The 54,940-nt window shown below is 63.8% G+C and carries 57 protein-coding genes and 2 pseudogenes (2 of these 59 cut by a window edge); 44 read left to right on the top strand and 15 right to left on the bottom strand.

The genetic code is table 11. From position 1 onward, the window contains the following. Positions 1-2,662, top strand: the 3' portion of a protein-coding gene (locus ACZ415_RS09490; protein WP_344702070.1) for a YhdP family phospholipid transporter. The gene continues 1,202 nt to the left of window position 1, outside the view; the window shows 2,662 of its 3,864 coding nt (coding positions 1,203-3,864); its start codon lies beyond the left edge, outside the window; it ends in the stop codon at positions 2,660-2,662. Then, complete coding sequence (gene tldD / locus ACZ415_RS09495; protein ID WP_344702068.1) at positions 2,659-4,098, top strand: metalloprotease TldD; 1,440 nt, start codon at positions 2,659-2,661, stop codon at positions 4,096-4,098. The genes ACZ415_RS09490 and tldD overlap by 4 nt, the downstream gene beginning before the upstream one ends. On the opposite strand, the gene yjgA is transcribed toward tldD, so the two are convergent. Further along, positions 4,089-4,619 carry a ribosome biogenesis factor YjgA gene (yjgA, locus tag ACZ415_RS09500; protein ID WP_344702066.1) on the bottom strand — a complete coding sequence of 177 codons (531 nt, stop codon included), beginning with the start codon at positions 4,617-4,619 and terminating at the stop codon, positions 4,089-4,091. The two genes, tldD and yjgA, sit on opposite strands and share 10 nt — an antisense overlap. Positions 4,620-4,660: 41 nt before the next feature. On the opposite strand from yjgA, the gene pmbA reads away from it, so the two are divergent. Next, complete coding sequence (gene pmbA / locus ACZ415_RS09505; RefSeq protein WP_344702064.1) at positions 4,661-6,013, top strand: metalloprotease PmbA; 1,353 nt, start codon at positions 4,661-4,663, stop codon at positions 6,011-6,013. Here pmbA and ACZ415_RS09510 read toward each other — a convergent pair. The 10 genes from ACZ415_RS09510 to ACZ415_RS09555 form a co-directional block, all read right to left on the bottom strand. Further along, a complete protein-coding gene (locus ACZ415_RS09510; protein ID WP_344702062.1) occupies positions 6,010-6,279 on the bottom strand; it encodes an HPr family phosphocarrier protein in 270 nt (89 codons plus the stop codon). The genes pmbA and ACZ415_RS09510 overlap by 4 nt on opposite strands. Positions 6,280-6,288: 9 nt before the next feature. After that, positions 6,289-7,218, bottom strand: a complete 930-nt coding sequence (rapZ, locus tag ACZ415_RS09515; protein WP_344702060.1) for an RNase adapter RapZ — start codon at positions 7,216-7,218, stop codon at positions 6,289-6,291. A 71-nt stretch (positions 7,219-7,289) separates the two neighbouring features. Next, a complete protein-coding gene (ptsN, locus tag ACZ415_RS09520; protein ID WP_344702058.1) occupies positions 7,290-7,760 on the bottom strand; it encodes a PTS IIA-like nitrogen regulatory protein PtsN in 471 nt (156 codons plus the stop codon). A gap of 6 nt (positions 7,761-7,766) precedes the next feature. Then, the gene (gene hpf, locus ACZ415_RS09525; protein ID WP_344702056.1) at positions 7,767-8,075 is read right to left on the bottom strand and encodes a ribosome hibernation-promoting factor, HPF/YfiA family; all 309 of its coding nucleotides are present in this window, start codon (positions 8,073-8,075) and stop codon (positions 7,767-7,769) included. An 83-nt stretch (positions 8,076-8,158) separates the two neighbouring features. Then, positions 8,159-9,574: an RNA polymerase factor sigma-54 gene (locus tag ACZ415_RS09530; protein WP_344702054.1), complete on the bottom strand. Its 1,416-nt coding sequence runs from the start codon at positions 9,572-9,574 to the stop codon at positions 8,159-8,161. A gap of 69 nt (positions 9,575-9,643) precedes the next feature. After that, positions 9,644-10,411, bottom strand: a complete 768-nt coding sequence (gene lptB / locus ACZ415_RS09535; protein WP_344702052.1) for an LPS export ABC transporter ATP-binding protein — start codon at positions 10,409-10,411, stop codon at positions 9,644-9,646. Between the two features lie 51 nt (positions 10,412-10,462). Next, the gene (lptA, locus tag ACZ415_RS09540; RefSeq protein WP_344702050.1) at positions 10,463-10,981 is read right to left on the bottom strand and encodes a lipopolysaccharide transport periplasmic protein LptA; all 519 of its coding nucleotides are present in this window, start codon (positions 10,979-10,981) and stop codon (positions 10,463-10,465) included. Then, positions 10,978-11,577 carry an LPS export ABC transporter periplasmic protein LptC gene (lptC, locus tag ACZ415_RS09545; RefSeq protein ID WP_344702048.1) on the bottom strand — a complete coding sequence of 200 codons (600 nt, stop codon included), beginning with the start codon at positions 11,575-11,577 and terminating at the stop codon, positions 10,978-10,980. Before lptC ends, lptA begins: the two co-directional genes overlap by 4 nt. Continuing rightward, entirely contained in the window at positions 11,574-12,122 is a 549-nt protein-coding gene (locus ACZ415_RS09550) for a KdsC family phosphatase (protein ID WP_344702046.1), read from the bottom strand. Before ACZ415_RS09550 ends, lptC begins: the two co-directional genes overlap by 4 nt. Positions 12,123-12,240: 118 nt before the next feature. After that, positions 12,241-13,227 (bottom strand): KpsF/GutQ family sugar-phosphate isomerase, encoded by a 987-nt coding sequence (locus ACZ415_RS09555; protein WP_344702044.1) that lies wholly within the window; start codon positions 13,225-13,227, stop codon positions 12,241-12,243. Between the two features lie 311 nt (positions 13,228-13,538). On the opposite strand from ACZ415_RS09555, the gene ACZ415_RS09560 reads away from it, so the two are divergent. The 9 genes from ACZ415_RS09560 (at position 13,539) to hisD (ending at position 20,374) form a co-directional block, all read left to right on the top strand. Further along, positions 13,539-14,369 (top strand): ABC transporter ATP-binding protein, encoded by an 831-nt coding sequence (locus tag ACZ415_RS09560; RefSeq protein ID WP_344702042.1) that lies wholly within the window; start codon positions 13,539-13,541, stop codon positions 14,367-14,369. After that, a complete protein-coding gene (gene mlaE / locus ACZ415_RS09565) occupies positions 14,370-15,194 on the top strand; it encodes a lipid asymmetry maintenance ABC transporter permease subunit MlaE (protein ID WP_344702040.1) in 825 nt (274 codons plus the stop codon). 16 nt (positions 15,195-15,210) lie between these two features. Then, positions 15,211-15,675, top strand: a complete 465-nt coding sequence (mlaD, locus tag ACZ415_RS09570; RefSeq protein WP_344702038.1) for an outer membrane lipid asymmetry maintenance protein MlaD — start codon at positions 15,211-15,213, stop codon at positions 15,673-15,675. A 36-nt stretch (positions 15,676-15,711) separates the two neighbouring features. Further along, the gene (locus tag ACZ415_RS09575) at positions 15,712-16,356 is read left to right on the top strand and encodes an MlaC/ttg2D family ABC transporter substrate-binding protein (RefSeq protein ID WP_344702037.1); all 645 of its coding nucleotides are present in this window, start codon (positions 15,712-15,714) and stop codon (positions 16,354-16,356) included. Next, positions 16,353-16,679: an STAS domain-containing protein gene (locus tag ACZ415_RS09580; protein WP_344702036.1), complete on the top strand. Its 327-nt coding sequence runs from the start codon at positions 16,353-16,355 to the stop codon at positions 16,677-16,679. Before ACZ415_RS09575 ends, ACZ415_RS09580 begins: the two co-directional genes overlap by 4 nt. A 91-nt stretch (positions 16,680-16,770) precedes the next feature. Beyond that, positions 16,771-17,022 (top strand): BolA family protein, encoded by a 252-nt coding sequence (locus ACZ415_RS09585; protein ID WP_344702035.1) that lies wholly within the window; start codon positions 16,771-16,773, stop codon positions 17,020-17,022. A gap of 10 nt (positions 17,023-17,032) precedes the next feature. After that, positions 17,033-18,295, top strand: coding sequence for a UDP-N-acetylglucosamine 1-carboxyvinyltransferase (gene murA / locus ACZ415_RS09590; RefSeq protein ID WP_344702034.1), 1,263 nt, complete (start codon positions 17,033-17,035; stop codon positions 18,293-18,295). A gap of 51 nt (positions 18,296-18,346) precedes the next feature. Further along, positions 18,347-19,003 carry an ATP phosphoribosyltransferase gene (gene hisG / locus ACZ415_RS09595; protein ID WP_344702032.1) on the top strand — a complete coding sequence of 219 codons (657 nt, stop codon included), beginning with the start codon at positions 18,347-18,349 and terminating at the stop codon, positions 19,001-19,003. 51 nt (positions 19,004-19,054) lie between these two features. Further along, positions 19,055-20,374 carry a histidinol dehydrogenase gene (gene hisD / locus ACZ415_RS09600; protein WP_344702030.1) on the top strand — a complete coding sequence of 440 codons (1,320 nt, stop codon included), beginning with the start codon at positions 19,055-19,057 and terminating at the stop codon, positions 20,372-20,374. A 6-nt stretch (positions 20,375-20,380) separates the two neighbouring features. Here the strand turns inward: hisD and ACZ415_RS09605 are convergent, their stop codons facing one another. Next, positions 20,381-21,637, bottom strand: coding sequence for a Do family serine endopeptidase (locus ACZ415_RS09605; protein WP_344702028.1), 1,257 nt, complete (start codon positions 21,635-21,637; stop codon positions 20,381-20,383). 153 nt (positions 21,638-21,790) lie between these two features. Between ACZ415_RS09605 and ACZ415_RS09610 the strand changes: the two genes are divergently transcribed. Continuing rightward, a complete protein-coding gene (locus tag ACZ415_RS09610) occupies positions 21,791-22,552 on the top strand; it encodes a Nif3-like dinuclear metal center hexameric protein (protein WP_344702026.1) in 762 nt (253 codons plus the stop codon). 66 nt (positions 22,553-22,618) lie between these two features. On the opposite strand, the gene ACZ415_RS09615 is transcribed toward ACZ415_RS09610, so the two are convergent. Next, entirely contained in the window at positions 22,619-23,134 is a 516-nt protein-coding gene (locus tag ACZ415_RS09615) for a ZapG family protein (protein WP_344702024.1), read from the bottom strand. 175 nt (positions 23,135-23,309) lie between these two features. Here ACZ415_RS09615 and zapE (ACZ415_RS09620) point away from each other — a divergent pair. The 10 genes and pseudogenes from zapE (ACZ415_RS09620) to ACZ415_RS09665 all read left to right on the top strand — a co-directional run. Then, positions 23,310-23,885, top strand: a pseudogene (gene zapE, locus ACZ415_RS09620) (cell division protein ZapE); the annotation flags it as partial. 69 nt (positions 23,886-23,954) lie between these two features. Then, positions 23,955-25,129, top strand: a protein-coding gene (locus ACZ415_RS09625; RefSeq protein WP_344703121.1) for an IS3 family transposase whose coding sequence is annotated in 2 segments (ribosomal slippage) — positions 23,955-24,210 and positions 24,210-25,129 — 1,176 coding nt in all. Because the reading frame shifts where the segments join, the coding sequence is not laid out codon by codon here. A gap of 9 nt (positions 25,130-25,138) precedes the next feature. Beyond that, positions 25,139-25,756: pseudogene (gene zapE, locus ACZ415_RS09630) on the top strand (cell division protein ZapE); the annotation flags it as partial. A 192-nt stretch (positions 25,757-25,948) separates the two neighbouring features. Further along, positions 25,949-26,377, top strand: coding sequence for a 50S ribosomal protein L13 (gene rplM / locus ACZ415_RS09635; protein WP_344703821.1), 429 nt, complete (start codon positions 25,949-25,951; stop codon positions 26,375-26,377). A 12-nt stretch (positions 26,378-26,389) separates the two neighbouring features. Next, positions 26,390-26,779 carry a 30S ribosomal protein S9 gene (rpsI, locus tag ACZ415_RS09640; protein WP_344703823.1) on the top strand — a complete coding sequence of 130 codons (390 nt, stop codon included), beginning with the start codon at positions 26,390-26,392 and terminating at the stop codon, positions 26,777-26,779. Between the two features lie 209 nt (positions 26,780-26,988). Beyond that, a complete protein-coding gene (gene petA, locus ACZ415_RS09645; protein ID WP_344703825.1) occupies positions 26,989-27,588 on the top strand; it encodes a ubiquinol-cytochrome c reductase iron-sulfur subunit in 600 nt (199 codons plus the stop codon). Next, the gene (locus tag ACZ415_RS09650; protein ID WP_344703827.1) at positions 27,588-28,847 is read left to right on the top strand and encodes a cytochrome b; all 1,260 of its coding nucleotides are present in this window, start codon (positions 27,588-27,590) and stop codon (positions 28,845-28,847) included. The genes petA and ACZ415_RS09650 overlap by 1 nt, the downstream gene beginning before the upstream one ends. Beyond that, positions 28,847-29,614, top strand: a complete 768-nt coding sequence (locus tag ACZ415_RS09655) for a cytochrome c1 (protein ID WP_344703829.1) — start codon at positions 28,847-28,849, stop codon at positions 29,612-29,614. Before ACZ415_RS09650 ends, ACZ415_RS09655 begins: the two co-directional genes overlap by 1 nt. Positions 29,615-29,750: 136 nt before the next feature. Beyond that, the gene (sspA, locus tag ACZ415_RS09660) at positions 29,751-30,377 is read left to right on the top strand and encodes a stringent starvation protein SspA (RefSeq protein ID WP_344703831.1); all 627 of its coding nucleotides are present in this window, start codon (positions 29,751-29,753) and stop codon (positions 30,375-30,377) included. Between the two features lie 74 nt (positions 30,378-30,451). Next, entirely contained in the window at positions 30,452-30,979 is a 528-nt protein-coding gene (locus tag ACZ415_RS09665) for a ClpXP protease specificity-enhancing factor (protein WP_344703833.1), read from the top strand. 153 nt (positions 30,980-31,132) lie between these two features. On the opposite strand, the gene rne is transcribed toward ACZ415_RS09665, so the two are convergent. Continuing rightward, entirely contained in the window at positions 31,133-34,168 is a 3,036-nt protein-coding gene (gene rne, locus ACZ415_RS09670) for a ribonuclease E (RefSeq protein ID WP_344703835.1), read from the bottom strand. A 781-nt stretch (positions 34,169-34,949) separates the two neighbouring features. Between rne and ACZ415_RS09675 the strand changes: the two genes are divergently transcribed. The 19 genes from ACZ415_RS09675 to ACZ415_RS09765 all read left to right on the top strand — a co-directional run bounded on the left by ACZ415_RS09675 (position 34,950) and on the right by ACZ415_RS09765 (position 51,735). Next, a complete protein-coding gene (locus ACZ415_RS09675; protein ID WP_344703837.1) occupies positions 34,950-35,891 on the top strand; it encodes an RluA family pseudouridine synthase in 942 nt (313 codons plus the stop codon). Between the two features lie 8 nt (positions 35,892-35,899). Continuing rightward, positions 35,900-36,583 carry an HAD-IA family hydrolase gene (locus ACZ415_RS09680; protein WP_344703839.1) on the top strand — a complete coding sequence of 228 codons (684 nt, stop codon included), beginning with the start codon at positions 35,900-35,902 and terminating at the stop codon, positions 36,581-36,583. A gap of 25 nt (positions 36,584-36,608) precedes the next feature. Next, a complete protein-coding gene (gene sppA, locus ACZ415_RS09685; RefSeq protein WP_344703841.1) occupies positions 36,609-37,706 on the top strand; it encodes a signal peptide peptidase SppA in 1,098 nt (365 codons plus the stop codon). Positions 37,707-37,779: 73 nt separating this feature from the next. After that, on the top strand, positions 37,780-38,313 hold the full coding sequence (locus ACZ415_RS09690) for a YceD family protein (protein WP_344703843.1): 534 nt from the start codon (positions 37,780-37,782) through the stop codon (positions 38,311-38,313). Positions 38,314-38,343: 30 nt separating this feature from the next. Beyond that, positions 38,344-38,514, top strand: coding sequence for a 50S ribosomal protein L32 (gene rpmF, locus ACZ415_RS09695; protein ID WP_344703845.1), 171 nt, complete (start codon positions 38,344-38,346; stop codon positions 38,512-38,514). A gap of 39 nt (positions 38,515-38,553) precedes the next feature. Then, positions 38,554-39,582 carry a phosphate acyltransferase PlsX gene (plsX, locus tag ACZ415_RS09700; protein ID WP_344703847.1) on the top strand — a complete coding sequence of 343 codons (1,029 nt, stop codon included), beginning with the start codon at positions 38,554-38,556 and terminating at the stop codon, positions 39,580-39,582. Positions 39,583-39,661: 79 nt separating this feature from the next. Then, on the top strand, positions 39,662-40,621 hold the full coding sequence (fabD, locus tag ACZ415_RS09705) for an ACP S-malonyltransferase (protein ID WP_344703849.1): 960 nt from the start codon (positions 39,662-39,664) through the stop codon (positions 40,619-40,621). Between the two features lie 53 nt (positions 40,622-40,674). Further along, positions 40,675-41,433, top strand: a complete 759-nt coding sequence (gene fabG, locus ACZ415_RS09710) for a 3-oxoacyl-ACP reductase FabG (protein WP_344703851.1) — start codon at positions 40,675-40,677, stop codon at positions 41,431-41,433. A 121-nt stretch (positions 41,434-41,554) separates the two neighbouring features. Then, the gene (acpP, locus tag ACZ415_RS09715) at positions 41,555-41,788 is read left to right on the top strand and encodes an acyl carrier protein (protein WP_301513535.1); all 234 of its coding nucleotides are present in this window, start codon (positions 41,555-41,557) and stop codon (positions 41,786-41,788) included. A 196-nt stretch (positions 41,789-41,984) separates the two neighbouring features. After that, entirely contained in the window at positions 41,985-43,223 is a 1,239-nt protein-coding gene (fabF, locus tag ACZ415_RS09720) for a beta-ketoacyl-ACP synthase II (protein ID WP_344703855.1), read from the top strand. 27 nt (positions 43,224-43,250) lie between these two features. Then, positions 43,251-44,069, top strand: a complete 819-nt coding sequence (gene pabC / locus ACZ415_RS09725) for an aminodeoxychorismate lyase (RefSeq protein ID WP_344703857.1) — start codon at positions 43,251-43,253, stop codon at positions 44,067-44,069. Between the two features lies 1 nt (position 44,070). Beyond that, complete coding sequence (gene mltG, locus ACZ415_RS09730) at positions 44,071-45,081, top strand: endolytic transglycosylase MltG (protein WP_344703859.1); 1,011 nt, start codon at positions 44,071-44,073, stop codon at positions 45,079-45,081. A gap of 24 nt (positions 45,082-45,105) precedes the next feature. Then, positions 45,106-45,759 carry a dTMP kinase gene (gene tmk / locus ACZ415_RS09735; RefSeq protein WP_344703861.1) on the top strand — a complete coding sequence of 218 codons (654 nt, stop codon included), beginning with the start codon at positions 45,106-45,108 and terminating at the stop codon, positions 45,757-45,759. After that, positions 45,750-46,754, top strand: a complete 1,005-nt coding sequence (locus ACZ415_RS09740; protein WP_344703863.1) for a DNA polymerase III subunit delta' — start codon at positions 45,750-45,752, stop codon at positions 46,752-46,754. Before tmk ends, ACZ415_RS09740 begins: the two co-directional genes overlap by 10 nt. A 57-nt stretch (positions 46,755-46,811) precedes the next feature. Further along, positions 46,812-47,147: a PilZ domain-containing protein gene (locus ACZ415_RS09745; protein WP_344703865.1), complete on the top strand. Its 336-nt coding sequence runs from the start codon at positions 46,812-46,814 to the stop codon at positions 47,145-47,147. A 73-nt stretch (positions 47,148-47,220) separates the two neighbouring features. Then, positions 47,221-48,054: a TatD family hydrolase gene (locus tag ACZ415_RS09750; RefSeq protein WP_344703867.1), complete on the top strand. Its 834-nt coding sequence runs from the start codon at positions 47,221-47,223 to the stop codon at positions 48,052-48,054. Positions 48,055-48,090: 36 nt separating this feature from the next. Further along, a complete protein-coding gene (locus ACZ415_RS09755) occupies positions 48,091-48,648 on the top strand; it encodes a DUF1285 domain-containing protein (RefSeq protein ID WP_344703869.1) in 558 nt (185 codons plus the stop codon). After that, positions 48,645-50,843 (top strand): ATP-dependent helicase, encoded by a 2,199-nt coding sequence (locus ACZ415_RS09760; protein WP_344703871.1) that lies wholly within the window; start codon positions 48,645-48,647, stop codon positions 50,841-50,843. The genes ACZ415_RS09755 and ACZ415_RS09760 overlap by 4 nt, the downstream gene beginning before the upstream one ends. A 70-nt stretch (positions 50,844-50,913) precedes the next feature. Further along, positions 50,914-51,735: a sulfurtransferase gene (locus ACZ415_RS09765; protein ID WP_344703873.1), complete on the top strand. Its 822-nt coding sequence runs from the start codon at positions 50,914-50,916 to the stop codon at positions 51,733-51,735. 30 nt (positions 51,736-51,765) lie between these two features. Here ACZ415_RS09765 and ACZ415_RS09770 read toward each other — a convergent pair whose 3' ends face one another. Further along, entirely contained in the window at positions 51,766-53,406 is a 1,641-nt protein-coding gene (locus ACZ415_RS09770; RefSeq protein ID WP_425552741.1) for an electron transfer flavoprotein-ubiquinone oxidoreductase, read from the bottom strand. A 273-nt stretch (positions 53,407-53,679) separates the two neighbouring features. Between ACZ415_RS09770 and ACZ415_RS09775 the strand changes: the two genes are divergently transcribed. Together ACZ415_RS09775 and ACZ415_RS09780 are read left to right on the top strand one after the other, a co-directional pair. Beyond that, positions 53,680-54,432, top strand: coding sequence for an electron transfer flavoprotein subunit beta/FixA family protein (locus ACZ415_RS09775; RefSeq protein ID WP_344703877.1), 753 nt, complete (start codon positions 53,680-53,682; stop codon positions 54,430-54,432). Then, positions 54,429-54,940: the 5' portion of an electron transfer flavoprotein subunit alpha/FixB family protein gene (locus tag ACZ415_RS09780; RefSeq protein ID WP_344703879.1), read on the top strand. The gene runs 418 nt beyond the window's last position; 512 of the gene's 930 nt are visible here — the first part of the coding sequence; it begins with the start codon at positions 54,429-54,431; its stop codon lies beyond the right edge, outside the window. Before ACZ415_RS09775 ends, ACZ415_RS09780 begins: the two co-directional genes overlap by 4 nt.

Consider the following 54,940-nt stretch of genomic DNA (forward strand, 5'->3'; position numbering starts at 1 on the left):
GGACGGCGAGTGGCAGGTGAGTGCCGCGCTCCATGATGTGGTGGTGTCGCCCTGGGGCGAGGCCCCCGGCGGCGGGCCGCTGGACGCCTGGGTAGAAGCGCGGGACAGGCGCGGGCGCGTGACGTTTGCCGGCGATGAGGGGACATCGCTGTACTTCCCCCAGGTATTTGCCCGGCCCATGGCGCTTGACCGCGCCGAAGGCCGGGTGCAGTGGGTGCATGACGGCCCCAGCACGCAGATCAGCGGCCGCGGGCTGGACGTGACTTGGCGCGGCGCCCGGGTACAGGGCGAGTTCGGCTTGGCAAGCGGCGGTGAGCGCCAGCAGCTGGGGCTGGATCTTGCCTTTGAAGATGTGGACGCCGTCAACACGCCGCTGATCGACTGGCTGCCGGTCCGGGTGCTGGAGGATGATCTTACGCAGTGGCTGGCCGAGGGCGTCAGCGGCTACGTCGACCGGGGTACGCTGCAGATTACCGCGCCATTGGACCAAGACGCGGTCGCCGACGACGTAGATACCACCCTGGCGCTTGACGTTCGCCAGGCCGCGCTGCCCACCGCCCCGGAATGGCCGGCGCTGGAGAACGTGGCAGGTACGCTGAAGCTCGCTCAGGGACGCCTTGAAGCGCAGGTGGCGCAGGCGCAGAGCCACGGCATACGCGCTACCAACGGCGAGGTGGCGTTTGAAACGGCAAGCAAAGAGCTGGCCATTCAGGGGGATCTCACCGCCGATGCGCAGGCGCTCAGCGCATTTTTTCTTGCCGCCCCGCTTGAAGCGGCCAGCCAGCTGGAGAACATTCACGCCCGGGGCGACGCGCGCGGCGCGCTGGCCATGGAGCTTGATCTGGACGATGCCCGGTCGCTGGCCCTGGACGTGCACGTCAAGCCGCGCTTTGAGCGGCTGGCCTATGCGCCTTTGGGGATCGGCCTGGATGAGCTGACAGGCGATGTCACCTGGCAGCAGCGCGGCCGCGAAGGCGATCTGCTGGGCGAGGCCCGGGCGGACTTTCTGGGCGGCGATATCCGCGCTGCGTTTACGCCGGGCAACGTCGCCCTGAGCGGCCAGGCCAGCGCCGGCGGGCTGCTGGAGGCGCTGGGCATGACGCCGCAGGCCGCAGCGAAACTGGCGACCGGCACGGCGCGCTGGCAGGGCGCGCTTACGCTTGACGAGGCGCCGTCGCTGCATCTGGAAAGCGGTCTTGACGGTATGGGCATCCACCTTCCCGCCCCGTTTGCCAAGGCCGCCGACGCGTCTTTGCCGTGGACGCTGGACGCCTCGCTCGACGCCGGGCGCCTGGAAAGCCGGCTGGGCCGTATGGCAACGCTGCGCGCCCGGCCGCTCGACGACGGGCTTGCCGGCAACGTTAACCTTGGCACCCGAGCGGCGCGCCTGCCCGACTGGCCAAGCCGCAGCGGCTGGCGCGTCAACGCGGCCGCGGAAAAGGTCGTAGTGCTTGCATGGCACAGCGTCGCCAAGCGGCTTGCCGCCGGAACCCGGTCAGAAAGCGCCAACCGTGCGCTAAGCGGAAAGCCAGTAACGCTGTCTCTGGCGACGCCGTGCGTGCAGTACAACGGCGAGTGCCTGGGCGGTGTGAGCGCCACAGGGCAGCGCCTGGACGGCGGCGGCGTGGCGCTGGCGCTTGCCGGCGATGTGCTGGTCGGGCGATTGCGCTACCGCCCGCGCGATGCCGCACCGGTGGATATCACCGTGGAGCGGCTGCTGGTTGACCGGCTGCTGGGGCTTTCCGCGCCGGATAGCCCGCCATCCGAGGCCGCCGCGCCGGCCCCCGGCGGCTGGATGGACGCGGTCAAGACGCGAGTGCCGGCACCGGCGGCGATGCCGGAGTGGCTGACCGATCTGCCCGACGGGCGGCTGCGGGTGGCGGATATCGTCGTCGGCAACAAGCGTTTCGGGCCGCTGACGGCCTACTGGCAGGCCGGCCGGCATCACTTCACCCTGGCGCCGGTGGGGCTGACGCTGGGAGAAATATCGGCGCGCGGTGAACTCACCTGGCAGGGCAGCGATCATACCAGCCAGACCCGGGCAGACCTGACGCTTGACGGCGGCGACGTGGGCACGGCCCTGGCGCAGCTGGAGCAGCCGGTGGCCATGCGCAGCGACAGTGCCCGGGTGGCCGCGACCCTTGAGTGGCCCGGCGCGCCCTGGCAGTTTGCCCTGAGCCGGGCCGGGGGGGAGATTTCCACTGATATGCGCAGCGGCCGCTTCGTTACGCTGGATTCGCCTTCGGCAAGGCTGGTGGGGCTTTTGAACTTTGATAACATCCTGCGCCGGCTGCGGCTGGATTTTACCGACGTGACCGGCCGCGGTACCGCCTTTGATCGCGTTGATGGCAAAGCCGACGTGGCCGGCGGGATACTGCGCCTGCGCGGCCCCTTGCGCATCAAGACGCCGGCGACCACCATGCGGCTGACCGGCAGCGTGGATCTGCTAAGACGTGAACTCGACCAGCGGCTGGGGATCACACTGCCCATCAGCCAGAACTTGCCCCTGGCCGCGCTGGCGGCCGGTGCGCCGGTGGTGGGCGGTGCGCTTTTTGTCGCACATACGCTGTTCGGCGATGCCATCGAGCGCGCCACAACGATTCATTACCGGCTTGACGGCCCCTGGGCTTCGCCGGACATTACACTGGAAGGTTCCCAATGACGCAGCTTGATCAGGCAGCTTCGATGTTACTTACCCCCGGCGGGCTGGATCTGGACCGCCTGGATACCGGACTTGCCCACGCCATGGGGCCGGGTATCGACTACGCCGATTTGTATTTTCAGCGCATCTGGCAGGAAGGCTGGGTGCTGGAAGACGGCCAGGTCAAAGAGGCCAGCTATAACATTGACGGCGGCGTGGGCGTGCGCGCGCTGGCCGGAGAAAAAACCGGCTTTGCCTATTCCAACCAGATTACCGCCGATGCTCTGGTGGATACCGGAAAGACGGCTTCGAGCATTGTACGCAGCGGCGCGCGCCTGGCCGGGCAGGCCGTCAGGCCCGTCAGCGCGGCGCTGCGCTATCCGGGCCTTGACCCGCTGGCCGGGCTGAGCGCGGATGACAAGGTGGCCATGCTCACGCTGGCCGATCGCGTAGCCCGCGCCGCGGACCCGCGCGTCAGCCAGGTCAGTGCGTCGCTTTCGGGCACCTACGAAGTGGTGCTGGTGCGCGCAAGCGACGGCACCCTGGCAGCGGATATTCGCCCGCTGGTGCGGTTTAACGTCAGCGTGATTGCCGCGCACAGCGGCCGGCGTGAGCGCGGCAGCGCCGGCGGCGGCGGACGCTACTCCATGGCCGAGCTGCGCGATGCCGGCGTTGCCGAGCGCTACGCCAAAGAGGCCGTGCGCCAGGCGCTGGTCAACCTGGAGGCGGTGGACGCGCCGGCCGGGCAAATGCCGGTGGTGCTGGGCGCGGGCTGGCCGGGCATTCTGCTCCACGAAGCCGTGGGCCACGGCCTGGAGGGCGATTTCAACCGCCGTGGCAGCTCGGCATTCGCCGGCAAGATGGGCCAGCGCGTGGCGGCCAAAGGCGTCACCGTGGTGGACGACGCCACGATCAAGGACGGCCGCGGCTCGCTCAGCGTGGATGACGAGGGCACGCCGGGCCAGCGCACGCCGCTGATCGAAGACGGCCTTCTTACCGGTTATATGCAGGACAAGCTCAACGCCCGGCTGATGGGCATGGCGCCTACCGGCAACGCCCGGCGTGAATCCTACGCCCACATGCCCATGCCGCGCATGACCAATACCCTGATGATGGCCGGCCAGGACGAGCCCGGCGACATTGTGAAAAGCGTCAAGCGCGGCCTCTACGCGGTGAGTTTCGGCGGCGGCCAGGTGGATATTACCTCGGGCAAGTTCGTGTTTTCCGCAAGCGAGGCCTACCTCATCGAAGACGGCAGGATCACCGCGCCGGTGAAAGGGGCCACGCTGATCGGCAACGGCCCCGAGGCCATGGGGCAGGTGTCCATGATCGGCCACGACATGGAGCTGGACAGCGGCATCGGCGTATGCGGCAAGGAAGGGCAAGGTGTCCCGGTGGGGGTAGGCCAGCCCACTCTGAAGCTCGATGAGCTGACCGTGGGCGGGACTCAGTCCTGAGCCTTGAGCTCGGCGCTTTCGCGCAGATGCTTGAACAGCTTGCGCGCGCTTGTCGGCGGCTTTTGCTGCTCGGCCTCGCGCCGGGCGTTGCGTATCAGCTGGCGCAGCACCTGGCGGTCGGCGTGGGGGTATTCCTGCACAAAGCCCTCCACGGCGCTGTCGCCTTCATCAAGCAGGCGGTTGCGCCATTTTTCCAGGCGATGAAAGGCGTGGTCACGCTGGCTTTTTTCCCGCTCGATGGCGTCAAACTCGCCGCGAATGGCGGGCAAGTCTTCCTTGCGCATGAGCTTGCCGACGTATTGCATGTGGCGCCGGCGCGCCTCGCGAGAGGTAATGCGCGCGGTTTCGGCAATGGCCCGCTCCATGTCGTCAGACAGCGCAAAGCGCGCCCGTTCGCCGGGCTTCATGGCGATCAGCGTTTCGCCGAGCTGCTGGAGCTCGTGCATTTCGCGTTTGAGCTGGGATTTGCTGGGGCGTTCGTCAGGGGCCTCAACGGCCGGGTCGGCATGTTTTTTGGACATGAACTCACTCGTTAACGGTGATAGATAAACAGGAGGCCATTATGGCACAGGCATTTGATGCCCGGGCGCAGCAGAGCGTGCTGGCGTCCCGTGCGGAGCTGGCGCTGGCGCTGGCCAAGCAGCGGGGAGCCGACGCGGCGGAAGTAGGGGCCAGCGTCGACCAGGGGATCGAGGTTAGCGTACGGCTGGGCGAAGTGGAAACCGTGGAGCTGTCCCGGGATCAGGGGATTGCCGTGACGGTTTACGTAGGGCAGCGCAAGGGCAGCGCCTCCTCCACCGATGCCGGCGAAGACTCCATTCGTGCAACGGTTGAACAGGCGTTGGCCATTGCTCGCTATACCGGCGAAGATCCGGCGTCCGGGCTTGCCGATGCGGCGCTCATGGCTCGGGATGTCCCCGATCTCGACGTGCACCATCCCTGGGCGCTTTCGACCGAGCAGGCCATTGAGCTGGCGCTTGAGTGCGAGCGCGCCGGCCGCGCCGTTGAAGGCATCACCCAGTCTGAGGGGGCGACGCTGTCTACCGGTGAAGGCGTGCGCGTGTATGCCAACAGTCACGGTTTTATCGGCACTCAGAAAGGCAGCCGCCACGGGCTTTCGTGCACCCTTATCGCCGAAGACGAAAACGGCATGCAGCGCGACATGGACTACACCACGGCCCGGGATCCTGCAGCGCTGCGTGCGCCGGCCGATGTCGGCCGCGAGGCGGCCCGAAAAACGCGGCGCCGGCTGGGGGCTCGCCGCCCGCCGACCGGCACTTTTCCGGTACTGTTCGATCCGTCGCTTGCCGGCGGGCTGGTAGGGCACCTGATGGGGGCTCTTGCCGGCGGGGCGCTGTATCGCCAGGCGTCGTTTCTGTGCGATAGCCTGGGCAAGCCGCTGTTTCCGGCGTGGTTCAACCTGGAAGAGCGCCCCATGGAGCGCGGTGCCACGGCCAGCTCGCCCTTTGACGGTGACGGCGTGCAAACGCGCAGCAACCGCTTTATCGAGCAGGGCAAGGTGGCAAGCTATATGCTTTCGGCCTATAGCGCTCGGCGGCTGGGCATGGCCACTACCGGCAACGCCGGCGGGGCACGCAATCTGCGCATAGAGGCCCCTCTGGAGCCGGTCGAGGCGCTGCTTGCGCGCATGGATCGCGGCGTATGGGTAACCGAACTGATGGGCCAGGGCGTCAACGGCGTGACCGGGGACTATTCCCGCGGGGCCAGCGGTTTTTGGGTGGAAAACGGCCGGGTGCAGTATCCCATCGAAGAGTTTACCGTTGCCGGCAACCTTGAGCAGATGTTTGCCAATCTGACGGGGCTGGGAAATGACCTGGATACCCGCGGCAGCATCCACACCGGAAGCTGGCTGATTGACGCCATGACCGTGGCGGGCAACCAGCCAAGCGTTTAGCGGTCTTCGTCGAAGCGAGCGGCAAACAGCGCTTCGACGGCGTCGAGGGCCTGGGCGGCCTCTTCGCCCTCGGCGTGCACGGTCAGTTCGGTGCCGCAGGGGGCAGCCAGCATCAGCAGCGCCATGATGTTGCCGGCGTCGGCCTGCTGTTCTCCCTTGTGCACCGTAACCTGGGCGGTGAATCGCTGGCAGCAGGTGACAAGCCGGGTTGCGGCGCGGGCGTGAAGGCCGCGCCGGTTGGTCAGCGTCAGGGTCTTGCTGGGCACGCGGTGTCCTTATGTTGTTGTCTCGGTCGGCGAGGTGTCGTCGGCCGCCGAGGCCGAATGGGTATACTGTACCTGGGTATACTGTACCGATAGCTCGCGGTGGCGCACGTGGATATCGTGGCGGGCGTCGAACAGCCGCCGGCCCAGCTGCTCGACCAGATAGACCGAGCGGTGCTGGCCGCCGGTGCAGCCAACGGCCACGGTGATGTAGCTGCGCTGGCTGTTCTGGTATGCCGGCAGCCAGCGCGCAAGCCAGCCGTAAATGTCTTCGCCCATGGCGTCCACGATCGGATAGCCACGCAAAAACGCCTCGATTTCCGGGTCGCGCCCGTTCAGGCCGCGCAGGGCCGGGTCCCAGTAGGGGTTGGGCAGGCAGCGCGCGTCGAATACCAAATCGGCGTCCAGCGGCACGCCGCGCTTGTAGCCGAAGGATTCCACGGTCAGGGTCAGCTGCCCGGGGCGGCGGTGAGCCACCTGGTCGGTGATTCGCCGGCGCAGATCGTGTACCGAAAGCCTTGAGGTATCAATGGTCAGATCGGCCAGGTCGCGCACGTCGCCGAGGGTGTCTTCTTCCTTGGCGATGGCTTCTTCCAGGGTCATGTCGGCGCTGCGAGTGAGCGGATGGCGGCGGCGCGTGGCGGAGTAGCGCTCCAGCAGGATGCGGGCGTCAGCGGTGAGATAGACCACGTGAAAGCCGATGCCTCGTTCGCGCAGGTCGTCGAGCAGGTTCGGCAGCTGCGCCAGGGCCCCGGGCAGGTTGCGCGCGTCAATGCTGACGGCCAGATGGGTGCGCCCGGCATGGACGTGCAGCTCGTCGACCAGTGCACCCAGCAGCATCGCCGGCAGGTTGTCAATGGCGTAATAGCCCAGGTCTTCCAGGGCCTGCAGGGCAATGGATTTGCCCGAGCCGGAACGACCGCTGATGATGACCAGTTGCATGGCGTCTCTCGTGGATGGCGAGCGCTTGGGCGAGGCGAGGCAAAACGCTCGGCAGTGGGGAAAGCGGGCGGCTATGCGCCGGGCGACTGGCGAATCTTGTCGGTGATCAGCGAAAGCAGTTCGCGCTGGCTTTGCGCGCGGCGCAGCTGCATTCGCGTGTGGCCGTCGTTCATGATCATGGCTACCTCGCCGAGCAGCGCCAGGTGCGTATCGTCGGCCTGTTCGGGAACCAGCAGCACAAACACCAGGTCGACCGGGTCGCCGTCGATGGCATCGAAGTCAACAGCTTCGGAAAGCTTGAGAAAGCCGGCAATGGGCGACTGGCAGTGCGGACTTCTGGCATGGGGAATGGCCACGCCGTTGCCGATGCCTGTGCTACCGAGTTTTTCCCGGTTGATCAGGCGGCTGAAGACTTCCTGGCTGTCCAGGCTGGGGATGTTTTGCGCAATAAAGGTGCTGAAAAATTCCAGCACCCTTTTTTTGCTGCCCCCGGGCACGTCGTAGAGCACGCGCTCCGGGGGTAGGATCGCTTCCAACGTCATTATGCGTTAACGCACGCCGGCGCCCTGGGCGCGAGCCTGTGCTTTTTCCTTGTGTTTGACCAGCTGGCGATCAATCTTGTCGGCCAGCGCGTCGATGGCGGCGTACATGTCGGTGTCGGTGGCTTCGGCGTGCAGCTCGGCACCGGCAACGTGCATGGTGCAGGCGGCCTGCTGGCGTTCTTTTTCCACAGATAAGGTGACTTGTACGGTGGTAATGTTGTCGTAGTGGCGCTCGACCCGGGCGAGCTTTTCATTGACGTAGTCACGCAAGGCGTCAGTCAGTTCGATATGATGACCGGTAATATTGACCTGCATGGACGTACTCCTTATCCGTCGGAATGGGCTTTGATTGTACCCCTTTTTGCCGGCAAACAAAGCCCCCGGCAAAAGATTCGCCATCAGCCTCGGCGGCGGCGTTCGCTGGCAGAGGGAATGCCCAGCGCTTCACGATATTTCGCCACGGTGCGCCGGGCAACGCGAACACCGGCTTCGTCGAGCCGTGCTGCCAGGCGGGTGTCGGAAAGCGGTTTGGCCGGCGGCTCCTGTGCCACCAGCTGCTTGATGCGCGCGCGGATGGCGGTGCTTGAGTGGGCGCTTTCGTCGTCCCCGGCCAGCTGGCTGGAAAAAAAGTACTTGAGCTCGAAGACCCCGCGAGGGGTGTGCAGATATTTTTGCGTCGTCACCCGGGAGACCGTGGATTCGTGCATGCCGATCGCCTCGGCGATATCGGTTAATACCAGCGGCTTCATGGCGGCATCGCCGTGTTCGAGAAAGCCCAGCTGGCGCGACATGATTTCACGGCCGACGCGCAGCAGGGTGGCGTTACGGCTGTCGAGGCTTTTGATCAGCCAGCGGGCCTGCTGCAGATGGTCTTTGAGAAAGCAGTTGTCGCGGCTGCTGTCGGCCTTGCGGATCAGCGCGGCGTAGTCGGGCTGAATGCGCAGCTGCGGCAGGGCATCGGGGTTGAGTTCGAGCTGCCAGCCGTCTTCGCCGCGCCGGGCGAGCAGATCCGGGAGTACGTGGCCGTCGCCGGCGCTGTCAAAGCCGCTGCCCGGGCGCGGGTCGAGGCTTTTGATCCGCTTGATGACCTCGTCGAGCTCGGCATCGTCAAGACCCAGCCGGCGCTTGAGCAGGCGCGTATCCCCCTGGCCGAGGGCGGTGAGAAACTGCCGCGCCAGCCGCCGGGCCGGCATCAGCAGCGGCGTGTCGGCGGGCAGGGCGTCGAGCTGCAGGGTCAGGCATTCGCCCAGATCCCGGGCAAAAACGCCGGTGGGGTCGAACTGCTGCAGACGGGCGAGCGTGCGCTCAAGGCAATCGGCGCTGATGGGCCGGCCCTGGTGGCCCTGCAGGCCCTCGCCGATGGCTTGCAGCGGCTGGGTCAGATAGCCGTTGGCATCTACCGCGTCAATCAGCGCCTCGCCTGCCAGGCGTTCGTCGGGCTTCATATCCTGCAGGGCCAGCTGCCAGAGCAGGTGGCCCTGCAGGGTCTGGCCGGCGGCCTGGCGCTCAAAGTCGGGGCCTTCGATAGTGCGGGGGGTATCCTGGTAGGTGTCGGACCAGTCGCTGTCCACGGTAAGTTCGCCGGGGATCTGTTCGGCCCAGCGGTCTTCAAGGGCGTCATCGGAGCGCTCGGCGACGGGCTGCTCCTCGAACTCGTCTTCCTGTTCGAGCAAGGGGTTGGCTTCAACGGCCTGCTGGATTTCCTGGCGAAGGTCAAGCGTTGGCAGCTGCAGCAGGCTGATGGCCTGGCGCAGCTGCGGTGTCATGGTCAGCTGGGTGCCAACGCGAAGCTGAAGAGACGCTTTCATGGCCATGGAAAAATCACTCGTCGCAGCGGTCCGTTTAGCCTACGTCCGCGGGCCGGCCGGCGGCAAGCGGCGGGGTCAAAGGCGAAACGCCTCGCCCAGATACACATCGCGCACCTGCTGGTTGTCCAGGATGCTGTGCGGCGAGCCGTTGGCGATAATGCGGCCGTCGCCGACGATGTAGGCGGTGTCGCAAATATCCAGCGTTTCGCGCACATTGTGATCGGTAATCAGCACGCCGATGTGGCGTGCTTTCAACGCTCGGATCACGGTTTTGATCTCGCCCACCGAGATCGGGTCGACGCCGGCGAAGGGCTCGTCCAGCAGGATAAAAGCCGGCTCGATGGCCAGTGAACGGGCGATTTCTACCCGCCGCCGTTCGCCGCCGGACAGGCTCATGCCCAGGTTGTCGCGGATGTGGCCGATGTGGAAGTCGTCGAGCAGCGCTTCCAGACGTGCCTGGCGGGCGTGGCGGTCAAGGTCGCGGCGGGTTTCCAGAATGGCCATGATGTTGTCGGCCACCGAGAGCTTGCGAAATACCGAGGCTTCCTGGGGCAGATAGCCGATGCCGGCACGGGCGCGCTCGTGCATGGGCGCCTGGGAAAGATCGCGGCTGTTGATGCTCACTTGGCCGGCGTCGGGCTTGACCAGCCCGACGATCATGTAAAACGATGTGGTCTTTCCCGCGCCGTTGGGGCCCAGCAGCCCGACGATGCTGCCCTGGGCGATATCCAGGCTGATGTCTTTCACCACCTGGCGGCGCTTGTAGCTTTTGGCCAGATGGCGCGCGTGTAGCGTTTTATCCGCGGTGGCAGGCGTTTCGGCGGTGATGTCGTCAAAAGACACGGTGTGGCCCCTTTTTGCTGATGGTCGCGTACCGGCCGATGGCGGCGGGCGTTATTGTTCGGGCTGCAGCGTCATGCGGATACGCTGGTCGTCGCTGCCGTCTACCTCAGAGCGCGCCTGTACGACTTCCTGGTCGATGAAATACTCCAGCCGTCCGCCTTCAAAGTGGTCGCCGCCCTGATCCAGCTCGGCCTGGTCGATCAGCTCAACCCGGCGTTCGGCTACGTGATACACAATGCGCCGGGCGTGGCCTTCAATGGGCGCTTTGTTGGGGTTGGGGCGGTGGCGCAGGTAGGCGCGCTCACCAAACGAGGTGGCGCGCGAGAGCTCGCCGGCGTCGTTGCGCTGTATTTCAATCCGGGCGCCGTGCAGGCGCATTTCGCCCTGGCGTATCTTGACGTTGCCGCGATACACCGCCGTGCCGGCGCGCTGGTCGAGATCCAGACGGTCGGCTTCGACCTTGACCGGCGCGGCCGGCGGTGTCTGGGCGGAAACGGCGCCGGCCAAGCCCAGGCCCAGCGTTGCAGCGCCAAGGGCAGCGATGAGAAAAGCAGACAGGCGTCGGGTCATGGGGTGTCCTCAGGCGATGCCGTGGTCGGTGGATGATAGCCGCGTACCTGGTCGGTCAGGCGCACTTTGCCCGTGTCCAGCCAGGCGTCCAGCCTTTGTGCGCGCATGCGCTGCGGGGGCTGCTGGAGCGTCACCGGGGTGTCGCTCCAGGCGTGGCGCGTAGCGCTATCGTAGTAAAGCCGTTGGGTATCGAGCTGCCAGCCTTCGTTCGGCGCCGTTAACCGGGCATCGCCTTCCAGCATCAGCCGCTGCTGCTCGTCAAGGGTACCTGTGTTGGCGGTGGCCTGCCATTGGCGCTGCCGGCTGTCGATCAGCGTGGCGCGCGGGGTCTTGAGCCGGGTCATGGCTTGCTGAGGCGTATGGATGATGTGCGGCGAGGCAAGGCGCTGGGTCAGCCGGCCGGTTTCGTCGTAGCGCTTGAGTTCGGCGTTGTCGATGACGTGGCCGGGCTCTTGCGCTCGGGCGCCGGGATCGGGCGCGGCGTCACGGGTGTCGCGCTGGTCCAGCCACGCCAGCAGCGCGCCAAGGGCAACAATCACAAGCGCCAGCCACAGGCGTTTTTGCAGCCGAAAAAGCCGGTTGAAAGCGCTGCTCATGATGCCGGCGCGTGCCGATAGCGGGCCATGATGCTGTCCCAGTGGCCCTGGGCGGCAAGCAGCGCGTCGCAGATATCGCGTACCGCGCCGTGGCCGCCTGCGCGCGGGGTCACCCAGTCGGCGTGTTGTTGCATATAGGCCGGGGCGTTGGGCACGCTGATGCCCACGCCTGCGGCCTCGATGGCCGCCAGATCCGGCAGGTCGTCGCCGCAGTAGGCGACCTGCTCAAGCTCGATATCGAGCTTGGCACAAAGGGCGGTGAGCGCTTCGAGCTTGTTGTCGCAGCCCTGATACAGATGGGCGATCCCCAGCGCTTTGGCACGCTGTGTGACCATTGCCGAGTCTCGCCCGGTGATCAGTGCCACAGAAATGCCCACGCGTTTTAATAGCTTGAGGCCGTGGCCGTCTTGGGTATGAAACGCCTTGGTTTCCATGCCGTCGGCCTGAAAGTAAAGGCGTCCGTCGCTGAGCACGCCGTCAACGTCCAGGGCGAGAAGGCGTGTGCGTGCAAGCGTGGCGCTGGGCGCAACAAAAGAGTGAGGCATACAGCAGGCTCCGAAAAACAGGCTCCAAAAAAACAGGCTTTGAAAAAACAGGCTTTGAAAAACAGGTTCCGCAAAACAGGTCCCGCAAAACAGTCGATCAAAGGCGTTACCGCCGGCGCTAGATAACACCGCTGGCCAGCAGGTCGTGCATGTGCAAGGCACCGATCGGACGCTGATGCTCATCTACCACGGCAAGTGCGGTGATCTTGCCGTCTTCCATGATACGCACCGCCTCGGCGGCAAGCACGTCCGGGGCGATGCGCCGGCCCGGGCGCGTCATGACTTCATCGACCGTCAGGCGAAGTACGTCCTGATGCCGATCCAGCGTACGCCGCAGGTCGCCGTCGGTATACACGCCGGCCAGGGTGCCGTCAGCGTTGACCACGCAGGTAAAGCCCAGCCCCTGGCGGGTGATTTCCAGCAGGGCGTCGCGCAGCGGGCTGCCAAGCGGTACCCGGGGCAGGCGCTCGCCGCTGTGCATGATGTCGGCCACGCGCAGCAAAAGCCGCTTGCCCAGGCTACCGCCGGGGTGGGACAGCGCAAACTGCTCAGCGGTAAAGCCGCGCGCTTCAAGGAGTGCGACCGCCAGCGCATCGCCCAGCGCCAGCGCTGCCGTGGTGGAGCTGGTGGGGGCCAGATCCAGCGGGCAGGCTTCGCGCGCAACGCCGCTGTCGAGGTGGGCGTCGGCGTGATGGGCAAGCGTGGAGTCCGCCCGGCCGGTCATGCTCACCAGCGGCACGCCCAGGCGCTTGAGCAGCGGCAGCAGGGCGGTGACCTCGGCGGTTTCGCCGGAGTTGGACAGCGCCAGCACCAGATCGGTCGGGGTGATCATGCCCAGATCGCCGTGGCTGGCCTCGCCGGGGTGGACGAAAAAGGCCGGGGTGCCGGTGCTGGCAAGCGTGGCGGCCAGCTTGCCGCCGATGTGGCCGGATTTGCCCATGCCGGTGACGACCACGCGCCCCTGGCAGGCCAGAATCAGCTCGCAGGCGCGGTCGAAGTGGGCGTCCAGTTTGGCCTTGAGACCGCCAATGGCGGCCTGTTCTACGGTCAGAGTACGCAGCGCGCTGTCACGCGGGGAGACAAAAGCGTCGGTTGCATGAGACATGTGTGGCTCTTCTGTGAGGGGGTGGCTCTTTTGTGACATGACACGATAACGTCGCTGTGACGTTGGGTTCAGGGCCGGATGATACGATGGCGAAGCGCTTGCGCGCATCGCGGCTGCCCGGCGAGGGCAAGGTATCGTATCATTGCCGGCCAAATAGCCGAGCAGTTTATCCGCCGGCGCATGGATTCCGCCGGAGTATCGCGTTAAAGTACGCTGTTCGATAACCGCTGCGGGCGATGTGCGCCGTCGCCGGCGCAATGTCTCGTCGGGCACAGTCTGGCCCGACGTTTTGTGAATCAGACGAGAGTGCCATGACGGATTCGGCCTTTATTGAAGTGGAAAACCTGCACTTTTCCCGCGGGGGAAGGGCCATTTTTCGCGGCGTCAACCTGTCTATTCCGCGGGGCAGGGTGACGGGCATCATGGGCCCCAGCGGCACGGGGAAAACCACGCTGCTCAAGCTGATCGGCGGCCAGCTGACCCCGGATCGGGGACGCGTGCTGATCGACGGCGAGGACGTGCACCGGCTGTCGCGCAAGGCGCTGTTTGCGCTGCGCCGGCGCATGGGCATGCTGTTTCAAAGCGGCGCGCTGTTTTCCGATCTGGACGTGTTTGAGAACGTGGCGTTTCCGCTGCGGGTACACACCGACCTGCCCGATGCCATGATCCGCGATATTGTGCTGCTCAAGCTGCAGGCGGTGGGGCTGCGCGGCGCTCGCGCGCTGACGCCGGCCGAGCTTTCCGGCGGCATGGCACGGCGCGTGGCGCTGGCCAGAGCCGTGGCGCTGGACCCGGAGCTGGTGCTCTATGACGAGCCGTTTGTCGGCCAGGACCCCATTGCCAAGGGCGTGCTGGTGCAGCTGACTAAGCGGCTGGGCGAGGCGCTGTCGCTGACTTCCATTGTGGTTTCCCACGACATTCGAGAAACCATCAGCATTGCCGACTATCTGTATCTAATCGCTGACGGCGGGATTGTTGCCCACGGCACGCCGGCGACCCTTGATACCCACGACGATGCCCGTGTCAGCCAGTTCATGCACGGTGAGCCTGACGGCCCCGTGCCGTTTCACTACCCGGCGCCGCCCTTTTATCGCGACATTCTCGGCGCCGATGCGGCGGGGTCTATTCAGGGAGCAAACTAGATGGCGGCAGGTTTTTGGCAAGGGTGCGCGCGCACCTTCTCACGGCTGGCAGCGCCGCTAACGCGTCTGGGGCGCCGGGGGTGCAACGCCGTCGAGGCGTTGGGGCGGGCGAGTCTTTTCGTCGCCGGCTCGGTAGTGGGCATTCCCTCGGGCGAGGGAGTTCGTCTGTGGCTGCGTCAGATGCACTTTGTCGGTGTGCTGTCGCTGGCGATTGTGCTGGTGTCAGGGCTTTTTATCGGCATGGTGCTTGCTCTTCAGGGCTATACCATCCTGATTGATTTCGGCGCCGAGCAGGCGCTGGGGCAGATGGTATCGCTGTCGCTTTTACGCGAGCTGGCGCCGGTGGTGGCGGCGCTTTTGTTTGCCGGCCGTGCCGGCTCGGCGCTGACCGCGGAAATCGGCCTGATGAAAGCCACCGAGCAGCTGACCAGTATGGAGATGATCGGCGTGGATCCGCTGCGCCGCGTGGTGGCGCCGCGCCTTTGGGCCGGCTTTGTCTCGCTGCCGCTTTTGACCATTGGCTTTAGCGTGGTGGGCATCTGGGGCGGCTATCTGGTGGGCGTGCAGTGGCTGGGCGTGTCCGAGGGCTCTTTCTGGAGCAACATGCAGGCAAGCGTGACGTTTTTCGCCGACGTGGGCAACGGCATGATCAAAAGCCTGGTGTTTGCCCTGGTGGTCACCTGGATTGCGGTGTTTCAGGGCTATGACCTCATCCCGACGTCCGAAGGGATTTCCCGGGCGACCACGCGCACCGTGGTGTATTCCTCGCTTGCGGTTCTGGGGCTGGATTTTGTGCTGACCGCCGTCATGTTTGGCGGCCTTTAAACGCGGGAGCAGATGCATGCAACGCAGTAAAACCGTTGAGTTCGGGGTAGGGCTTTTTATCCTTGCGGGGATTTTGGGGCTGGTTTTTCTGGGCCTGCGCGTCAGCGGTCTGACGCTTTCGGCCCCGTCGGAAACCTTCCGGCTTGACGCCAACTTTTCCGATATCGGCAGTCTCAAGCCGCGCGCCCGCGTCACCATGGCCGGGGTGACGGTGGGCCGAGTGGAGTCCATTGACCTGGATACGCAGTGGTTTGACGCCCGGGTGAAAATGCGCCTGGACGGCGAGCTTGAAGGCGAACTTTCCCGCGATACCACAGCGGCGATTCTGACCGCGGGCCTGCTCGGCGAGCAGTACGTAGGGCTTAGCGTGGGCGGTGATCCGGAGATGTTGGCAGACGGCGACACCATCCGCGATACCCAGTCGGCGCTGGTGCTTGAAGAGCTGATCCAGCAGTTCGTATCGAGTATGGTCAAAGACTAAGGTTAAGCGGCACTCATTGATTTAGCGAGGAAGCGTATGAAGCTCACACATTGGCTAAGCGGCGGCGTGCTGGCCGTCTCTCTTGCGCTCGGCGCGCCGCTTTATGCCCAGCAGCAAACCCCTGAAGCGCTGATTCGGGATAACGTTACCGACTTTATGTCAGAGCTGAACGCCCGGGAAGACTACTACGCCAACAACATCGACGAGCTCAAGCAGCTGGTGGATGAAAGCCTCGATGAAGTGGCGGATTTTCGCTACATCGGCGCCAGCGTGATGGGCAGCTATTTTCGCAACGCAACCCCTGAGCAGCGCCGCCGTTTCGTGGATGTGTTTCGCCAGACGCTGATCGACACCTATACCCGGGGGCTTGTGACGTTTGACTACGACGAGCTGCGCGTGGTCAACGATCAGCGCCCGCAGCGCTACGAGGATCGGGCCAGCGTCGAGATGGAAATCGTGGCGAATAGCGGCGATATCTATCCGGTCAGCTATAGCCTGCGCCTTGACGACGACGAGTGGCGCGTGGTCAACGTCATCGTCAACGGCATCAACCTGGGGCTGACGTTTCGCAACCAGTTCGATCAGGCCATGCGGGAGAACAACCGCGACTACGACGCCGCGATTCGTGACTGGTCGCCAGGCGTTGGCGTGGATGAGCTGGAAGAAGGGAGCGGCAGTTGACAACGCTTTTTTCCCGCCACGGCGTGGTGCTGACGGCCACAGCCGACGGACTTGAGGTCAGCGGCAACCTGGGCACCGGCGTTGCCGCCGATCTGGCCACAGCCGGCGAACAGTGGCTAACGCGCGGCGAAGCGGCTTCGCTGACGCTGGATTTTCGCGGCGTCGAGCGGGCCAGCAGTGCCGCCATCAGCGTGCTTTTGCAGTGGCTGCGCACCTGTCGGGGCTGTGACGTCAGCGTCGATCAGATCCGGCTCTCTGAACCGCTTCGGCGGCTGACACAGCTGGCCGAGCTGGATACCCTGTTCGACCGGCCGGCGGCCTAGCCTGTCGCAGCGCCAATCGCCAAACCGCCGGCTTTTCTTTATCATGGCCGCTGCTTTCTTTTTTTGACGGTTTTACAGGAGTGTTCTGCCCATGCAACCCACTGAGGTAAAAGCGCTGCTCGCGTCGCGTCTCGAAAACTGTGATTTTCATGTTCAGGGGGAAGGCTGCGACTTTCAGGTGATCGCCGTAGGCGAGGTCTTTGACGGCCTGTCGCCGGTCAAGCGCCAGAAGCTGGTATACGGCGCGCTCAAGGACGAAATCGCCTCGGGCGCGCTGCATGCCATCAGTATCAAAACCTACACGCCGGCGCAGTGGCAAAGCGCGCCGGAAAACGTGGGGTAGTGCCGAGCGCATGGATAAATTGATCATTACCGGCGGCGGGCCTGTTGACGGTCAGGTCTGGGCCAGCGGGGCAAAAAACGCCGCGCTGCCCATTCTATGTGCCAGCCTGCTGGCCGATGGCCCGGTGACCATCGGTAATTTGCCCCACCTTCAGGACATCACCACCACCCTGGAGCTGCTGGGGCGGATGGGCGTCGAGCCGGTCATGGGCGAGCGGCTCAGCATTCAGCTGGACGGCTCCCAGGTTACCGACTGCCACGCGCCCTACGAGCTGGTAAAAAAGATGCGCGCCTCTATTCTGGTGCTGGGGCCGCTGCTGGCGCACTTTGGCCATGCCGACGTGTCGCTGCCCGGCGGCTGCGCCATCGGCTCGCGACCGGTTGACCTGCACCTGCGCGGCCTGGAAAGCATGGGGGCCGACATCCGCGTGGAAGGCGGCTATATTCGTGCCAAGGTAGACGGGCGGCTGCACGGCGCGACGATCTTTTTCGATACCGTGACGGTAACCGGCACCGAAAATCTGCTGATGGCAGCCACGCTTGCCGACGGCACCACGGTGCTGGAAAACGCCGCGCGCGAACCGGAGATCATTGATCTGGCCGAGTGCCTGATCAAAATGGGCGCCGACATTCGCGGGCACGGCACCGATACCATTGTAATCGAGGGCGTAAAGCGGCTGCACGGCTGCGAGCACGACGTGATGCCCGACCGCATTGAAACCGGCACTTTTCTGGTTGCCGCGGCGATGACCGGCGGGCGGGTGAAAGTGACGCGCACCCGGGCGGATATGCTTGAGGCGGTACTGGCCAAGCTCGAAGAGGCCGGGGCCGAGATTGTCTGCGGCGATGACTGGATACGCCTGGATATGCACGGCAAGCGCCCGCGCGCGGTGAATATTCGCACCGCGCCGTATCCGGCGTTTCCTACCGATATGCAAGCGCAGTTCGTGGCGCTGAACGCGGTGGCAAAAGGCAGCGCCCGGGTGGTGGAAACCATCTTCGAGAATCGCTTTATGCACGTCCAAGAGCTCAATCGCATGGGGGCCGATATTGCCCTTGAAGGCAATACCGCGCTGATTACCGGCGTTGAAACCCTGTCCGGCGCACCGGTGATGGCCACGGATCTGCGCGCCTCGGCGTCGCTGGTTATTGCCGCGATGATGGCCGAAGGCGAAACTCAGGTCGATCGTATTTATCATATTGATCGCGGCTATGAGTGCATCGAAGAGAAACTGCAGCAGCTGGGCGCGTGTATCCGCCGTATTCCGGGATAGCGCCGCGGATCAACCGGCCTGCTTACCATGCGATAACCATTGGCGATAACCATGAGCAAGCAACTGATTTTGGCGCTTTCCAAGGGGCGCATACTGGAGGAAACCCTGCCGCTGCTGGCCGATGCGGGGATTACGCCGGCGGAAGATCTGGGCAAAAGCCGCAAACTGCTGTTTGATACCAACCTGGCGCACGTCAAACTGGTGGTCATCCGCGCCACCGACGTGCCTACCTACGTGCAGCTGGGCGCGGCCGATATGGGCATTGCCGGCAAAGACGTGCTGCTGGAACACGGCACCGACAGCCTGTACGAGCCGCTTGATCTTGGTATTGCCCGCTGCCGACTGATGACGGCCGGCAGCCAAGGGGAGTGCTCCGGCCGCGCCCGGCGCCGGGTGGCGACCAAGTTTGTCAACGTGGCCCGGCGCTACTATGCAAGCCAAGGCATTCAGGCCGAGGTCATCAAGCTTTATGGTGCCATGGAGCTGGCACCGATCATGAACCTGGCCGATGAAATCGTCGATATCGTTGACACCGGCAACACCCTGCGCGCCAACGGCATGGAGCCGCGTGAGCTGATTGAACATATCAGCACTCGCCTGGTGGTGAACAAGGCATCGATGACTATGAAGCATGACCGAGTCAAGCCGCTCATCGCGGCGCTGGAAGCCGCCGTTGACAAGCGAGCGGTGAACGAAGCCGGCGCCTAGGCGCGGCTGCCTGCACGGCGATTTACCCGGATTAACAAGGCGAGGTGACCTATGAACGCGACGGCTGGCACAGCGGGCATTGCCCGGCTTGCTACTCAAACGGCCGATTTCGATCAGCGGCTGAACGCGCTGCTGGACTGGGAGGGCGTGTCGGATCATGCCGTCCAGGCGCGGGTCGATGACATCTTATCAAGCGTCAAAGCCCGCGGCGACGCCGCCGTGATCGAGGCGACCAACCGCTTTGATCGTCTGTCGGCAACGTCGATGCAGGAGCTGACACTGACGCCTGCGCGTCTTGAGCAGGCGTTCAACGGGCTTCCCGACGAGCAGCGCGAGGCGCTGGCCGCGGCCGCCGAGCGCATCCGCCGCTATCACGAGCACCAAAAGCCGGCATCCTGGCAGTACACCGAAGCCGACGGCACGGTGCTGGGCCAGCAGGTTGCGCCGCTGGATCGGGCGGGGATTTATGTGCCCGGAGGCAAGGCGGCGTATCCCTCATCGGTGCTGATGAACGCCATCCCCGCCCACGTTGCCGGCGTCAGTGAGATCGTCATGGTGGTGCCGACGCCGGACGGCGTGTTGAACGAGCTGGTGCTGGCGGCGGCGCACCTGGCCGGGGTGGACCATGTTTTTACCCTGGGCGGCGCTCAGGCGGTAGCAGCACTGGCGTACGGCACCGAGACCGTGCCCCGGGTGGATAAAATCGTCGGGCCCGGCAATATCTATGTGGCCACGGCCAAGCGCGCGGTATTCGGCCAAGTGGGCATCGACATGATCGCCGGCCCATCGGAAATTCTGGTGGTGGCCGACGGCGGCACCGACCCTGACTGGCTGGCGATGGATCTTTTTTCCCAGGCAGAGCACGACGAGGACGCTCAGGCCATCCTGGTCAGCTGGGATGAAGCGGTGCTTGACGCCGTGGAAGCGTCCATCGAGCGATTGCTGCCTACGCTGGAGCGCCGGGATATTATCCGCGCATCGCTCAGCGCTCGGGGCGCGCTCATCCACTGCGAGAACGAACAGGAAGCCGTTGCCATCATCAATCGCATCGCGCCGGAACACCTGGAGCTTTCCGTGGCCGATCCGCAACGCTGGCTGCCCGACGTGCGCCACGCCGGGGCGATCTTCATGGGCCGCTATACCGCCGAGGCGCTGGGGGACTACTGCGCCGGCCCCAACCACGTACTGCCAACCTCCGGCACCGCTCGGTTCTCTTCGCCGCTGGGCGTGTACGACTTCCAGAAGCGCTCCTCGCTGATTCAATGCTCGCCGGAAGGCGCGGCTGCGCTGGGTGAGGTGGCGTCAATCCTGGCCCGGGGCGAGTCGCTGACCGCCCATGCCCGTTCGGCCGAGTATCGTCTGAAGCGCTAGGGCCGGCTAGCGCGGGGGCGTCGGCTGCTGCAGCGGCTCGCTGCGCGCCCGAGAGCGGGCGGGTACCGGGCGCTCGCCCACGGTCAGCGTTACGCGCTGGGTCTCGCCGCTGCGCACGATGGTGAGTTCCACGTCGGCGCCGGGTGTCAGCTCGGCGATGTCGCTCATGGTGCTGCGGGCATCGAGTATCGGCTCGCCGTTCAGCGCCAGCAGCACGTCACCCGGCTGTAGCCCGGCGCGCTCCGCCGGGCCGTCGGGTACTACGCCGGCGATGATCATTCCCTGGGGGGTGCGCAGCCCGAAAGAAGCCGCCAGCTCCCGGGACAGCGCCTGGGCTTCGATGCCCAGCCAGCCGCGAATCACCCGCCCTTTAGTTACCAGCTCGTCCATGATGCCGTGGGCCAGGTTGGCCGGAATGGCAAAGCCAATGCCCTGAGACCCGCCGGAGCGTGAAAATATCGCTGTGTTGATGCCCACCAAGGCGCCGTCCGGATTGATCAGCGCGCCGCCGGAGTTGCCGGGGTTGATGGCCGCGTCGGTCTGAATAAAATCTTCATAGGCACTCAGCCCTAAATGGCTGCGGCCGGTTGCGCTGATAATGCCCATGGTCACGGTCTGCCCGACGCCGAACGGGTTGCCGATAGCAAGGGCGACGTCGCCGACGGCTACGCTGGCCGAGTCCGTCAGTTTGATACTGGGCAAAGCATCCAGCGGAATGCGCAGCACGGCCAGATCGCTTTCGGGGTCGGTGCCGATAACCGTTGCCAGCGCTTCGCGGCCGTCACGCAGGGCAACCTGAATCTGATCGGCCCCCTGGATAACGTGGTGGTTGGTCAGCACGTAGCCGTCTTGGCTGACGATAACGCCGGAGCCCAGGCTGGAGAGCATGCGTTGCTGGCTGGTGGTGTCGTCATTGTCGAAAAACTGCTGGAAAAACGGGTCTGACATTAGCGGGTGCTGGTCACGCTCGACAATGCGTGACGAGTAAACGTTGATTACCGCCGGCGCTGCCTGGCGGACAGCGTCAGCGTAGCTGACCGGCCCCTGGCCCCGGGAAAGCGGTGCGCTTGTTGTAATCTGCGGCGCGCTGCGTTCGGGAGCGTCAGCGTTGGAAGACGGCGTGGGCTGGCGCGGGGCGGACGGTGCCGCCGTTGGTTCGGCAAACGGGTTGGGTAGGCGCTGGGGAAACGCCTGTAATAGCAGGGCCGCAAGCAGCACGCCGGCGATTACCGGCCAGAGATAAGGCAGTAGGAAGCGCGGCATGGAGACGTTCCTTGGCGGTCGGGACGTATCTGCAAAGGCAGGCGCTGCCTGGCAGGTCGGGTTCGCCCGCGCCAGGTCGATTCTAGAATAGCGCATGGTAACATTGTTGCCTTCGTTATCTTAACGGTCATAAACAACTTTCAGGGAGGCGGCATGCTGGATCGAGACACGCTGGTGGCGGCGTGCGAACAGCGCCTGGGGGCGCAGCGGTTCAAGGACTTTACGGTCAACGGCCTGCAGGTAGAAGGGCGAGCCCGGGTGGCGCGAGTGCTCAGCGGCGTGACTGCCTGCCAGGCCCTGCTTGACGAGGCGGTGGACTGGCAGGCGGATCTGGTGCTGGTACACCACGGCTATTTCTGGAAAAACGAGCCGGTGGCGCTGACCGGTATGAAGCAGCGCCGACTCAAAACGCTGCTGGCGCACGATATCAATCTGTTGGCCTATCATCTGCCGCTGGATGCCCATGCAACCCTTGGCAACAACGCCGAGCTCGGCCGGCTGATGGGCTGGCAGGTGGAGCGCTGTTTGGACGGTGAGCTTGGCGAGGGGCTTTTATGGCTGGGGCGTACGCCAAAGCCCCAGAGCCTGGCAGCGCTCGCCGCCGGCGTGGCTACCACGCTGAACCGCGAGCCGACGGTGGTAGAAGCGCCGGGCGTCGGCGAGATTGAGCGCATTGCCTGGTGTACCGGCGGCGCTCAGGACATGATCAGCGCAGCGCACGAAGGCGGTGCCCAGGCATTTGTTTCCGGCGAGATTTCCGAGCGTACAACGCATCTTGCCCGTGAGCTGGGCATTCACTATCTGGCCGCCGGCCACCATGCCACCGAGCGTTACGGCGTGCAGGCGCTGGGAGAATGGCTGGCAACAGCGTACGGCATTACTCACCGCTTTGTGGATATTGATAACCCCGCCTGACGGCGGGCCTTTTTGGTGCTTAGTGCTTAAGTGTTTAAGTGTTTAAGTGTTTAAGTGTTTAAGCGCTTAGTGCTTAGTGCTTGGGCGTTGGGCGAAGTGCTGCGGGTCGCGTTCGGCTGCGGCGTTGTCCTTGAGGCCGAAACCTTCTGAGAGCGTACCGCCCTGGCCGTCTGCGGCGTAGTCACGGGGCGGCTCGCCGGCGCCGGCGGGACCGGCCGGTGTTGCCGCGTATGCTGTGTCGTCCGCCAGCGGTTCGTGACTGGCTACGTGCAGCAGGTCAGCGTCGTAGGGCGTGCGAGGGGCATCGTCCAGCCCCCACTCCACGGCTTGATGGCCAAGGCGCTGTTCAAGCTGGGTGAGCAGGCGGCGCGCTTCCTTTACCTGGCGGTGCGTGCTGCCCAGATGGCTTTGCATATCGGCTTTGCGTTCGGCAATCTGTCGCTCTTTTTCCAGCAGATCGAGTTTTATGCTGGAGAGCTGGCGCTGGCTTCTGCTCAGCAAGCGATAGCCGAAAGCGCCGATGATCACGCCGATGAAAAGGCCAATAAAGGCAAACGTTAACTGAAGGCTTGCTTCTTCCACGCTGTTGCTCCCTGATTGCCGGATTGAAACCCGCCGTGCCGTGCGGGCGGTGTTTTCCTGGCGCTATTATAGGCGCGTGTCGGCTGCTGCGGTCAATTGGATCGTGCCGCGCAGCCGGCTGCGTGCTGCCTGCCGGGGGCATATAATCGCTGTTGGGCCATACAGGAGAGCTAACATGGAAACACGCACCGTCCAGCGCCCTGGCGTTCAGGACGCTGACGCCAAGGCTTCGCCGCTATCTCCGGCGGCGCGCTATCAAGCGGACATCGCCAGCGGCGAGCTGGTTTACGACGCGGCCCAAAAGGCGGCTGTCATGGAGCTGCAGCGGCTTTACGATGAGCTGCTTGCACCGCCCCCGGCGCTGCCGGTAACGGCGCGGGGCGGCTTTTTGCGCCGGCTGATAGGCCGCGATAACAAACTGGAAAACATGACGGCCGGCGACGCATCCGTTACCGGGGTCTATCTCTGGGGCGGGGTCGGGCGCGGCAAGACCTGGCTGATGAACACGTTTTTCGCCGCGCTGCCCTTTGCCGATAAAAAGCGCACGCACTTTCATCGGTTCATGCAGTACGTTCACGCCGAGCTTGGCCGCTATAAAGGCGAGAAGAATCCGCTATCGCTGATCGCAACGGACCTGGCGAAACAGGCGCGGGTTATCTGCTTTGACGAGTTTTTTGTCGAGGACATCGGTGATGCCATGATTCTGGCGAACCTGCTTGAGGCGCTGTTTGCGCGCGGCGTTGTGCTTGTAGTGGCATAGTGAATCTGGCCACCTGATTTTGAGTGTATGATCACTCACAGAGACAGTCAGGTGCAGATGATGACGAAGAAGAGAACGTTCAGCCCGGAATTTCGCTTGGAAGCGGCCCAACTCGTGGTCGATCAGGGTTACACGCTGAAGGCGGCGTGCGAGGCCATGGGAGTTGGTAAATCCACCATGGAGTATTGGGTTCGCAGGCTTCGGGCTGAGCGGGCAGGCAAGGCGCCGCTGAAAGGTGAGGCTCTGACGCCGGAACAGCGTGAAATCCAGGAACTGAAGCGCAAGCTGCGGCGGGTGGAGGAAGAGAAGGCAATATTAAAAAAGGCTACCGCTCTCTTGATGTCGGACTCCCTGAGCAATTCTCGATAATCGAGCGACTTGAAGAGAGCTATGCGGTGCAGCACTTGTGTCAGGTGTTTGGGGTGCATCGCAGTAGCTACCGGGCCTGGCGTGGCCGGGATAGAAGGCCTTGTGAGACTGAGCAGAAGCTGCTGGATCAGGTTGTCAAGGCGCATACCGTCAGTAACGGCTCTGCCGGCGCTCGCAGCATCGCCAACATGGTTACGCAGGCTGGAACACCGTTGAGTCGTTATCGGGCCAGCAGGCGGATGAAGCAGTTGGGGCTGGTGAGCTCACAGCCGCCAAGTCACGCCTACAAGAAGGCTGATCAGCCGCACCTGGATATCCCGAATGCTCTCGATCGGGAGTTCGATGTAAAGGAGCCCAATCAGGTATGGACCGGCGACATTACCTATATTTGGACAGGGATACGCTGGGCTTATCTGGCGGTGGTCATCGACTTGTATGCCCGTAAGCCCGTGGGCTGGGCATTGTCCTTGTCGCCGAATACGGAGCTGGTGAAGAAGGCACTGACCATGGCCTACGAATCGCGTGGAGAGCCACCGAACATCCTGTTTCATTCGGATCAGGGTTGCCAGTACACCAGCCTGGTATTCCGACAGACGCTCTGGCGCTACCGGATGACGCAGAGTCTCAGTCGCCGTGGGAATTGCTGGGACAATGCCCCGACAGAGCGCTTCTTCAGGAGTCTGAAAACGGAATGGATGCCAGAGATTGGCTACCCCAATGTTGCGTCGGCGAAGCAATCTGTCACTGATTATATGATCGGTTATTACAGCAGCCTCAGGCCGCACAAGCATAACGGTGGGCTGCCGCCGAATGTGGCAGAAAAGAACTACTGGAATGCTCAAAACTCAGTGGCCAAAAACACTTGACCACTACAGCTGGTGGCAACGTCTAACTCCCCGCCGGATGAGCTTTACTACAACGGGCTGCAGCGGGCACGCTTTTTGCCGGCCATTGCGCTGCTTAAGCAGCACTGCGAGGTCCTGCGGGTGGATAGCAACGTTGACTATCGGCTGCGTACGCTGTCGCGGGCCGAGGTCTTTTACACGCCGCTTGGCAAAGCGGCCGATCAGGCTCTTATGCAGCGTTTTCAGGCGCTGGCCGATGGCGAAGAGGCGTGCGCTGTGGCGCTGGACGTCAACGGCCGCACGATTCTCGCTCGGCGCCTGAGCGGTGAGACGGCATGGTTTGAGTTTCACCAGCTGTGCGACGGCCCGCGCAGTCAGAACGACTATATTGAGCTGGCGCGACGCTTTCATACCGTACTGCTTGCTAACGTGCCGCAAATGGGGGCGCTCGACGGCGCTCGTGTTCGGCGTTTTATCAACCTGGTCGATGAGTTTTATGATCGCGGCGTCAATGTGTTGATGTCGGCAGAGACGCCTTTGGCGTCGCTTTATACCGGCGGGCGGCTGGATTTCGAGTTTCGCCGTACCCGCTCAAGGCTTGAAGAAATGCAGTCTCGTGACTATCTTGCGCTGCCTCATCGCCCTTGAGCGACGCATGCTTTTGCGGCGGCGGAAAAGTCGGGGAATGTGTTTAACTTTTTCGCCGTTGTGGGGTAGAATCGCGCCTCGCTTAATGTTGTCGCTCGCATGATGTCGGCGGCAACCAAAAAAAATAGGGATGGTGCGCGCCCTTGCGGCGCATATAGGCACCCAACACATTTTTACCTGGTGATTTCATCCATGAAGACGTTCAGTGCCAAGCCGCAGTCCGTCCAGCGTGACTGGTACGTTGTCGACGCGACTGACAAAACGCTCGGTCGCCTGGCAACCGAAATTGCTCGCCGTCTGCGCGGCAAGCACAAGCCTGAGTTTACCCCCCACGTTGATACCGGCGACTATATCGTGGTCGTCAACGCTGAAAAAGTGCGGGTAACCGGCAACAAGGCAACCGACAAGACCTACTACCGCCACACCGGATACCCGGGCGGGCTGCGTTCCATGTCGTTTGACAAGATGATCAACCACGCGCCGGAGCGTGTGATTGAGTTTGCCGTCAAGGGCATGCTGCCGAAAGGCCCGCTGGGCCGCGCCATGTATGCCAAGCTCAAGGTGTACGCCGGTACCGAGCATCCGCACGCTGCTCAGCAGCCGCTTGAACTGAACATCTAAGGGGTTTTCACCATGACACAGCAGTATTACGGTACCGGGCGCCGCAAGACATCCACCGCCCGCGTTTTTCTCAAGCCAGGTTCCGGCAAGATTACCGTCAACCAGCGTGAGCTCGACCAGTATTTCGGCCGCGTTACCGGCCAGATGGTCGTGCGCCAGCCGCTGGAGCTGACCGAAACGCTGGATCAGTTTGACGTCTACGTCACCGTTGAAGGCGGCGGTGGCTCAGCCCAGGCCGGCGCTATCCGCCACGGCATTACCCGTGCGCTGATGGACTACAACGAAGATTTGCGCCCGGCGCTGCGTGAAGCCGGCTACGTTACGCGCGATGCCCGCGCCGTCGAGCGTAAAAAAGTCGGCCTGCGCAAGGCACGCCGCAGCCCGCAGTTCTCCAAGCGTTAAGGCAAACGCATGCGGCAAAACGCCCGGGTCCTTGGCCTGGGCGTTTTTTTTGCTGCAATATCAGACAGTTGATAGCAAATCATGACGCTTATTGACGATCGCTGTTGTTGTGCAAAGCGCCGCGTTTTTTTACTATAGGCATAATCTATATTCGTCGCCGTCATACGCGTTTGCGGTGTACGGGTTAGCAAAAAAGGGAGAAACCTGGAATGGCAGATAACGGCGTAAACAAAGGCCGGCGCCGTTTCCTCGTCGGTGCCACCTCCGTAGTCGGAGCGGTGGGTGCTGTCGGGGTTGCGGTCCCCTTTGTGGCTTCTTGGCAGCCTAGCGCCAAGGCAAGGGCCGCTGGTGCCCCGGTGCAAGCAGATATATCCAAGCTTGAGCCGGGCCAGCGTATGACGGTGGAATGGCGAGGCAAGCCGGTCTGGATTGTCAACCGTACGCCGGAAATGATCGAGCGCACCGAGGCGCTGGAGGTTGATCGCCTGGCCGATCCAGACTCAAGCGTGCCGCAGCAGCCGGCCTATATTGAAGGCTATATGCGCTCGATCAAGCCGGAAATTGGCGTGCTTGTCGGCATTTGCACCCATCTGGGGTGCTCTCCGCTGTTCAAGCCGGAGCCTGACGCTGAGGGTGTGGGTACAACCAACTGGCCGGGCGGTTTTTTCTGCCCGTGTCACGGTTCCCGCTTCGATCTGGCCGGCCGCGTGTTTACCAACGTGCCCGCGCCGACCAACTTGGTAGTGCCGCCGTATCGCTTTGATAGCGACGAGATCATCGTGGTCGGCGAGGACAAGGAGACTGCCTGATGGGTAATCCACACAAGGCCAAGGCGGAACGCGGCATCATGCGCTGGGTTGATGACCGCTTTCCTGCCACGCAGATGTGGCAAGAACATCTGTCCAAATACTATGCGCCGAAGAACTTCAACTTCTGGTATTTCTTCGGCTCGCTGGCGCTTTTGGTGCTGGTCAACCAGATTCTGACCGGTGTCTGGCTGACCATGAGCTATAACCCCACAGCGGAGGGTGCCTTTGCCTCTGTTGAATACATCATGCGCGATGTGGAGTGGGGCTGGCTCATCCGCTATATGCATACCACCGGCGCCTCGGCGTTTTTCGTGGTGGTGTATCTGCATATGTTCCGCGGTCTGCTTTACGGCTCTTACAAGGCCCCGCGCGAGCTGGTATGGATTTTCGGCATGACCATCTATCTGGCGCTCATGGCGGAAGCCTTCATGGGCTATCTGCTGCCCTGGGGCCAGATGTCCTATTGGGGCGCGCAGGTTATCATCTCGCTGTTCTCGGCGATTCCCGCTATCGGGCCTGATCTGGCGCAGTGGGTGCGCGGCGACTTTTTGATCTCCGGCATTACGCTCAACCGCTTCTTTGCCTTGCACGTGGTGGCGTTGCCCATCGTGATTTTGGCGCTGGTGGTGCTGCACATCATCGCGCTACACGAAGTGGGCTCGAACAACCCGGACGGCGTCGATATCAAAAAGAAGAAAGACGAAACCGGCATCCCGCTGGACGGTATTCCGTTCCATCCGTATTACACGGTGAAGGATCTGGTAGGCGTTGCGGTGTTCCTGTTTGTCTTCTGCGTGGTGATCTTTTACTTCCCCGAAGGCGGCGGCTATTTCATCGAAAAGCCCAACTTTGAGCCGGCCAACCCGCTGAAAACGCCGGATCATATTGCCCCGGTCTGGTACTTCACGCCGTTTTACGCCATTTTGCGCGCGATTACCTTCTCGATATTCGGGCTGGACGCGAAGTTTCTGGGCGTAATCTTCATGGGCGGTGCCATTGCGGTACTGTTTGTGTTGCCGTGGTTGGATCGTAGCCCGGTACGCTCTATCCGCTACAAGGGTTGGTTCTCCAAGATAATGCTGGCGCTGTTTGCCATTAGCTTTATTATTCTTGGCGTTCTTGGCGTGCTGCCGGTAAGCGAAGGGCGGACGATTCTCGCTCAAGTATGTACCGTCATCTACTTTGCCTTCTTCCTGTTGATGCCGTTTTATACTCGGCTGGAGAAGACTAAACCCGTTCCGGAAAGGGTGACTGGCTAATGAAAAAGCAACTGTTTGCACTGCTCTTCGCGCTGCTGCCGGTAACGGCAATGGCCGCCGGTGGGGGCAGCCTGCCGTACTCGATGGACCCCGATTTGCAGGACAAGGCATCGCTGCAAAACGGCATGAAGCTTTATGTCAACTATTGCATGGGCTGTCACTCTCTTGAGCATCAGCGTTTTTCTCGGGCGGCGACTGATCTGGGCATTCCTCAGGATCTGATGGAAAATAACCTGATTTTCTCGCCGGAGCTGGCCTACAACGACCAGATGCACATTGCCATGCAGGCCGATGATGCAGAAGACTGGTTCGGGGCCGCACCGCCTGATCTGACGCTGGAGGCGCGGCTGCGGGGTACCGACTGGATCTACTCTTACCTGCTGAGCTTTTATCAGGACAAGGAGCAGTCGACCGGGGTTAACAATGCCGTATTTGACCTGGTCGCCATGCCCAACGTGCTGGAGCCTTTGCAGGGCGTGCAGGAGAAAATCTGCGCGGCCACGGACGAACCCGTGGAAGGGCAGTCGCCTGATCCGCTCACCGGAAAATATCAGTCCTGCGACGTGCTCAGGGTAACCCAGCCAGGCGAGATGGAGCCTGACGAGTTCAAGGATGCGGTCTACGATCTGACCAACTTCTTGGCCTACGTCGGTGAGCCGTCCAAGCTCAAGGCTCAGGCGCTGGCGCCCAAGGTCTTGCTGTTTATTTTCGTACTGGGCATTATCTGCTACTTCCTCAAGCGGGAGTACTGGCGAGATATCCACTAGCACGTGCTAGAGGCCTGTAAAAAAGGGCGCACGACGACAGTCGTGCGCCCTTTGCGTATACAGGTTGCCGAGCGTTTCCCCTAGAGACGCTGCGGCGTGGTAACATGGCCCACTGATTTGAAGCGAGGATTGCTACATGGGTGTTGTGGCCAAACGGTCGTCAATGATTTTTTATTCCGGAACCGATGATCATTTCAGTCACCGAGTACGTATTGTGCTGGCTGAAAAGGGCGTTGCGGTCGATATCGTCAACGTAAGCGGTGAGCAGGGCCCAGAAGAGCTTGCCGAGCTCAACCCCTACAATAGCGTGCCGACGCTACTCGATCGTGATCTGGTGCTTTATGAATCCAAGGTGATGATGGAGTATTTGGATGAGCGTTTTCCGCATCCGCCGCTGCTGCCGGTATATCCGGTAGCGCGCGCGCAAAGCCGCCTTTGGATGCACCGCATCGAGCGGGAATGGTGCCCCATGGTGGATCGCATCCGCACCGGCGGTAAAAAAGAGGCGGAAAAGGCGCGCAAGGAGCTGCGCGAAAGCCTTGTCGGTATATCGCCGATTTTTGAAGACATGCCGTTTTTCATGAGTGAAGAGTTCACGCTGGTGGATTGCTGCCTGGCTCCGATTCTATGGCGCCTGCCTGAGCTGGATATTGAACTGCCGGAAAAGCAGGTACAGCCGCTGATGGAGTACATGTCGCGGGTGTTTGAGCGTGATGCGTTCAAGGCATCGCTTAACGAGCGTGAAAAAGAGATGCGTGGCTAAACGGTGCCAGCAGCAAACGCCTTCTCGGCCGCACATGTGCCGGGGCCCGATAATGCCGTGAAAGGAGAGCGATAATGACGCGTTCCAGCCGCCCCTATCTTGCCAGAGCCTTGTATGAGTGGATTCTGGACAACGAGCTTACGCCCTACCTGGTGGTGGACGCCACGCAGCCCGGCGTTGAGGTGCCTGAACAGTTTGTGCAGAACGGTCAAATTGTTCTTAACGCCGCGCCTTCGGCCGTGCGTGATTTTTTCATGGAAAACCAGGCTATCGGTTTTAGCGCGCGCTTTTCCGGCCAGCCAATGCAGATCATGATTCCCATGGAGGCGCTGCTTGCTGTTTACGCGCGGGAAAACGCAGCCGGCATGGTGTTCGGTCATGAGCCGGATCTGGCAGCGCTGGACGAGGCGCTGGCCGATGAGCCGGGAGAAGAAGCGCGGGAGAAAGACGATAGCGAGGCAAAGCCTGCGCTATCCGCCGTCTCGGATACCGATGAAAGTGGCTCGCGCCCGGACGGGCAAGATAAAGACGGCAAGCCAGCGCCTGATGATAAGCACAAGGAGAGCGCCAAGAAGCGCCCCTCGCTACGCGTAGTGAAATAGTGGATCGCCGCAAAAGCGCTTAGCGCTGCCTGCCAAGAGCGGCGCTAGGCTTGTCGGATTTTCATGATCGCTAGAAACAGCAGTCCGAAAAAAAGCCCGGTATGTATCATACCGGGCTTTTTCATGGGCGCACGTTGCTACTTCTGCGCTTTTTTACGAGTCAGCGCTTTTTTCCTGCTCGGCGCTTTTCTCCTGCTGTTGGCGACGGCGCTGTTCGCGCGGGTCGTTATGCGCGCGCCGGCGGCGCGACTTGGGCGGCACTGGCGGTTGAGAAGCAGGTGCCGCCGAATCGTCCGCCGCGGCCGGTTTGGCCTGTGTTGTCGGCGCTTTTTCCGGCGTTTGGGCTTCTTTTTCTGATGCCTTGGGAGCCGGCTGCTGCTCGCGTGCGTTCGCGTCGTCCTTGTTTGACCCTTTCTTGTGTTTTGCCGCCGGCTGCTCTGCTGGCGGCGTGTCGGCTTTGTCGGAAGCCTCTTCTGCCTTCGATTCATCAGAGCGGGTCGACGCAGCCGGCTCGTGCTCAGGCTGGGCTGGCGGCTTTGACGCCTGCGGTTTTGCCTTTGGTGCCTCGGCTGCCGGTTCTTCGGGCTCCAGCGGCTTTTCCGCTTTGGCGGCTTCTGGTGAAGCCTGGGGCTTTTTCGGCACCTGGGCTTTTTCCGAGGGCTCGGCGTGCTTGGGCGCTGCGGCACTGTCTGCCGAGGTGTCCTGCTTTGACGGCTGTGGCTTGTCGGCCGCTTTTTCCGTCTCGGGCGCTGCGGGCTTTTCTGCCGGGGTCGTGTCGGCCCTGGCCGGGTCGTTTTCAGCCTGCTTGGCCTCGGCCTGGAGCTTTAGCTGTTCGGCTTCTGCCTTGGGGTTAAGCGCCTGTTGACGGCTGCGCTTGCGCGGGTTGTTGCGCGTGCGCTTGGGCGTGCTGTCTATGGCAACGTCCATGCAGTCGTCGGGTTTGCCGGTTTGTTCTGCGTCTTGCGGCTTTTGAGGCTCGGCGGCCGGCTGTTCCTGATCAGCGCGTTTGCCGGCCGGTTTGTTGGCTGAGGGCTTCGCTGGTGCGTTTTGCTCTGCGGTATTTTCATGCTGGGGATGGGTGCGACGGCTGCGACGGCGGCTAGGTCCGGTACGCTGGCGATCCGCGCTGCCGGACTGCGGCTCGGCGCTGTTGTTCTTGCCATCGCTTGGCTCGCTGTGCGGTTTGGACGCGCCGGGGGCCTGATCAGGTGCGCTGCGCTTGGCGTCTTTTGACGAGCTTTCAGCTGCCGGTGCGGCTTTTTTCGCTGGAGCCTTTTGGGTGTCGGCGCCGCTATCCTGCTGGGCGCTGCCATTTTGGCGGGGCTTGCGCTCGCCGGATGGGCGGCGGCGTTCGCCTGTCGGTTTGCGCCGGGCCGAAGCGGGGCGCGACTGACGCTTTTCCGCTGTTTGAGGCGTGGGCTGCTGCACAGGCGCGCTGGGGGCTTGTTCGGTTTCTTCCGCGCCCAGAAACTTGGCAAAGCCGCGAATAAAGCGGCTGACCACGCCGTTGGCCGCGTCGGCGCCTTCATCACCCGCCTTGCCGTGAGCGCCTTGCGCACTGTTCTGCAGAGAAGCGGGCGCCGGGGCGTTGTGGGTGACGCTTTTGACCGCCGCCACGTCGCGCTGGGCCGGGGGGGTAACGTTGGGCTCGGGCTCCTTGCCGACATCGCTTGTTACGGGCAGTTCAAAGCTTGAGGCTGACGTCAGGTCGTCGCCTTCCAGGTGGTCGTCGCGCAAGCGCTGGACGTCGTAATGCGGCGTGTCCATGTCGGGGCTGGGGAGCAGTACCACCCGCACGTCCTGACGGCTTTCGATGTCGGCCAGCACGCTGCGTTTTTCGTTGAGCAGGTAGGTGGCAACCGGCACCGGCAGAATGGCGCGGATTTGAGCGCTGCGCTCTTTCATCGCCTCTTCTTCGATCAGGCGCATGATGGATAGCGACATGGAGCGCACGTCGCGAATCGTGCCCTGGCCGTTACAGCGCGGGCAGACCACGCCGCTGGTTTCGCCCAGCGACGGGCGCAGACGCTGGCGCGACATCTCCATCAGGCCAAAGCGCGAAATGCGCCCGATCTGCACCCGGGCGCGATCGATCTTGAGCGCGTCGCGGGTGCGGTTTTCCACTTCGCGCTGATTGCGCGCAGGACCCATGTCGATAAAATCGATGACCACCAGACCGCCGATATCGCGCAGGCGCAGCTGGCGGGCGATCTCGTCGGCGGCTTCGCTGTTGGTCTGCAGGGCGGTCTCTTCGATGTCGCTGCCGCGGGTGGCGCGGGCGGAGTTGATGTCGATGGACACCAGCGCTTCGGTGTGGTCGATGACAATCGAGCCGCCTGAAGGCAGCTTGACTTCACGCTGGTAGGCGGTTTCGATCTGGGATTCGATCTGAAAGCGCGAAAACAGCGGCACTTCGTCGGCGTACAGCTTGATCTTTTGCTGATACGACGGCATGACCTGGCGAATAAAGCTCAACGCTTCGGCGTGGATCTCGGGGCTGTCGATCAGCACCTCGCCGATGTCCTGGCGCAGGTAGTCGCGCATGGCGCGAATAATCACGTTGGATTCGCGATAAATCAAAAAAGGCGTTGGGTGCTTGCCGGCTTCGTCGGTGATCGACTCCCACACCTGTACCAGATAGTCCAGATCCCACTGCAGCTCTTCGGGCGTGCGGCCGATGCCGGCGGTACGCACGATCAGGCCCATTTTTTCCGGCATCGTCAGCTGGCCCATGGCGCTTTTCAGCTGGCTGCGCTCTTCGCCTTCAATGCGCCGGGAAATGCCGCCGGCACGCGGGTTGTTGGGCATGAGCACCAGAAAACGGCCGGCCAGGCTGATAAAGGTGGTGAGTGCTGCCCCCTTGTTGCCGCGTTCTTCCTTGTCCACCTGAACGGTGACTTCCTGGCCTTCCTTGATGACTTCTTTGATGCTGGGCCGGCCGTTTACGTCCTTGACGAAATATTCCCGGGCAATTTCCTTTAGCGGCAAAAATCCGTGGCGTTCAGCGCCGAAGTCGACAAAAGCGGCTTCCAGCGAGGGCTCTACGCGGGTAATCTTGCCGCGATAGATGTTGGCTTTCTTTTGTTCGCGCGCGCCGGATTCAATGTCCAGATCGAAAAGGCGCTGACCATCGACAAGGGCGACGCGCAGCTCTTCGGGCTGGGTCGCATTGATGAGCATCCGTTTCATGTTGTCTCGCATAGCGTTGCGTGCCGGTGCTTTGTCCAAGACGGCATTGATAAATCGCAGGATGCGTGCCTGGCCCGGCGTCTTTCTTGCGGCCCAAGGCCGCCCCGGCCTGAAGGTGCAGGCCGAAAAGAAGCGTCGCCGGGAGCGCGGCGGCGGCAGAACGTGTTTCGGTGGCTGTCAAGGCCATCCGGCTCTGCGGGCGCCGCCAACACCTGTCATTCCCCGATTTACCAACGCCGGCCACCGGCACAACGTTGAACTTGTTTCGCCCGCCGCCGGGCACGCCTTGTGACGTGAAAGCGTAGCCGCGGCGGGCGTAGCGTATGTCTTGTGTTGTTGCTGCCTTGTACTGCTGCTTTGTACGGTGACTGCGCCGGCCTCAACGGCCGGCAACGCCAGTGGCAACGGCCTGCCTGGCGCGTATCCGTAGCGTTACTCTAAGCCGGCGCCGGCACAGCCGGCGTCAACCGTGTTGCGTGTCATGGCATTTACCTTGCTCTGGCCTGCGTGTCGGTCGGGCAGGCGCCGAGCCCGGGCAAGCGCCCACCGGAGTGCGGGCGTTCTGTGATGGCACGTGTTGGACGCTATGGCACTGGTCACTCGTGCGCAGCGGTGCGGCACACAGAAGCGCGAAAGCGCTTGGAGGGCGAGCGCATCGGAATATAACAGTAAAGCCAACGGCCAGCAATTTCACCGCCGTCAATTGCCAGGCAGCAGTGGGCGCATTGTCCGCACGGGTGCGCTAGAATGGCGCTTTTCCCGGCGACAGGAGGACACCGCCATGGCCGAAGGGCGCGACGTGCAGTGGGTTGAAATCGCCCCGGAGCAGGCGGGGCAGCGCATTGATAACTTCCTGATGACCCGGCTGAAAGGCGCCCCCCGGGCGCTGATCTACCGCATCGTGCGCAAAGGCGAGGTGCGCGTGAACAAAAAGCGCATCAAGGCCGGCTATCGCGTGCAGGCCGGCGACACCGTGCGGGTGCCGCCGCTGCGGCTGGCGCCCAGAGAAGCCGTCAGAGAGGTCAGCGATAACCTGCGCGACGTGCTGTTGGGCAGCGTACTGCGCGAAAGCGACGACTGGCTGGTGCTGAACAAGCCGTCAGGGCTTGCCGTGCACGGCGGCAGCGGGGTCAAGATCGGCCTGATCGAGGCGCTGCGCCAGGTGCGTGACGACCTTGATTTTATCGAGCTGGTGCACCGGCTCGATCGCGATACTTCGGGCTGTTTGCTGCTGGCCAAGTCTCGCGAGGCGCTGCTTTCGCTTAATGAGGCGCTGAAGCAGCACGCCATGGAAAAACGCTATCTGGCGCTGGTGTACGGACGCTGGCCGGCGCGCAAGGCCTTTGTCAGCGCGCGGCTGGATCGTTTTGACGCCGGCAACGGCGAGCGCCGCGTACGGGTCGCCGTGGACGGCAAATTTGCTCGCACCGGCTTTGCCGTAGCGGAGACGTTCCGGCGTGCCACGCTGATCGAGGCGGAGCCGATCACCGGGCGCACCCACCAGATTCGCGTGCATGCCGCCCATGCCGGACACCCGCTGCTGGGGGATGACAAGTATGCCAGCCGGGAAAGCGGCGCGCTGACGCAGCGGCTGAAGGTTGGCCGACTGTGTTTGCATGCGCGCTCGCTGAGCTTTCCCGAGCCCGGCAGCGGGCGCATGATCACGGTCAAAGCACCGCTGCCCGATGTGCTGGAGCAGGTGCTGAACTCTCTTCGCGGATAGACCACGCCATGACGTTTGAACTGATGATCTTTGACTGGGACGGCACCCTGATGGACTCGGTGCCGCGTATTGTTTCCAGCATGCAGGCCGCCGCGCGCGACGCCGAGTGGGGCGAGCTTTCGCCTGACGCCGTGGAAAATATTATCGGGCTTGGGCTGCCCGAGGCGGTAGCGCGGCTGTGCCCGGGCATTTTGCCCGCGCAGTCGGCCCGGCTGCGCGAGCGCTACGCGCACTATTTCGTCCATGCCGACAGCACGCCCATGGCCTTTTTTGACGGCGTCGAGGCGCGGCTTTTGCGCCTGCGCCACCAGCACTCACCGAGATTGGCGGTAGCGACGGGCAAGACCCGGCGCGGTCTGGAGCGGGTTTTTGCCGATACCGGCAGCGCCGGCTGGTTTCATGCCAGCCGCACCGCCGATGAAACCCGCTCCAAGCCGGACCCGCTGATGCTGGCCGAGCTGCTTGACGAGCTTGCAGTGCCGGTCAGCCGTGCCGTCATGATCGGCGACAGCGAATATGACCTGGCCATGGCGCGCGCGCTGGGAATGGCGAGCGTAGGCGTCGGCTACGGGGTCCACAATACCGATCGGCTAGCCGCCTGTGAGCCTTTGCACATTGCCCAGAACGTTGACGAACTGTTTGACTGGCTGGAGGCCACGGCCGTGAAGGCGGCGCCCGCCGCGCTGCGGTAAATTCCGAATACAGTAAGGAGGCAGTATGAGCGACGAGCCAACCGGCAGCGGCGGCGAACAGGGCGGCCGTACCGCCCGGCGAGATCCCTGGACCGACAGCGACGCGGCCTCCGCCGAGCCGCCCGGCGGCGCGGGCTATCCCGAGGACGATACCGATACCCTGCGCGAGCGCCAGCGCCTGCAGCAGATGGCCATGATGGACCGCTGGATCGGCGGGGTGCTGATCGAGCAGCGTCGCAGCCGACGCTGGAAAATATTTTTTCGCCTGCTACTGGCAACGCTGCTGCTGATGTCGGTGCTGCTCAGCGCTTATAGCCTGTTTGGTGGCCAGCCGGCGTCGGCGGTGAGTGCGCAGCCGCACCTGGGCGTGGTGGCGGTAGAGGGCCCCATTGCCAGCGACGCGCCGGCCAACGCCGAGCGGCTGATTCGCGGGCTCAATCGCGCTTGGCAGGCGCAGAGCGCCAAGGCGGTCGTGCTGCATATCAATAGCCCGGGAGGCAGCCCGGTACAGTCGCAGCGGATATACGCCGAAGTCATGCGCCTGCGCCAGGCGGGGGACAAACCGATCATTGCCGTGATCGAGGATATCGGTGCCAGCGGTGCCTACTATATCGCCGCTGCGGCGGATGAGGTGGTGGCGTCCCCGGCGAGTCTGGTGGGCTCTATCGGCGTGATCTACTCAAGCTTTGGCGCGCAGCAGGCCATCAATAAGCTGGGGATTGAGCGCCGGGTGATGACCGCCGGGGAGAACAAGGCGTTTCTCGATCCTTTTCAGCCCTTGAACGAAGACACGCAAGCGTTCTGGCAGACGGTGCTGGACACCACCCATCAGCAGTTCGTGGCCGACGTCAAGGCCGGGCGCGGCGCGCGTTTGGCGGACGATCCGCGGCTGTTCTCAGGGCTGGTATGGAGCGGCGAGCAGGCCATCGAGCTGGGGCTGGTCGATCGCCTGGCCAGTATCGAGGACGTGGCGCGCGAGTATACCGGCGGCATGCGGCGGCAGGACTATACGCCGGCGCTGGGGCCGCTGGACCGGCTAACGCGGCGTTTTGCCCGGACGGCAGCGCAGGCGCTGGGCCTTTCCGTCTCGCCGTCGCCGCTGCATTTCACCGCAGAGCGTTAAGCGCGCCGGGCCGCTGTGAGATTGCCTTTCAGGCTTTGACACCGACGGGGGGAGTGCCTATCATTGCGCGCCTATGTCGACCTCACAACTCCCCGGCCGCGTTGAGCCCTACAAGCTTGCCGCCCGCCGCGAACGACTCGAAGGCCTTGTGCCGCTCGGCGGCCTTTCTCGCCTTGCCGAAGAAGCCGGCCCCCAGGCAGGAGACTGCCGCGTGGTGCTTGACTTCGGTATTGACCTGCAGGGCCGCCGCCAGATACAGGGCTGGCTGAAGGCTGACCTGGCGCTTGCCTGCCGGCGCTGTCATGCACCGATTGAACGCGCGGTGGAAAGCGAGTTTTTGCTGGGCATGGTGGCTGACGAGTCGCTTGCCGGCGAGCTGCCGGCCAGCCACGAGCCGGTGCTGGTGGAAAACGAACAGCTGGATCTGCTGGCGCTGGTTGAGGATGAGCTGATTCTCAGCCTGCCTCAGGTGGTCTACCACGATGAAGCCGACTGCCTTGTGCCGGCGCAGCAGCTGGTCAGCAAGGCAGACGATGCGACAGAAGAGGCGTCAGCGCCTGACGACAACCCTTTTGCGGTGCTGCGCACCCTGAAAGGCAAGCAGTAACTCCCTTTCTATATAGCTTGGAGAATTCCCATGGCAGTTCAAAAGAACCGTAAAACTCGCTCCGCTCGCGGTATGCGTCGTAGCCACGACTCGCTGAGCGCGCCGACGCTGTCTCAGGACAAGGAAACCGGCACCACGCATCTGCGCCATCACGTAGCGCCCGACGGCTACTACCGCGGCCGCAAGGTTGTTGAGGTTTAAACAGCCAATGTCTGGTGCGGCCAAGCAGCTCGGTAACGCGTGCGTATAGCCGTTGATGTCATGGGAGGCGATCACGGCTCCCGCGCCATTATTCACGGAGCCGCCCGCGCAGCGCAGGAGTACCCTGAGCTGGTGCTTGAGCTTTATGGCCCGCGCCGGCACGTGCTTGCCGAACTTTCGCGCTTGCCGCAGCCCTTGGCTGCGGCAACGTCGCGTTTGATCCCCTGTGATGCCGCAGACGGCGTGCCGGCAGAGGCCACGGCGGCCTGGGCGCTGCGCCACGGCCGCACGACCAGCATGGCCTGCATGCTTGAGGCGCTTGGCGACAGCCGGCGCCGGCTGGACGCTGCCGTCAGCGCTGGCAACACCGCGGCCATGGTGGCATTTTCCCGGCGTGCTCTGGGCATGCTGCCGGGCATCAAGCGTCCGGCCATCAGCACAGCGATTCCGGCTCGCCGGCAGCGGCAGTGCTACCTGCTTGACCTGGGCGCCAACGTCGATTCACCGGCGCAGCGCCTGGTGGATTTTGCCGTGCTGGGCGCGGCCATGGCGCAAAGCGTCGACGGTGTGCGCATGCCGCGGGTAGCGCTGCTCAACGTCGGGGCCGAGGCGACCAAAGGCAGCAGCCGCGTGCGCCAGGCCGACGCCGTGCTGCGCGGCCACGGCGCCGCCGGCGTGTTTGACTACCGCGGGTATGCCGAAGGCGGTGATCTTTACAGCGGCGCTTTGGACGTCATGGTATGCGACGGTTTTGTCGGCAATGCCGTGCTCAAATCCAGCGAAGGGCTTGCCGGAATGCTGGTTGAGCGTGTCCAAAACGCGTTTGAGTCCCGCCTCAGCGGCCGGCTGGCGAGCCTTCTGGCGCGTCCGGTGCTCAGGCGGCTAAAGCAAGAGCTCGACCCGGTGCGCTACAACGGCGCAAGCCTGCTGGGGCTTTCGCGCATCGTGGTCAAAAGCCACGGCGGGGCCCACGCGGAAGGCTTTTACTACGCGATTCGACGCGCCATGCAGGAGGTCGAGCACGACCTTCCAGGGCGCCTTGCCCAGCGCTGGCAAGCGATGCCGTAGCCGGTTTGCAGGTACGCCAAACGGGCACGTGCCAACGCACGGATGCCAAGAACAGCCAACAAAACCAAAGGTGAACGACATGTCTCAACCCCTTGCCCTCATGTTTCCCGGGCAAGGCTCTCAGCAGCCGGGAATGCTGCGAGAGCTGGCGGAACGCTACAGCGTGGTAGGCACCACGTTTGAAGAAGCGTCTGACGCGCTGGGCTATGACCTCTGGAAGGTCGTTCAGGAAGGGCCGGAGGCGTCGCTGAACGCCACGGCGTGCACGCAGCCGGCACTGCTGGCCTCAAGCGTGGCGATCTGGCGCGTGTGGCAGGAGCTGGAAGGCCCGCGGCCCGGCGTCATGGCCGGGCATAGCCTGGGCGAATACAGCGCCATGGTGTGCGCCGGCGTGATGAGCTATGCCGAGGGGGTTCGGCTGGTGCGGCTGCGCGGCGAGGCCATGCAAAAGGCGGTGCCTGAAGGGCAGGGCGCGATGGCGGCGATTCTCGGCCTGGATAACGCAGCCGTCGAGCAGGCTTGCGCCGACGCCGCGCAGGGTGAGGTGGTTGCCGCGGTCAACTACAATGCCCCCGGGCAGGTGGTGATTGCCGGTAGCAAGGCGGCGGTGGAACGCGCTATTGCCGCCTGTCAGAAAGCCGGCGCCAAGCGTGCCATGGCGCTGCCGGTATCGGTGCCGTCGCACTGCGAGCTGATGCGTCCGGCGGCCGAGCGCCTGGAAGAGGCCATGGCCGACATGACGCTGCGTGCGCCCCGCTATACGGTGGTTCAAAACGTCGACGCTCAGGCCCATGCCGATACGGGCACACTGCGCACCCGCCTGATCGAGCAGCTGTATCAGCCGGTACGCTGGAGCGACTGCGTGCTGGCCATGCAGGAGAAAGGCGCCGGTGTTTTTGTCGAATGCGGGCCGGGCAAGGTGCTGACCGGTTTGAACAAGCGTATCGTGCGCGGCAGCAAGAGCCTGGCGGTTAACGACCCGGACAGCCTCGACGCTGCGCTGGAGCTGGCCCGCGCCGGCGTTGCCGGCGAAGGCTGATCATCCTCTGATTTTTGAGCTCATCTTCTGATTCTTGAGTAAGGCATACTGCAATGACACAGGAAGAGACAACACAGCCGCGCCGCGTGGCGTTGGTGACCGGTGCCTCCCGGGGGATTGGTCGTGCCGTGGCGTATGAGCTGGCCCGCCAGGGACGCATTGTCGTGGGGACGGCCACCAGCGAAGCCGGTGCTGAAAAAATTGATGCCGCTTTTGTCGAGCAGGGCATTGAAGGGGCCGGCATGTGCCTCAACGTTACCGACCAGGCAAGCATTGATAGCGTGCTTAAAGCTATCGGCGAGCGCTTCGGCGCGCCCACTATTCTGATCAACAACGCCGGCATTACCCGTGATAATTTGCTGATGCGCATGAAAGAAGACCAGTGGGACGAGGTGATGGACACCAACCTCAAGTCGGTCTATCGGGTCAGCAAGGCCTGCCTGCGGGGCATGACCAAGGCGCGGTTCGGTCGCATCGTCTCGATCAGCTCGGTGGTTGCCACCATGGGTAATCTCGGCCAGAGCAACTACGCGGCGGCCAAGGCCGGCATGGAAGGCTTCAGTCGCGCGCTGGCCCGGGAAGTGGCGTCGCGTGCTATTACGGTCAACGCCGTGGCACCGGGGTTTGTTGCCACCGACATGACCGAGTCGCTGCCTGAAGCGCAAAAAGAGGCGCTGCTGGCGCAGATTCCGCTGGCGCGCCTGGGAGAACCCGACGAAATTGCCGCGGCCGTGGGCTTTTTGACCAGCGACGGCGCCGGCTACATCACCGGCGAAACCCTGCACGTCAACGGCGGCATGAATATGCGTTGATGACCCTTGAACTGGCGGTTGCGTCAGCGCAAGGGCGTCTATAAACTACCCGCAGCTTTTGGCTTGCGGTTTCCCAATAGCCGGCACTGGTACGGCTGACGAGAATGACTGGAGTACGTTAATGAGTACTATTGAAGAGCGCGTAAAGAAAGTTGTGGCCGAGCGCCTGAACGTCAAGGAAGAAGACATTCAGAGCAGCTCTTCCTTCACTGAAGACCTCGGCGCTGACTCGCTGGATACCGTCGAGCTGGTTATGGCCCTGGAAGAGGAATTCGACACCGAAATCCCCGATGAAGAAGCCGAAAAAATCACCACGGTTCAAGAAGCTGTCGACTACGTAAACGCCCACCAGTAAGGGCTGTCGCAGCGAAAAAACCGGGGCGGTGCAATCGCCCACATAAAAGCCGTCCTGTCATGGGCGGCTTTTTGTTTGCCGGCTGAATACGGCGCGTAAATTTCGTTATACTGTGCCGGCTTGATAGCTGCGCTGCGTATGCGCCAGCCAGTGCCCCACGCGGGTTACGTCACCAAGGATGCCTGGAGGAAAGCGAATGGCACGAAAAAGGGTAGTGGTAACCGGGCTAGGCCTGGTGACCCCGGTCGGGAATACCGTAGAGCAGTCATGGGCTAACATCGTAGCCGGCAAAAGCGGTATCGCCCCTATCGAGCATTTCGATACCCAGGGGTTTAACACGCGTTTTGGCGGATCGATCAAGCACTTTGATATTTCCGCCTACTTAAACCCCAAGGATGCGCGCAAGATGGACCTGTTCATCCAGTACGGCATGGCCGCCGGCGCCCAGGCCGTTGCCGATGCGGGGATCGAGTGCCGTGACGATAACGCCGAGCGTATCGGGGTCGCCATCGGCTCGGGCATCGGCGGTTTGCCGATGATCGAGCACAACCACAATGCGCTGCAGAGAAGCGGTCCTCGGCGTATTTCGCCGTTTTTCGTGCCCGGCTCTATCATCAATATGATTTCCGGCAACATGGCGATCCAGTACGGCTTTAAAGGCCCCAACATCGCCATTACCACCGCCTGCACCACCGGGACTCACAACATCGGCTACAGCGCGCGCACCATTGCCTATGGCGATGCCGACGTCATGGTCTGCGGCGGGGCAGAAATGGCCACCACGCCGCTGGGCCTTGGCGGTTTTTCGGCGGCCCGGGCGCTTTCCACCCGCAACGACGACCCCGAAGCGGCCAGCCGCCCCTGGGACGCCGAGCGCGACGGCTTTGTGCTGTCTGACGGTGCCGGCGTGCTGGTGCTTGAGGAATACGAGCATGCCAAGGCGCGCGGCGCCACTATCTATGCCGAAATGAGCGGCTTTGGCATGAGCGACGACGCTTTCCACATGACCGCACCGCCCGAAGACGGCAGCGGCGCGGCGATGTCCATGCGCAACGCCATCAAGGATGCCGGGGTTGCACCGGCCGCTGTGGACTATATTAACGCCCACGGCACCTCCACGGCCGCCGGCGACCTGGCCGAGAGCCGTGCCATCGAGCAGGTGCTGGGAGATGCGTCGGCGGCCGTGGCAGTCAGCTCTACCAAGTCCATGATCGGCCATCTGCTGGGTGCCGCAGGTGCGGTGGAGGCGGTGTTCAGCGTGCTCTCCATCCGCGATCAGATCGCGCCGCCGACCATCAACCTGGACAACCCCCAGCAAGGCTGCCGGCTGGACTACGTGCCCCACACCGCCCGGAACATGCGCATCGACGTGGCGCTGTCCAACTCTTTTGGTTTCGGCGGTACCAACGGCTCGCTGCTGTTTCAAAAAGTGTAAGCCGGCGCTTACGTAACGGAGCCTATCATGGCATCAGCGGATCAGGTGCCGTTTGACGACCGTGGCCTGGCCTACGGCGACGGCGTGTTTGAAACCGTACTGCTGCGCGATGGTAAACCGGTGCTGTGGCCGTACCATCGCGCTCGGCTGCACCAAGGCTGCCGAGTGCTGGGTATCGAGCTGCCGGCTGACGCCGAGCTTGACGCCTGCCTGGACGGACCGGCCGACGGGCTTGAAGTGCTCAAGATCATCTTCACCCGGGGCAGCGGCGGGCGCGGCTACGCCATGCCCGACGCGCCCCGGCCCCGGCTGCTGCATCGGCGCACGGCGTTTGCTCCGGCCGTTGAGCGCTGGAGCGGGGTTGATGTATGCCTCTGTACGCTACGCCTGGCCCGCCAGCCGACGCTCGCCGGCATCAAGCATCTGAACCGGCTGGAAAACGTGCTGGCCAGGCGGGAGTGGCAGCGCGCCGATATTGCCGAAGGGCTGCTGGCCGATACCCGGGGCAACGTGGTGGAGGCCACCGCCATGAACGTGTTCTGGCGCGAAGCCGGCGCTTGGTGGACACCAACGCTCGACGCCTGCGGCGTGGCCGGTACCCTGCGGGCCGCGCTGCTGGAGCAGGGCCGGGTGCAGGAAGCGCTGCTTGGCGCCGAGACCCTGATCGAGTCGTCCGCCGTCGAGCAGCTGTTTGTGGGCAACTCGGTTCAGGGCCTGTGGCCGGTGAGGTCGCTGTTGACTCCGTCCGGCGAGCCGCTGCGCCGGTTTGCCGAGGCTGCCGGGGCGTGGCTGCAGGCCGACGCGCACGCGCTTTTGGGCTATCCATCCTTATCGGGGGAGAATTGACGTGAAACGCCTTTTCACCGTGCTGGCGGTGCTTGTCGCGCTGGGTGTTGCCGCGGCGGCCGGCGGCTACGCCTACTGGCAAAGCCGTCTGGCCGCGCCGCTGGCCCTGGACGAGCCGCTGCTCTATCAGGTCCCCGAGGGAGCCGGCTTCCATCAGGTAATCGCCGAGCTTGGGCAGCAAGGCGTCATCGCAGACCCCTGGGCGCTGAAGGTGCTGGCCCGGGTATACCCGCAAAAAGTGCCGGCGCTGCGGGTAGGCGAATACCGGCTGATGCCGGATATGGACAGCCGCGAACTGATGGCGCTTTTGGGCAGTAACAACGTGGTGACTTACTCGCTGACCGTGCCCGAGGGCTGGACCTTCGCTCAGATGCGCGAACGGCTTGACGAGGCGCAAAAGCTCAAGCATCGCACCGCCGGAAAAACGGATGCCGAGGTGCTTGAGCTGATCGAGGTGGACAAAGCGCACCCGGAAGGCTGGTTTTTTCCTGATACCTACCAGTACCACCGGGGCATGAGCGATACGGACATTTTGCGCCAGGCGCACGCACGCATGGCGCAGATGCTCGATCAGGCGTGGGCGTCCAGAGCCGACGAGCTGGCGCTGGATACGCCCTATGAAGCACTGATCATGGCCTCGCTGATCGAGCGGGAAACCGGCGTGCCCGAAGAGCGGCGCGAAATTGCCGGCGTATTTTCTCGGCGCTTGAAGCGGGGCATGCGCCTGCAAACCGACCCCACGGTTATTTACGGCATGGGTAGGCGCTATGACGGCAATATTACCCGGGCCGATCTGCGGGAAAAAACGCCTTACAACACCTACGTCATCGACGGATTGCCGCCCACGCCCATTGCCTTGCCGGGCAAGGCCGCGCTTGACGCTGCGGTGAACCCGCTGGACGGCAATACGCTTTATTTTGTTGCCAAAGGCGACGGTTCACACTATTTTTCCCGCAGCCTGCGTGAGCACAATAATGCGGTAAACCGCTTTATTCGTAGCGACAATGACTGATCCGATACCCGGGGCGAGGCTTTTATGACCCAGCGTGGACGCTTGATTACCCTGGAAGGCGGGGAAGGCGTAGGCAAATCCACCAATATGGCGTTTGTCACCGCCTGGCTTGAAGCGCGCGGCGTTGAAGTGGTGCGCACCCGCGAGCCGGGCGGCACGCCGCGCGGGGAGGCCATGCGCGAGCTGCTGTTGGACCCCGGTTTTGACCAGCCGCTGGCCCCGGACGCTGAACTGCTGCTGATGTTTGCCGCCCGAGCCCAGCATCTGGCCGAAAAGATCCGCCCGGCGCTGGCCCGCGGGGCCTGGGTGGTGTGCGATCGTTTTACCGACGCGACCTATGCCTATCAGGGCGGCGGGCGCGGCCTGGACGCCGAGCGCATAGGCGTGCTCGAGCGTTTTGTCCAGCAGGGCACAGCCCCGGACTTGACGCTGCTGCTGGACATGCCCGTTGACGCCGCCTCGCGCCGGGTCAGCCAAAGAGCAAAGGCCGGAGGCGGCGAGCGCGATCGCTTTGAGCGCGAGCGCGACGCGTTTTTTATCGCGGTGCGTGATGCCTACCGGCAGCGCGCCGCCGCCGAACCGGCGCGCTTTGCCGTGATTGACGCCGCAAAACCTCTGGCGACGGTGCAGCGCCAGCTGGCGGCCGTACTTGACCAGCGGACGGCAGCATGGCGCTAGCGTCAGAGCAAGAGCAGCCCCGCCCGCTGCCCTGGCATCAGCCGCTCTGGGAGCGCCTGTGGCAGCTGGAGCAAAGCGGCCGTCTGCCCCATGCGCTGCTGCTCAGCGGCCCCCGCGGCGTGGGCAAGCAGGTGCTGGCCGAGGCGCTTGCGGCGCGTATTTTGTGCGCCGGCCATGCCGCCACGGCCTGCGGCGAGTGTCACGCCTGTCGGATGCTGCAGTCGGGGTACCATCCTGACCTTATGCGTATTGCGCCGGAAGAGGGCAAGCGCCAGATTCGCATCGACACCGTGCGTGAGATCAACCGCTTTGTCGCCCAGACAGCCCAGCAAAGCGGCTATCGCGTGATCGTGATCAGCCCAGCCGAGGCCATGAACGTAGCGGCCAGCAACGCGCTGCTGAAAAGCCTGGAGGAGCCGGGCAGCCGGACGCTGTTTGTCCTGCTTGCCGATGTGCCGTCGCGTTTGCTGCCCACCATTCGTTCACGCTGCCAGCAGTGGTCGCTGTCGCCGGTGGCGCTTGACGACTGTCGCGCCTGGCTTGCCGGCCGGCTGGGCAGCGATGAGGAGGCGTGCTTTTGGTGGCAGGTGGCAGGCGGTTTGCCGCTGCTGGCCCTTGAGCTTGCCACGCCGGAACAGCGCGCCCTTCGCCAGCAGCTGCACGACTGCTTTGAGCAGCTGGTGCGCGGGGCCGAGCCGGTTTCCGAAGCGGCACGGCTGGACCGCCAGGCGGTGGACGACATCCTGTGGTACGGTGTTGCCTGGCTTGAAGATCTGATCGGTTTTGGCCTGTCCGGCGACAGCCGGCGGCTGAGAAATCCCGATCAGCTTCCCTTGTACCGTCAGGCCGTCAAAAACGCTCGGGTGCAGGACTGGTTTCGGCTGCTTGACTATGCCCGCGAGCAGCGGCGTCTGCTGGCCGTGGGAAGCAATCCCAACCCGCAGCTGGTGCTTGAGGCGTGGCTGGTGCGCTGGTCGGCGCTGCTGCGTTTTTGAACGCGTGCGAAAGCCGGCAGGCCGGCGCCCACGCATTATTCCCCACGGAGAGCGACTGTGAGTGCGCAAAAACTGCTGACAACGGCGATTCCCGACGTGCCCACGCTGCTGTCGATGTACATGCCGTTTCTTGAACGCGGCGGGCTGTTTATCGCCACCCGCGAGCGCTGCATGCTGGGTGATCCGATTATTGTGATGCTGACCTTACCCGGTGAAAGCCAGGAGCTGACCGTAAACGGCGAGGTGGCGTGGATTTCCCCCGAAGGCGTCACCGGGCGACGCACCCCCGGCGTGGGCGTACATTTCAGCCAGCAGGACTACAACGTTCGCGATCGCATTGAAACGCTGCTGGCCGGTCAAATGGAAAGTGCCAGCGCCTCCTATACCCTCTAGCCCGCTCTGGCATTGCTACTTTTATTCAGGCCGTGGCGCAAGACACGGCGCGTTTACTCAGGCGATGTGTTCCATGTTTGTTGATTCCCACTGCCATCTCGATCGTCTCTCGGACAAAACGCACGGCGGCGACGTTGGCGCTGCCCTTGACGCTGCGCGCCGGGCGCAGGTCACGCAGTTTCTTGCCGTGTCCACCAGCCTTGAAGGCATGCCCGAGCTTGCCGCGCTGTCCCGGGCGCATGACGATGTGGTTATCTCGGCCGGCCTGCACCCGCTGCATACGCCGGCGCAAGAGCCCGATGCCAACGCCATTATCGACGCCGCGGCCCATTTCGGCGCGGTGGCCATCGGCGAGACCGGGCTGGACTACCACTACCGTGAAAGCGTACCGCCAGACGTTCAGCACGCCCGCTTCGAGCGCCACCTGATTGCCGCCCGAGCGCTTGGGCTGCCGGTGATCGTGCATACTCGCGACGCCAGGGAAGACACCCTGGCGCTGCTGGAAAAACACCTGGACCCAAGCGTTGGCGGCGTGCTGCACTGCTTTACCGAAGATATCGACATGGCCCGCCGAGCGGTGGGGCTGGGGCTTTATATTTCGCTGTCCGGCATTGTCACCTTTGCCAGCGCGGCGGCCCTGCGCGACGTGGCGCGCCGGCTGCCGCTGGACCGTTTGCTGATCGAAACCGACAGCCCCTATCTTGCACCGGTGCCGCATCGCGGCAAGCCCAACGAGCCGGCCTGGGTGGTTGAGGTGGCCGAGTGCATCGCCCAAGAGCGCGGCATCAGCGTTGACGAAGTTGCGATGCAGACCACGGCCAACTTCTATCGTTTGTTTCGCGCCGCCGCGCCCGACGTCTCGGCCGAGCAGCGTGATGCTTTGAGCCGAGCCGGGCTCATCCGGTAGCCGGGCAGCGATCGTTGACGATACAGAGAGGTCAGCATGCACCTTGAACGTTTACTGCAATACGCTGAAGACACTGTTGAAGTACCGCCGGTGGATCAGTGGCAGCCGCCGTTTTGTGGCGATATACCGTTGACCATCAAGGCCGACGGCAGCTGGTGGCACCAGGGCGAGCCGTTTACGCGCCCGGCCCTTGTGCGGCTGCTGGCGAGCCTGCTGCGCCGCGATCCTGAAGGCGTGTGCCTGGTGACACCGGCCGAGCGGGTGCGCATCGACGTCGAAGACTGCCCGCTGATGATTGTCGCGGCCTGCCAAAAAGGCCGCGACTGGTGGCTGACCACCGATCACGGCGACGCGCTGCGCCTGGACGGCGATCACCCGCTGACCATGACGGCCACCCCGGCAGGCGATGCGGCACCGCAGGTGCCGGTGCGCTTTGGCCTTGCCGCCCGGCTTAATCGCAACGTTTACTATCAGCTGGTTGACGCCGCCAGCCTGCGCCGGACCGAGGCCGGCACGCAGGTCGGCATCGAAAGCGGCGGCGCCTGGCACCTGCTGGGCACCCTGGACGACGACGAGGCAGACGCGGCGCTGTGAGGCTCACCCGGCAGCAGCAGGCAGTGATCCACCACGCCGGCGGCCACGCGCGGGTAGCGGCGGTGGCCGGCGCAGGCAAAACTACTACCATGGCGGCACGGGTGCTGCACCTGCTGGCCCAGGGCGTGGCGCCCAAACGGATGCTGGTGCTGATGTTCAACCGCTCGGCGCGAGAAGATTTTCAGCGCCGTCTGAGCAGTATGGCGCCGCCCGGGCAGGCGCTGCCCGACGTGCGCACCTTTCACTCGCTGGGCCACCGGCTGAGCCAGAGCCTGTGCCGCTGGGGCGTGCTCCAGCCGCGCCGTCTGCTGTCGGCGGACTGGCAGCTGGAGCGCCTGCTGCGCCAGGCCAGCCTGAGCGTGCTGGAGCACGAACGCGAGCGCCGGGATGCGGCCCTGGAAAGCGACCGGCTGGAAACGCTGGCGCACTACTGCGCGCTGGTCAAAGCCGAAATGCTGGCCCCCGAGGCGCTGTATCCGCGCCTGGCGCTGGATGTCGATACCGACTATTTTCCCGCCGCCTTTCACGAGGCCGAGCGCCTGCTGCACGAAGACGGCGTGATGACCTACGCCGACCTGCTGTATCGCCCGCTCAAGGTGCTGGAAGCCGATGAGACCCTGCGCGCCCGGGTAGCCGGCTTTCTGGATCACGTTATCATTGATGAATACCAGGACATCAACGCCGCCCAGCAGCGTCTGCTGGCGCTGCTGGCCGGTGACCAGGCCGACGTCATGGCCGTGGGGGATGCCAACCAGTGCATCTACGAATGGCGCGGGGCCCGCCCCGATACCATGCTTGCCGACTTTACCGCCACCTTTGGCAAAGCGCAGGACTATCCGCTGTCGGTCACCTTTCGCCACGGCCACGCGCTGGCGCTTTCGGCCAACTATGCCATTGCCGCCAACCGCCGCCGGCCCGATCAGCTGTGCCTGGCCGGCCCGGCAACGCCGGCGACTCGGGTGGCCGTAGGGCAGGGCAGCCGCGCGCTGCTGGATGCGCTGACCGACTGGCAGGCCCGGGGCCGTCCGCTCGCTGAGGCCTGCCTATTGGTGCGTAGTTGGGCCCTATCGGTGCCGTTTCAGCTGGCGCTTTTACAAGCCGGACTCCCCTTTCGCCTTTCGCGAGAAGATCGCTTTGTCTTTCGTCTGCCGCTGGTGCAGGCGCTGGCCGGCTATCTTCGATTGGCCCGCCAGCCCAATCTGCTCCACGACCCCGCGCTGCTGCTGCTGCTGCTGTCCCAGCCGACCACCTTCGTCGCCCGGGAAAAGCTCTGGCGGCTGGCTTGCCGGCTGGCCGACACCCAGCGCTGGCCCGAGCGCGGCGACCCGCAGCTCACCGAGCTCAAGGCGCTGCAGCGCAAGACGCTGAAAAAGCGCTGGGCGCTGCTGTGCGAGCTGCCAAAGCTTGGCGCCTGGCCGCCGGCCAAGCTGCTGCGCTACGTGGTGGACGCGGTGGAGGCGGAAAAAGTGCTCAAGCGCGCCGCCGCCCGGCGCGACAAGGGCGAAGAAGATGTCCGCCTGCTGGACGTGCTGATCGAGCAGGCGCAGAGCGCAGCCGACCCCGACGCCTTTATCGAGCTTTTGCAGCGCCCGGTGCACAACCAGGCCGGCGGCGTGCTGATCAGTACGGTACATGCCGCCAAGGGCCTGGAATGGCCGCTGGTGGCGGTGGCCGGCATCAACGAAGAGGACTTTCCCCACTACAGCCGCGACAACCCGCTCACCGACGAGCGCCTGGAAGAAGAGCGCCGGCTGTTCTATGTGGGGATCACCCGGGCCCGGGAAGAGCTGCGGCTGATACACGACGGCGGCGAGCACCGCCCCAGCCGTTTTCTCGCCGAGTGCGCCTGGCAAGATGCCATGGCGATTGCCGACCGGCTTGCCGCCGATGCACCCCCCGCCGCGCCGCTGACGGTGGACTCCCCGGATATTGCCCGGCGCTACCTGGCCGCTGTCGCGCGTGACGATATAACGCTGGAAGCGCCGTCGCAGACGCCAGAGGCCATGCCCTCAACGGCCGGCGAGTTCTTCCCCGGCCAGCGGCTGCGTCATGCGGTGTTCGGCGACGGCGAAGTGGCCGCGGTGGAAGGCAACCCTGACGACCCGGTGATTGACGTGCGCTTCCAGCGTGCCGGGCGCCGGCGGCTGATGGCCCGGCGCGCCCCGATTGAATCGCTGGACAGCGCCGCGCCCTGACGGCCTGCCCGTTGAGTCACGGCGTTGAGTCACGGCGACCCCGCTTTCATAACGACGACTGGAGTTTGTCATGCTACATCCGCTGATTTGCGCTGAAGCCCTGGATACGGCACTTGCCGGCGCTGTGCCGCCGCAGGTGTTGGACTGTCGCGCGCGGCTTGACGACGCCGAGGCCGGCCGGCGCCTGTGGCGCCAGGGCCATATTGCCAGCGCTCAGCACGTATCGCTGGACGATGAGCTGGCCGCCGAGCCCGGCTCGCGCGGGCGCCACCCCTTGCCTGACGCCGAAGCGTTTACCGCCGTGGTGCAGCGTCTGGGTATCAAACCCGACGTGCCGGTTGTGGTGTATGACGATTGCAGCGGCCGGCTGGCCGCGGCGCGGGCCTGGTGGATGCTGGCAATATGGGCCGGCCATCCGGACGTGCGCGTGCTCGACGGCGGGCTCGATGCCTGGCAGCAGCGCGGCGGGGCGCTGGTAACGGCGACCGCAGCGCCGGTGCCGAGCGACTGGCGGCCGCGGTTCAACGACGCCGCCTGGATTGACGCCGATACCGTGGCCGGCGGCAAGGTGCTGCCGGTTGATGCGCGCGCCGCGCCGCGCTTTCGCGGTGAAAGCGAGCCCATGGAAACGGTGGCCGGGCATATTCCCGGCGCCGTCAATCGGCCGAGCACGGATAACCTGACCGCTGACGGCGGTTTCAAAGCCCCGGCCGTGCTCAACGCGGAGCTGCCCCGGGCGCCGGCCATTGCCGTCTACTGCGGCTCGGGCGTGAGCGCTTGCCACCATGTGCTGGCCTACGCCGTGGCCGGGCGCGCGCTGCCCCGGCTCTACGTTGGCTCCTGGAGCGAGTGGATCACCGATGCCACGCGCGGCGTTGCCACCGGCGACTAGCGCCGGCGGGGCCTGCATAGAGGAGCGGGCCTACATATTAGGATAGTTAGGCCCGCCGCCGCCTTCCGGGGCCGTCCAGATGATGTTGTGCGAGGGCTCTTTGATATCGCAGGTCTTGCAGTGGATGCAGTTCTGGAAATTGATCTGGACCTGCTTGTCGCCGTTTGCGTTTTCCACGATTTCGTATACCCCGGTGGGGCAGTAGCGCTGGGCCGGCTCGGCGTATTTGGGCAGCGTATGGCGAATGGGCAGATCGGCATCCACCAGTTTGAGGTGTGAAGGCTGGTTTTCCTCGTGGTGGGTGTTGGATAAAAACACCGATGATGGCTTGTCAAACGACAGCTTGCCGTCAGGTGCGGGGTAATCGATAGGGCTAAAGGCGTCGGCAGGCTTTAGCGAGCCCGGATCGGTTGCCGTGTCGTGAACGTTGGGCAGCCGGCCGCCGACAAGCTGATTGATAAAGTTATACGCCCCGCCAAGCACGGTGCCGTAGCGGTGAATCGCCGGGCCGAAGCTGGCGCTTTCGCTGAGCTCGGCATAAGCCCAGCTGGCTTGCCAGCGCCGGGTAAAGTCGGTGAGCTCGCGGCCGCCTTCGTCGCCTGCCGCCAGCGCCTCGAAGACGCTTTCGGCGGCGATCATGCCCGATTTCATGGCCGTATGCAGGCCTTTGATCTTGGCAAAGTTCAGCGTGCCGGCGTTGCAGCCCAGCAGCAGCCCGCCGGGAAAGGTCATTTTGGGCAGGCTGTTAAAGCCGCCTTTGGTCAGCGCCCGGGCGCCGTAGGCGATGCGCTCGCCGCCGGCCAGATGACGGGCCAGCAGCGGGTGATGCTTCATGCGTTGAAACTCGTCAAACGGCGAAATCCACGGGTTCTGGTAGGACAAATCGACAATCAGCCCCACCAGCACCTGGCCGTGATCGGCGTGGTATAAAAACCAGCCGCCGTGGGTTGAGCCGCTCAGCGGCCAGCCGGCACCGTGCAGCACAAGCCCGGGCTTGTGCTGTTCGGCGGGCACTTCCCAAAGCTCTTTGAGGCCGGTGGCGTAATGCTGGGGATCGCACCCGGCATCCAGCGCGAAGTGGCGGATCAGCTGCTGACCCAGATGCCCGCGGGAGCCTTCGGCAAACAGCGTATAGCGGGCGCGCAGCTCCATGCCTGGCGCATAGTTATCGGTGGGCGTGCCGTCGGCGGCAATGCCCATGTCACCGGTGACGATGCCGGCCACGCGGCCGTTTTCGATAATTGAGTGCTGGGCGGCAAAGCCGGGCAGGACATCTACCCCCAGCGCTTCGGCCTGCTCGGCCAGCCAGCGGCATAGATCACCGGCGCTGGCAACGTAGCGGGTGATGCCGTCGCCGGTGTTGTGCATGCTTTTGGGCACCAGGGCGTGGGGCAGGCGATGGGCTTTCGTGGCGCTGCGCAGCAGGTACGTTGCGTCCCGCTGCACGGGGGTATTCAGCGGTGCGCCGCGCTCGGCCCAGTCAGGGAAGAGCTCGTCGAGTGCGCGAGTTTCAAAGATCGCCCCGGAGAGAATATGCGCGCCGACTTCCGAGCCTTTTTCCACCACGCAAACGTCAAGCGCCCGTTCGGCCTGGCGGGCCTGCTGCATCAGTCGGCAGGCAGCCGCCAGCCCGGAGGGGCCGGCGCCTACGATCACGACATCAAACTCCATTACCTCGCGTTGTGCGTTTTCCACCGGGATGTCTCCTGTGTTCGTCGTCACGCCGTGCGGGCCTTGGCGCCGTCAGGCCGGCCCGCCCGCTTTCATCGGCGTGTGCGCTTCTGATTGTGGTACATGAGAGGCATAATACCCGTGCAAGAACGCTCCTTCGATGGTTATCGGCGTGCTTTTTCCGGCAGGTGTGCCGGCAGCGGTGCTTGCCCCGCGATGTGCGCGGATAACGAGGTGGGAGTCGGCTTTCCCTTCAGGCCAAGCGAGGCATCTATGAAAGTACTCGTCGCGGTAAAACGCGTCGTCGATCACAACGTCAGGATCCGGGTCAAACCGGACGCCACGGATGTGGATCTGACCCATGTCAAGATGGCGATGAACCCTTTCTGCGAGATCGCCGTGGAAGAGGCGGTACGCCTTAAAGAGCAGGGCGTGGCCAGCGAAATTGTGGCCGTCACCATCGGCTCCAAGGCCGCCCAGGAACAGCTGCGCGCGGCCATGGCGCTGGGCGCTGACCGGGCGATCCACGTGCAGACCGAGGCGCGCGTGGACTCGCTCAACGCCGCCCGAATGCTGGCGCAGATCGCCGAGCAGGAGCAGCCCGGCCTGGTGCTGCTGGGCAAGCAGGCCATTGACAGCGACAACAACCAGACCGGCCAGATGCTGGCAGCGATGATGGATGCCGCCCAGGGCACTTTTGCCTCTAGCATCGAGGTGGACGGCGAAGCCGTTACGGTAACCCGGGAAATCGACGGCGGCATGCAAACGCTGCGGTTAACGCTGCCGGCGGTGATCAGCGCCGATCTGCGCTTGAACGAGCCGCGCTATGCCAAACTGCCCGCGATCATGAAAGCCAAGAAAAAACCGCTCGAAGAGACTTCGCCCGAGGCGCTCGGCGTCAGCGTAGCGTCCAATATTGAGCTGTTAAGCGTTGAGCCGCCGCAAGCGCGTCGCGGCGGGGTCAAGGTGGCCTCGGTTGACGAGCTGGTGGATAAACTCAAAAACGAAGCAAAGGTGATTACATGAGCATTCTGGTACTCGCCGATCTGGACGCAGGCCGGCTGGCCGGTGAAACGGCGCACGTCGTGGCGGCCGCTCGGGCCATCGATGACCGCGTGGACGTGCTGGTGGCGGGGGACGGCGTGCAGGAGGCAGCCGGCCAGGCTGCCGGGCTGGAAGGCGTCAGCCGGGTGCGCGTGGCAGATCACGCCGTTTATGCCCATCGGCTGGCCGAGCCGCTGAGCGCGCTGCTGGCAGCGCTTGTCGACGACTATACCCATGTGCTTGCAAGCACCTCAACGGCCGGCAAAAACGTGCTGCCGCGCCTGGCAGCGCTTAAAGGCGTAGGGCAGGTGTCGGATATTATCGCGGTGGAAAGCGCAGATACATTCAAGCGCCCGATCTATGCCGGCAACGCCGTGGCCCGGGTGCAAAACCGCGAGAATCTCAAGGTGATAACCGTGCGCCCCAGCGCCTTTGACGCCGTGGCGCCGGCAGCGGAGGCGGCACCGCGAGAAGCGCTGGATATCGTGGT

Source organism: Halomonas cibimaris (assembly GCF_055379665.1).

What these genes read in the sequence shown, in the direction of transcription:
- ACZ415_RS09690 (WP_344703843.1), top strand. Translation starts at nt 37,780, where the DNA reads ATGTCGACCTCACAACTCCCCGGCCGCGTTGAGCCCTACAAGCTTGCC.
- ACZ415_RS09530 (WP_344702054.1), bottom strand. Translation starts at nt 9,574, where the DNA reads ATGGCCATGAAAGCGTCTCTTCAGCTTCGCGTTGGCACCCAGCTGACC.
- rpmF (WP_344703845.1), top strand. Translation starts at nt 38,344, where the DNA reads ATGGCAGTTCAAAAGAACCGTAAAACTCGCTCCGCTCGCGGTATGCGT.
- tldD (WP_344702068.1), top strand. Translation starts at nt 2,659, where the DNA reads ATGACGCAGCTTGATCAGGCAGCTTCGATGTTACTTACCCCCGGCGGG.
- pabC (WP_344703857.1), top strand. Translation starts at nt 43,251, where the DNA reads ATGGCATCAGCGGATCAGGTGCCGTTTGACGACCGTGGCCTGGCCTAC.
- murA (WP_344702034.1), top strand. Translation starts at nt 17,033, where the DNA reads ATGGATAAATTGATCATTACCGGCGGCGGGCCTGTTGACGGTCAGGTC.
- fabF (WP_344703855.1), top strand. Translation starts at nt 41,985, where the DNA reads ATGGCACGAAAAAGGGTAGTGGTAACCGGGCTAGGCCTGGTGACCCCG.
- lptA (WP_344702050.1), bottom strand. Translation starts at nt 10,981, where the DNA reads ATGACCCGACGCCTGTCTGCTTTTCTCATCGCTGCCCTTGGCGCTGCA.
- ACZ415_RS09610 (WP_344702026.1), top strand. Translation starts at nt 21,791, where the DNA reads ATGCTGGATCGAGACACGCTGGTGGCGGCGTGCGAACAGCGCCTGGGG.
- yjgA (WP_344702066.1), bottom strand. Translation starts at nt 4,619, where the DNA reads ATGTCCAAAAAACATGCCGACCCGGCCGTTGAGGCCCCTGACGAACGC.
- tmk (WP_344703861.1), top strand. Translation starts at nt 45,106, where the DNA reads ATGACCCAGCGTGGACGCTTGATTACCCTGGAAGGCGGGGAAGGCGTA.
- ACZ415_RS09650 (WP_344703827.1), top strand. Translation starts at nt 27,588, where the DNA reads ATGGGTAATCCACACAAGGCCAAGGCGGAACGCGGCATCATGCGCTGG.
- rpsI (WP_344703823.1), top strand. Translation starts at nt 26,390, where the DNA reads ATGACACAGCAGTATTACGGTACCGGGCGCCGCAAGACATCCACCGCC.
- acpP (WP_301513535.1), top strand. Translation starts at nt 41,555, where the DNA reads ATGAGTACTATTGAAGAGCGCGTAAAGAAAGTTGTGGCCGAGCGCCTG.
- hisG (WP_344702032.1), top strand. Translation starts at nt 18,347, where the DNA reads ATGAGCAAGCAACTGATTTTGGCGCTTTCCAAGGGGCGCATACTGGAG.
- fabG (WP_344703851.1), top strand. Translation starts at nt 40,675, where the DNA reads ATGACACAGGAAGAGACAACACAGCCGCGCCGCGTGGCGTTGGTGACC.
- ACZ415_RS09605 (WP_344702028.1), bottom strand. Translation starts at nt 21,637, where the DNA reads ATGCCGCGCTTCCTACTGCCTTATCTCTGGCCGGTAATCGCCGGCGTG.
- hpf (WP_344702056.1), bottom strand. Translation starts at nt 8,075, where the DNA reads ATGCAGGTCAATATTACCGGTCATCATATCGAACTGACTGACGCCTTG.
- ACZ415_RS09675 (WP_344703837.1), top strand. Translation starts at nt 34,950, where the DNA reads ATGGCCGAAGGGCGCGACGTGCAGTGGGTTGAAATCGCCCCGGAGCAG.
- ACZ415_RS09585 (WP_344702035.1), top strand. Translation starts at nt 16,771, where the DNA reads ATGCAACCCACTGAGGTAAAAGCGCTGCTCGCGTCGCGTCTCGAAAAC.
- ACZ415_RS09770 (WP_425552741.1), bottom strand. Translation starts at nt 53,406, where the DNA reads ATGGAGTTTGATGTCGTGATCGTAGGCGCCGGCCCCTCCGGGCTGGCG.
- petA (WP_344703825.1), top strand. Translation starts at nt 26,989, where the DNA reads ATGGCAGATAACGGCGTAAACAAAGGCCGGCGCCGTTTCCTCGTCGGT.
- lptC (WP_344702048.1), bottom strand. Translation starts at nt 11,577, where the DNA reads ATGAGCAGCGCTTTCAACCGGCTTTTTCGGCTGCAAAAACGCCTGTGG.
- sppA (WP_344703841.1), top strand. Translation starts at nt 36,609, where the DNA reads ATGAGCGACGAGCCAACCGGCAGCGGCGGCGAACAGGGCGGCCGTACC.
- rapZ (WP_344702060.1), bottom strand. Translation starts at nt 7,218, where the DNA reads ATGCAACTGGTCATCATCAGCGGTCGTTCCGGCTCGGGCAAATCCATT.
- ACZ415_RS09665 (WP_344703833.1), top strand. Translation starts at nt 30,452, where the DNA reads ATGACGCGTTCCAGCCGCCCCTATCTTGCCAGAGCCTTGTATGAGTGG.
- ACZ415_RS09680 (WP_344703839.1), top strand. Translation starts at nt 35,900, where the DNA reads ATGACGTTTGAACTGATGATCTTTGACTGGGACGGCACCCTGATGGAC.
- mlaD (WP_344702038.1), top strand. Translation starts at nt 15,211, where the DNA reads ATGCAACGCAGTAAAACCGTTGAGTTCGGGGTAGGGCTTTTTATCCTT.
- ptsN (WP_344702058.1), bottom strand. Translation starts at nt 7,760, where the DNA reads ATGACGTTGGAAGCGATCCTACCCCCGGAGCGCGTGCTCTACGACGTG.
- ACZ415_RS09575 (WP_344702037.1), top strand. Translation starts at nt 15,712, where the DNA reads ATGAAGCTCACACATTGGCTAAGCGGCGGCGTGCTGGCCGTCTCTCTT.
- ACZ415_RS09765 (WP_344703873.1), top strand. Translation starts at nt 50,914, where the DNA reads ATGCTACATCCGCTGATTTGCGCTGAAGCCCTGGATACGGCACTTGCC.
- ACZ415_RS09655 (WP_344703829.1), top strand. Translation starts at nt 28,847, where the DNA reads ATGAAAAAGCAACTGTTTGCACTGCTCTTCGCGCTGCTGCCGGTAACG.
- hisD (WP_344702030.1), top strand. Translation starts at nt 19,055, where the DNA reads ATGAACGCGACGGCTGGCACAGCGGGCATTGCCCGGCTTGCTACTCAA.
- ACZ415_RS09740 (WP_344703863.1), top strand. Translation starts at nt 45,750, where the DNA reads ATGGCGCTAGCGTCAGAGCAAGAGCAGCCCCGCCCGCTGCCCTGGCAT.
- ACZ415_RS09560 (WP_344702042.1), top strand. Translation starts at nt 13,539, where the DNA reads ATGACGGATTCGGCCTTTATTGAAGTGGAAAACCTGCACTTTTCCCGC.
- rplM (WP_344703821.1), top strand. Translation starts at nt 25,949, where the DNA reads ATGAAGACGTTCAGTGCCAAGCCGCAGTCCGTCCAGCGTGACTGGTAC.
- ACZ415_RS09750 (WP_344703867.1), top strand. Translation starts at nt 47,221, where the DNA reads ATGTTTGTTGATTCCCACTGCCATCTCGATCGTCTCTCGGACAAAACG.
- rne (WP_344703835.1), bottom strand. Translation starts at nt 34,168, where the DNA reads ATGAAACGGATGCTCATCAATGCGACCCAGCCCGAAGAGCTGCGCGTC.
- fabD (WP_344703849.1), top strand. Translation starts at nt 39,662, where the DNA reads ATGTCTCAACCCCTTGCCCTCATGTTTCCCGGGCAAGGCTCTCAGCAG.
- sspA (WP_344703831.1), top strand. Translation starts at nt 29,751, where the DNA reads ATGGGTGTTGTGGCCAAACGGTCGTCAATGATTTTTTATTCCGGAACC.
- mlaE (WP_344702040.1), top strand. Translation starts at nt 14,370, where the DNA reads ATGGCGGCAGGTTTTTGGCAAGGGTGCGCGCGCACCTTCTCACGGCTG.
- ACZ415_RS09550 (WP_344702046.1), bottom strand. Translation starts at nt 12,122, where the DNA reads ATGCCTCACTCTTTTGTTGCGCCCAGCGCCACGCTTGCACGCACACGC.
- ACZ415_RS09775 (WP_344703877.1), top strand. Translation starts at nt 53,680, where the DNA reads ATGAAAGTACTCGTCGCGGTAAAACGCGTCGTCGATCACAACGTCAGG.
- ACZ415_RS09755 (WP_344703869.1), top strand. Translation starts at nt 48,091, where the DNA reads ATGCACCTTGAACGTTTACTGCAATACGCTGAAGACACTGTTGAAGTA.
- pmbA (WP_344702064.1), top strand. Translation starts at nt 4,661, where the DNA reads ATGGCACAGGCATTTGATGCCCGGGCGCAGCAGAGCGTGCTGGCGTCC.
- ACZ415_RS09555 (WP_344702044.1), bottom strand. Translation starts at nt 13,227, where the DNA reads ATGTCTCATGCAACCGACGCTTTTGTCTCCCCGCGTGACAGCGCGCTG.